At 62.3% G+C, this 54,243-nt stretch carries 61 protein-coding genes and 1 tRNA gene (2 of these 62 only partly in view); 28 read left to right on the forward strand and 34 right to left on the reverse strand.

Going from position 1 to position 54,243, the window contains the following annotated elements; genetic code table 11:
• The 3 genes from argC to CEW89_RS07005 all read right to left on the reverse strand — a co-directional run.
• Nucleotides 1-844 carry the 5' portion of an N-acetyl-gamma-glutamyl-phosphate reductase gene (gene argC, locus CEW89_RS06995; protein ID WP_066703836.1) on the reverse strand. Its footprint begins 185 nt before the window's first position, so the window shows 844 of its 1,029 coding nt (coding positions 1-844); its start codon is at nt 842-844; the stop codon falls past the left edge of the window.
• Between the two features lie 128 nt (nt 845-972).
• On the reverse strand, nt 973-1,785 hold the full coding sequence (gene murI, locus CEW89_RS07000) for a glutamate racemase (protein ID WP_066703838.1): 813 nt from the start codon (nt 1,783-1,785) through the stop codon (nt 973-975).
• 1 nt (nt 1,786) lies between these two features.
• Nucleotides 1,787-2,758, reverse strand: coding sequence for a lysophospholipid acyltransferase family protein (locus CEW89_RS07005; protein ID WP_081423796.1), 972 nt, complete (start codon nt 2,756-2,758; stop codon nt 1,787-1,789).
• 224 nt (nt 2,759-2,982) lie between these two features.
• On the opposite strand from CEW89_RS07005, the gene CEW89_RS07010 reads away from it, so the two are divergent.
• The 5 genes from CEW89_RS07010 (at nt 2,983) to grxD (ending at nt 7,917) form a co-directional block, all read left to right on the forward strand.
• Nucleotides 2,983-3,888 (forward strand): LysR family transcriptional regulator, encoded by a 906-nt coding sequence (locus CEW89_RS07010; protein ID WP_096805412.1) that lies wholly within the window; start codon nt 2,983-2,985, stop codon nt 3,886-3,888.
• A gap of 444 nt (nt 3,889-4,332) precedes the next feature.
• Nucleotides 4,333-6,492: a phosphoribosylformylglycinamidine synthase subunit PurL gene (gene purL / locus CEW89_RS07015; RefSeq protein ID WP_096805413.1), complete on the forward strand. Its 2,160-nt coding sequence runs from the start codon at nt 4,333-4,335 to the stop codon at nt 6,490-6,492.
• A 71-nt stretch (nt 6,493-6,563) separates the two neighbouring features.
• Complete coding sequence (locus tag CEW89_RS07020) at nt 6,564-7,049, forward strand: hypothetical protein (protein WP_096805414.1); 486 nt, start codon at nt 6,564-6,566, stop codon at nt 7,047-7,049.
• Nucleotides 7,050-7,211: 162 nt separating this feature from the next.
• Nucleotides 7,212-7,442 (forward strand): BolA family protein, encoded by a 231-nt coding sequence (locus CEW89_RS07025; RefSeq protein ID WP_066703849.1) that lies wholly within the window; start codon nt 7,212-7,214, stop codon nt 7,440-7,442.
• A gap of 115 nt (nt 7,443-7,557) precedes the next feature.
• Nucleotides 7,558-7,917, forward strand: a complete 360-nt coding sequence (gene grxD, locus CEW89_RS07030; protein WP_066703852.1) for a Grx4 family monothiol glutaredoxin — start codon at nt 7,558-7,560, stop codon at nt 7,915-7,917.
• Nucleotides 7,918-8,184: 267 nt separating this feature from the next.
• Here the strand turns inward: grxD and CEW89_RS07035 are convergent, their stop codons facing one another.
• Both CEW89_RS07035 and CEW89_RS07040 read right to left on the reverse strand, forming a co-directional pair.
• Nucleotides 8,185-8,601, reverse strand: coding sequence for a cell division protein ZapA (locus CEW89_RS07035; protein ID WP_066703855.1), 417 nt, complete (start codon nt 8,599-8,601; stop codon nt 8,185-8,187).
• A 3-nt stretch (nt 8,602-8,604) separates the two neighbouring features.
• Entirely contained in the window at nt 8,605-9,153 is a 549-nt protein-coding gene (locus CEW89_RS07040; protein WP_096805415.1) for a hypothetical protein, read from the reverse strand.
• Between the two features lie 352 nt (nt 9,154-9,505).
• On the opposite strand from CEW89_RS07040, the gene tkt reads away from it, so the two are divergent.
• From tkt to CEW89_RS20735, 7 genes are all read left to right on the forward strand, one after another.
• On the forward strand, nt 9,506-11,527 hold the full coding sequence (gene tkt, locus CEW89_RS07045; RefSeq protein WP_096805416.1) for a transketolase: 2,022 nt from the start codon (nt 9,506-9,508) through the stop codon (nt 11,525-11,527).
• A gap of 161 nt (nt 11,528-11,688) precedes the next feature.
• On the forward strand, nt 11,689-11,874 hold the full coding sequence (locus CEW89_RS20730) for a hypothetical protein (protein WP_157779778.1): 186 nt from the start codon (nt 11,689-11,691) through the stop codon (nt 11,872-11,874).
• A gap of 202 nt (nt 11,875-12,076) precedes the next feature.
• A complete protein-coding gene (gap, locus tag CEW89_RS07050; RefSeq protein WP_096805417.1) occupies nt 12,077-13,072 on the forward strand; it encodes a type I glyceraldehyde-3-phosphate dehydrogenase in 996 nt (331 codons plus the stop codon).
• Between the two features lie 192 nt (nt 13,073-13,264).
• The gene (locus tag CEW89_RS21005) at nt 13,265-13,408 is read left to right on the forward strand and encodes a hypothetical protein (protein WP_096805418.1); all 144 of its coding nucleotides are present in this window, start codon (nt 13,265-13,267) and stop codon (nt 13,406-13,408) included.
• A gap of 119 nt (nt 13,409-13,527) precedes the next feature.
• Nucleotides 13,528-14,529, forward strand: coding sequence for a type I glyceraldehyde-3-phosphate dehydrogenase (gene gap, locus CEW89_RS07060; RefSeq protein ID WP_096805419.1), 1,002 nt, complete (start codon nt 13,528-13,530; stop codon nt 14,527-14,529).
• Between the two features lie 248 nt (nt 14,530-14,777).
• Nucleotides 14,778-15,428, forward strand: coding sequence for a MarC family protein (locus CEW89_RS07065; RefSeq protein ID WP_066703872.1), 651 nt, complete (start codon nt 14,778-14,780; stop codon nt 15,426-15,428).
• A 176-nt stretch (nt 15,429-15,604) separates the two neighbouring features.
• Nucleotides 15,605-15,763 (forward strand): hypothetical protein, encoded by a 159-nt coding sequence (locus tag CEW89_RS20735; RefSeq protein WP_155846076.1) that lies wholly within the window; start codon nt 15,605-15,607, stop codon nt 15,761-15,763.
• An 80-nt stretch (nt 15,764-15,843) separates the two neighbouring features.
• Here CEW89_RS20735 and coaD read toward each other — a convergent pair whose 3' ends face one another.
• From coaD to CEW89_RS07080, 3 genes are all read right to left on the reverse strand, one after another.
• On the reverse strand, nt 15,844-16,338 hold the full coding sequence (coaD, locus tag CEW89_RS07070; protein ID WP_066703875.1) for a pantetheine-phosphate adenylyltransferase: 495 nt from the start codon (nt 16,336-16,338) through the stop codon (nt 15,844-15,846).
• 132 nt (nt 16,339-16,470) lie between these two features.
• Nucleotides 16,471-16,905, reverse strand: a complete 435-nt coding sequence (locus tag CEW89_RS07075) for a CBS domain-containing protein (protein ID WP_066703878.1) — start codon at nt 16,903-16,905, stop codon at nt 16,471-16,473.
• Between the two features lie 90 nt (nt 16,906-16,995).
• Nucleotides 16,996-17,889: a LysR family transcriptional regulator gene (locus CEW89_RS07080; protein ID WP_066704468.1), complete on the reverse strand. Its 894-nt coding sequence runs from the start codon at nt 17,887-17,889 to the stop codon at nt 16,996-16,998.
• A gap of 106 nt (nt 17,890-17,995) precedes the next feature.
• Here CEW89_RS07080 and CEW89_RS07085 point away from each other — a divergent pair, with 106 nt between their 5' ends.
• Both CEW89_RS07085 and CEW89_RS07090 read left to right on the forward strand, forming a co-directional pair.
• Complete coding sequence (locus tag CEW89_RS07085; RefSeq protein WP_066703882.1) at nt 17,996-19,495, forward strand: CoA-acylating methylmalonate-semialdehyde dehydrogenase; 1,500 nt, start codon at nt 17,996-17,998, stop codon at nt 19,493-19,495.
• A 202-nt stretch (nt 19,496-19,697) separates the two neighbouring features.
• The gene (locus CEW89_RS07090) at nt 19,698-19,895 is read left to right on the forward strand and encodes a YgaP family membrane protein (RefSeq protein WP_066703884.1); all 198 of its coding nucleotides are present in this window, start codon (nt 19,698-19,700) and stop codon (nt 19,893-19,895) included.
• 3 nt (nt 19,896-19,898) lie between these two features.
• On the opposite strand, the gene CEW89_RS07095 is transcribed toward CEW89_RS07090, so the two are convergent.
• The 11 genes from CEW89_RS07095 to CEW89_RS07145 form a co-directional block, all read right to left on the reverse strand.
• Nucleotides 19,899-20,555: a Crp/Fnr family transcriptional regulator gene (locus tag CEW89_RS07095; RefSeq protein WP_096805420.1), complete on the reverse strand. Its 657-nt coding sequence runs from the start codon at nt 20,553-20,555 to the stop codon at nt 19,899-19,901.
• Between the two features lie 117 nt (nt 20,556-20,672).
• Nucleotides 20,673-21,122 carry a DUF302 domain-containing protein gene (locus CEW89_RS07100; RefSeq protein ID WP_096805421.1) on the reverse strand — a complete coding sequence of 150 codons (450 nt, stop codon included), beginning with the start codon at nt 21,120-21,122 and terminating at the stop codon, nt 20,673-20,675.
• 90 nt (nt 21,123-21,212) lie between these two features.
• Nucleotides 21,213-22,313, reverse strand: coding sequence for a c-type cytochrome (locus tag CEW89_RS07105; protein ID WP_096805422.1), 1,101 nt, complete (start codon nt 22,311-22,313; stop codon nt 21,213-21,215).
• Complete coding sequence (soxC, locus tag CEW89_RS07110) at nt 22,294-23,586, reverse strand: sulfite dehydrogenase (protein ID WP_096805423.1); 1,293 nt, start codon at nt 23,584-23,586, stop codon at nt 22,294-22,296. The genes CEW89_RS07105 and soxC overlap by 20 nt, the downstream gene beginning before the upstream one ends.
• A gap of 53 nt (nt 23,587-23,639) precedes the next feature.
• Entirely contained in the window at nt 23,640-25,337 is a 1,698-nt protein-coding gene (soxB, locus tag CEW89_RS07115; protein WP_066703899.1) for a thiosulfohydrolase SoxB, read from the reverse strand.
• Nucleotides 25,338-25,444: 107 nt separating this feature from the next.
• Nucleotides 25,445-26,308 carry a sulfur oxidation c-type cytochrome SoxA gene (gene soxA / locus CEW89_RS07120; RefSeq protein ID WP_096805424.1) on the reverse strand — a complete coding sequence of 288 codons (864 nt, stop codon included), beginning with the start codon at nt 26,306-26,308 and terminating at the stop codon, nt 25,445-25,447.
• A 64-nt stretch (nt 26,309-26,372) separates the two neighbouring features.
• Nucleotides 26,373-26,702, reverse strand: a complete 330-nt coding sequence (gene soxZ, locus CEW89_RS07125; RefSeq protein ID WP_066703901.1) for a thiosulfate oxidation carrier complex protein SoxZ — start codon at nt 26,700-26,702, stop codon at nt 26,373-26,375.
• Nucleotides 26,703-26,730: 28 nt separating this feature from the next.
• Nucleotides 26,731-27,147, reverse strand: coding sequence for a thiosulfate oxidation carrier protein SoxY (soxY, locus tag CEW89_RS07130; protein WP_066703904.1), 417 nt, complete (start codon nt 27,145-27,147; stop codon nt 26,731-26,733).
• Nucleotides 27,148-27,189: 42 nt separating this feature from the next.
• Entirely contained in the window at nt 27,190-27,687 is a 498-nt protein-coding gene (gene soxX, locus CEW89_RS07135; RefSeq protein ID WP_066703911.1) for a sulfur oxidation c-type cytochrome SoxX, read from the reverse strand.
• Between the two features lie 159 nt (nt 27,688-27,846).
• On the reverse strand, nt 27,847-28,443 hold the full coding sequence (locus tag CEW89_RS07140; RefSeq protein WP_096805425.1) for a thioredoxin family protein: 597 nt from the start codon (nt 28,441-28,443) through the stop codon (nt 27,847-27,849).
• Between the two features lie 3 nt (nt 28,444-28,446).
• Entirely contained in the window at nt 28,447-29,202 is a 756-nt protein-coding gene (locus tag CEW89_RS07145) for a cytochrome c biogenesis CcdA family protein (RefSeq protein WP_096805426.1), read from the reverse strand.
• A 134-nt stretch (nt 29,203-29,336) separates the two neighbouring features.
• On the opposite strand from CEW89_RS07145, the gene CEW89_RS07150 reads away from it, so the two are divergent.
• The 4 genes from CEW89_RS07150 (at nt 29,337) to CEW89_RS07165 (ending at nt 31,852) form a co-directional block, all read left to right on the forward strand.
• Nucleotides 29,337-29,762, forward strand: a complete 426-nt coding sequence (locus CEW89_RS07150) for a thioredoxin domain-containing protein (RefSeq protein WP_096805427.1) — start codon at nt 29,337-29,339, stop codon at nt 29,760-29,762.
• Between the two features lie 22 nt (nt 29,763-29,784).
• Complete coding sequence (locus CEW89_RS07155) at nt 29,785-30,297, forward strand: GlcG/HbpS family heme-binding protein (protein WP_198403515.1); 513 nt, start codon at nt 29,785-29,787, stop codon at nt 30,295-30,297.
• Nucleotides 30,298-30,370: 73 nt separating this feature from the next.
• A complete protein-coding gene (locus CEW89_RS07160; protein WP_066704472.1) occupies nt 30,371-30,715 on the forward strand; it encodes an ArsR/SmtB family transcription factor in 345 nt (114 codons plus the stop codon).
• An 81-nt stretch (nt 30,716-30,796) separates the two neighbouring features.
• Nucleotides 30,797-31,852 (forward strand): YeeE/YedE family protein, encoded by a 1,056-nt coding sequence (locus tag CEW89_RS07165; RefSeq protein WP_096805428.1) that lies wholly within the window; start codon nt 30,797-30,799, stop codon nt 31,850-31,852.
• Nucleotides 31,853-31,890: 38 nt separating this feature from the next.
• Here the strand turns inward: CEW89_RS07165 and CEW89_RS07170 are convergent, their stop codons facing one another.
• Nucleotides 31,891-33,141, reverse strand: a complete 1,251-nt coding sequence (locus tag CEW89_RS07170) for a glycerate kinase type-2 family protein (protein WP_096807160.1) — start codon at nt 33,139-33,141, stop codon at nt 31,891-31,893.
• Nucleotides 33,142-33,243: 102 nt separating this feature from the next.
• On the opposite strand from CEW89_RS07170, the gene selD reads away from it, so the two are divergent.
• The gene (gene selD, locus CEW89_RS07175) at nt 33,244-35,424 is read left to right on the forward strand and encodes a selenide, water dikinase SelD (protein ID WP_096805429.1); all 2,181 of its coding nucleotides are present in this window, start codon (nt 33,244-33,246) and stop codon (nt 35,422-35,424) included.
• 101 nt (nt 35,425-35,525) lie between these two features.
• Here the strand turns inward: selD and mnmH are convergent, their stop codons facing one another.
• Nucleotides 35,526-36,572: a tRNA 2-selenouridine(34) synthase MnmH gene (gene mnmH / locus CEW89_RS07180; RefSeq protein ID WP_096805430.1), complete on the reverse strand. Its 1,047-nt coding sequence runs from the start codon at nt 36,570-36,572 to the stop codon at nt 35,526-35,528.
• A 574-nt stretch (nt 36,573-37,146) separates the two neighbouring features.
• Here mnmH and CEW89_RS07185 point away from each other — a divergent pair.
• Nucleotides 37,147-38,448, forward strand: coding sequence for a tyrosine-type recombinase/integrase (locus CEW89_RS07185; RefSeq protein ID WP_096805431.1), 1,302 nt, complete (start codon nt 37,147-37,149; stop codon nt 38,446-38,448).
• Nucleotides 38,441-38,722, forward strand: a complete 282-nt coding sequence (locus tag CEW89_RS07190; RefSeq protein ID WP_157779779.1) for a hypothetical protein — start codon at nt 38,441-38,443, stop codon at nt 38,720-38,722. Before CEW89_RS07185 ends, CEW89_RS07190 begins: the two co-directional genes overlap by 8 nt.
• A 272-nt stretch (nt 38,723-38,994) precedes the next feature.
• Here CEW89_RS07190 and CEW89_RS07195 read toward each other — a convergent pair.
• Both CEW89_RS07195 and CEW89_RS07200 read right to left on the reverse strand, forming a co-directional pair.
• A tRNA-Thr gene (locus CEW89_RS07195) sits at nt 38,995-39,070 on the reverse strand.
• Between the two features lie 321 nt (nt 39,071-39,391).
• On the reverse strand, nt 39,392-41,083 hold the full coding sequence (locus CEW89_RS07200; RefSeq protein ID WP_081423797.1) for an ABC transporter permease: 1,692 nt from the start codon (nt 41,081-41,083) through the stop codon (nt 39,392-39,394).
• A 207-nt stretch (nt 41,084-41,290) separates the two neighbouring features.
• Here CEW89_RS07200 and CEW89_RS07205 point away from each other — a divergent pair, with 207 nt between their 5' ends.
• Nucleotides 41,291-42,169, forward strand: a complete 879-nt coding sequence (locus CEW89_RS07205; RefSeq protein ID WP_066703935.1) for a hypothetical protein — start codon at nt 41,291-41,293, stop codon at nt 42,167-42,169.
• An 8-nt stretch (nt 42,170-42,177) separates the two neighbouring features.
• On the opposite strand, the gene CEW89_RS07210 is transcribed toward CEW89_RS07205, so the two are convergent.
• Nucleotides 42,178-42,870 (reverse strand): hypothetical protein, encoded by a 693-nt coding sequence (locus CEW89_RS07210; protein WP_096805433.1) that lies wholly within the window; start codon nt 42,868-42,870, stop codon nt 42,178-42,180.
• 23 nt (nt 42,871-42,893) lie between these two features.
• Complete coding sequence (locus tag CEW89_RS07215) at nt 42,894-43,175, reverse strand: DUF2312 domain-containing protein (protein ID WP_066704474.1); 282 nt, start codon at nt 43,173-43,175, stop codon at nt 42,894-42,896.
• A 170-nt stretch (nt 43,176-43,345) separates the two neighbouring features.
• On the opposite strand from CEW89_RS07215, the gene CEW89_RS07220 reads away from it, so the two are divergent.
• Nucleotides 43,346-43,561: a hypothetical protein gene (locus tag CEW89_RS07220; RefSeq protein ID WP_066704475.1), complete on the forward strand. Its 216-nt coding sequence runs from the start codon at nt 43,346-43,348 to the stop codon at nt 43,559-43,561.
• A gap of 480 nt (nt 43,562-44,041) precedes the next feature.
• Nucleotides 44,042-45,052, forward strand: coding sequence for a phosphoadenosine phosphosulfate reductase (locus tag CEW89_RS07225; RefSeq protein WP_096805434.1), 1,011 nt, complete (start codon nt 44,042-44,044; stop codon nt 45,050-45,052).
• A 49-nt stretch (nt 45,053-45,101) separates the two neighbouring features.
• On the opposite strand, the gene ureG is transcribed toward CEW89_RS07225, so the two are convergent.
• From ureG to CEW89_RS07240, 3 genes are read right to left on the reverse strand one after another with little or no spacing between them, the layout of a single operon-like run.
• The gene (ureG, locus tag CEW89_RS07230; RefSeq protein ID WP_096805435.1) at nt 45,102-45,716 is read right to left on the reverse strand and encodes an urease accessory protein UreG; all 615 of its coding nucleotides are present in this window, start codon (nt 45,714-45,716) and stop codon (nt 45,102-45,104) included.
• 12 nt (nt 45,717-45,728) lie between these two features.
• On the reverse strand, nt 45,729-46,364 hold the full coding sequence (locus CEW89_RS07235; protein ID WP_096805436.1) for an urease accessory protein UreF: 636 nt from the start codon (nt 46,362-46,364) through the stop codon (nt 45,729-45,731).
• A 6-nt stretch (nt 46,365-46,370) separates the two neighbouring features.
• A complete protein-coding gene (locus CEW89_RS07240; RefSeq protein ID WP_096805437.1) occupies nt 46,371-46,925 on the reverse strand; it encodes an urease accessory protein UreE in 555 nt (184 codons plus the stop codon).
• Between the two features lie 75 nt (nt 46,926-47,000).
• Between CEW89_RS07240 and CEW89_RS07245 the strand changes: the two genes are divergently transcribed.
• Nucleotides 47,001-48,200: a hypothetical protein gene (locus CEW89_RS07245; RefSeq protein WP_096805438.1), complete on the forward strand. Its 1,200-nt coding sequence runs from the start codon at nt 47,001-47,003 to the stop codon at nt 48,198-48,200.
• 42 nt (nt 48,201-48,242) lie between these two features.
• Entirely contained in the window at nt 48,243-48,569 is a 327-nt protein-coding gene (locus CEW89_RS07250; protein WP_096805439.1) for a hypothetical protein, read from the forward strand.
• Between the two features lie 118 nt (nt 48,570-48,687).
• Here the strand turns inward: CEW89_RS07250 and CEW89_RS07255 are convergent, their stop codons facing one another.
• The 6 genes from CEW89_RS07255 to CEW89_RS07280 form a co-directional block, all read right to left on the reverse strand.
• A complete protein-coding gene (locus CEW89_RS07255; protein WP_096805440.1) occupies nt 48,688-48,912 on the reverse strand; it encodes a hypothetical protein in 225 nt (74 codons plus the stop codon).
• A 159-nt stretch (nt 48,913-49,071) separates the two neighbouring features.
• A complete protein-coding gene (ureC, locus tag CEW89_RS07260) occupies nt 49,072-50,814 on the reverse strand; it encodes an urease subunit alpha (protein WP_096805441.1) in 1,743 nt (580 codons plus the stop codon).
• Nucleotides 50,815-50,824: 10 nt separating this feature from the next.
• Entirely contained in the window at nt 50,825-51,223 is a 399-nt protein-coding gene (locus CEW89_RS07265; RefSeq protein ID WP_238379697.1) for a lysozyme inhibitor LprI family protein, read from the reverse strand.
• Complete coding sequence (locus CEW89_RS07270) at nt 51,220-51,525, reverse strand: urease subunit beta (RefSeq protein WP_066703976.1); 306 nt, start codon at nt 51,523-51,525, stop codon at nt 51,220-51,222. Before CEW89_RS07270 ends, CEW89_RS07265 begins: the two co-directional genes overlap by 4 nt.
• A 39-nt stretch (nt 51,526-51,564) precedes the next feature.
• Complete coding sequence (locus CEW89_RS07275) at nt 51,565-51,867, reverse strand: urease subunit gamma (protein ID WP_096805442.1); 303 nt, start codon at nt 51,865-51,867, stop codon at nt 51,565-51,567.
• 15 nt (nt 51,868-51,882) lie between these two features.
• A complete protein-coding gene (locus CEW89_RS07280; RefSeq protein WP_096805443.1) occupies nt 51,883-52,707 on the reverse strand; it encodes an urease accessory protein UreD in 825 nt (274 codons plus the stop codon).
• A 162-nt stretch (nt 52,708-52,869) separates the two neighbouring features.
• On the opposite strand from CEW89_RS07280, the gene pyrC reads away from it, so the two are divergent.
• A complete protein-coding gene (pyrC, locus tag CEW89_RS07285; protein ID WP_096805444.1) occupies nt 52,870-53,910 on the forward strand; it encodes a dihydroorotase in 1,041 nt (346 codons plus the stop codon).
• 15 nt (nt 53,911-53,925) lie between these two features.
• Nucleotides 53,926-54,243: the beginning of an orotate phosphoribosyltransferase gene (locus CEW89_RS07290; RefSeq protein WP_066703992.1), read on the forward strand. 363 nt of this gene lie beyond the right edge of the window; the window shows 318 of its 681 coding nt (coding positions 1-318); the start codon lies at nt 53,926-53,928; its stop codon lies beyond the right edge, outside the window.

Here is a 54,243-nt window from a genome sequence, read left to right on the forward strand (position 1 = left end):
GTTTCATCGCGGGGGCCTGGCCAAAGGGCAGCACATGGATGAAAGGCTCGTTCATATAGGCATCGGCCAGCGCGTAATGCACGGCGGAGGCCTCGCCCTGCACGTAAGCTGTAGCGAGAATGCCGCGCGTCGCGGGGATCAGGTTCGGTGTGAACTGGATGCGCACATCGCGGCCCGCGATCTTGGAAAACTCCTGATCGAACTCGCCCAGATGCCGGTGCTTGCCGCCGATGGAATAGCCGAAGGCGTTGTCTTCCAACTCGCCGTAAAGCAGGTGTTCCTTGAGCGAACGCCCGGCACCCGACACCGCCACCTTGAGATCGAGAATGATCTGGTCCAGATCAATCACCCCCGCCGCAATCAGCGGGCGCAGGATAAACTGGCCCGTCGCGGCATTACACCCGGTCCCGGCCACCAGACGCGCGGATTTGATCTCGTCGCGGTAGAATTCCGTGAGGCCATAAACGGCCTCTTTCTGGATCTCTACGGCGGAGTGCGGCTTGCCATACCATTTTTCGTATTCGCCCGGGTCGCGCAGCCGGAAATCCGCCGACAGATCGACCACTTTGGTGGTCGGCGGCAGCTCCTTGATCACCGCTTGCGAGGTCGCATGCGGCAGCGCGCAGAAGGCCAGATCGACCGTGGCGAAATCAATGTCCTCGATCTTGCACAGCGCCGGAAGATCCATGTGACGCAGGTGCGGATAGACCTCAGCCATTTCCATCCCCGCCTTGCGGTCGCCAGACAGCGCCACGATCTCCATCATCGGATGGGTCGCGATCAGGCGGACAAGTTCGGCGCCCGTATAGCCGGAAGCTCCAAGAATGGCGATTTTATAGGTCATGTCGGTCGTCTCTCACATCGGCCCTGTCATGCCCTCACCAGCCGACAGGAGCCCTCAACTTAGAAGGATTCTGAATTTATCGCAATTGCGACGGGTGGGCGCAGGGCAAAGCCCCTCTCCCAAACCCGTCACGCCTTGGTGAACTCGACTTTTCGTCGCAGGAATTGCGTCGCGCCGCGGGCGACCTTAACCGGATCGCCCGTGGTCAGGAACATCGACTCGGTGCCCGGCCCGACCATCTGCGGATGGCGCGTCAGGTAATCGGCGAGCGACGAGGCCACCAGGTTGGCCTGGCTGAACACCTTCACATCCGCGCCCAAAGCCTCCTGAAAGGCCTCCTGCATGATCGGATAATGGGTACAGCCCAGAATGGCCGCGTCCGGCGTCGGCATCTTGCGTTTGAGCGCATCGACATGCGAGCGCACCAGAGCATCCGCCAGGATCATGTCGCCCTCCTCGATGGCATCGACGACACCACCACAGGCCTGCGCCTCGACATCGACGCCAATGGCCCGGAACGCCAGCTCACGCTGAAACGCGCGGGATGCCACGGTGGCGGGCGTTGCAAACAGCGCCACGTGTTTCACCTCGACCTCGCGCGGCGGCGAGTTGTCGCCCCATTGCCGTTCGGTCAAAGCCTCGATCAGCGGCACGAAAACGCCCAACACCCGCTTGTCGCGGGGAATCCAGCTTTCCTGCATCCGCCGGAGCGCCGCCGCCGAGGCCGTGTTGCAGGCGAGGATCACGAGATCGCAGCCCGCCTCCCAGAGACGTTCCACCGCCGTCGTCGTCAGGTTGTAAATGTCATCGGCGGTGCGCACCCCGTAAGGCGCATGCGCATTGTCGCCGAAATAGACAAAGGGCACATCGGGAAGCCGCTTCGACACCGCATCGAGCACCGTCAACCCGCCCAAACCACTGTCAAAAATACCGACTGCCATCTCAATACCGATCCTTAAGGCCTCTACGGTCCTGAGTGCGGAGCCGCGCGCCATGTTTCGCTTCGAATTCAAAGCCCAGCCCGGCCTGCGCCAAAGGCTTTGACGATAGTGAATAGGTCTCGGCGCGCAGAAAATCCATAAGCTTTTTGCTGTCGCCGCGGAATTCGGCCAGCCGCTCCGGACCGATCGGATCGCCGATCGCCACCCGCACCGGCGCGCCGAGGCTGCGACGGAATTCCCGGATCAAGAGCCCCATGCGCAGCGTCGCATGGACATGGCTCGCAAGTTGAAACAGCCGCGAATTGGCCCCGTCGAAACAAATCGGCACCACGGTTGCCCCGGATTTCGCCACCATTTTCGCGGTAAACGCCCGCCAGACCGGATCCAGCGGCGGCCCCAAAGGTGTCGCGGCAGTCGACACCGTGCCGCCCGGAAACACCCCGATACAGCCGCCCTCCCCAAGATAGCGCAGCGCCTCCTTGCGGGTCTCCAGATTGAGCGCCAGCGCCTCTTTCGTCTCGTCGAAGGAAATCGGCAGGATCACCTTGTCGAGATCCTCGGCCCGGCGGAACACCCGATGCGCCAGAATGCGAAAGTCGCCCCGCGTCAGCGACAGGATATGGCCCAGCATCAGCCCGTCGAGAATGCCGTAAGGATGATTGGCCACCACGACAAGCGGCCCCTCGGTCGGGATATTGTCCAACGCGCCGCGCGCCACTTCGAGCGTCAGCCCGTAGCGGGCCGCCATCACCGCCCAGAAATCGCCCCCCGCCGCCACATCCGCGTCGTATCCACGGGCGCGTTTCATCAGGCTGAGCCGCCCCGTGGCATTCTCCATCACCCGGATCAGCACCCGCCCGGTGCGCGTGGCCGCCGCGCTGGCATATGAAATGTCACGGGCCACCTGGCGCGCATTCAAAGCCCGCGTGCTCAGCCCCTCCTGTGGCCCCGAATGTGGTTCCCCGATCTGCATGCGCCCCTCCCGAACGAATTTCATTAAGCCCGGCACTTTGCCCGCGATCAACCATCTCTGCCCGAAATCTTTGCAATTGCTTCATATCCTTGCGTCAATTTGTGTTCGCGCAAGGCATTCCCCTTGCGGTCTGTGCGAAAACAAAGAATGAAGCGGCCAAAATTCCTTTTCGGGCTAGGTTTCGTGTAAACTGTCCGAAAGAGGAGGAGGAGCAGGTGACGGGTATGGATTGGGACAAGCTGAGAATTTTTCACGCGGTGGCGGATGCCGGATCGCTCACCCATGCGGGGGATGCGCTGCATCTGAGCCAGTCCGCCGTCTCGCGACAGATCCGGGCGCTCGAGGAATCGCTCTCCACGACACTGTTCCACCGCCATGCCCGCGGGCTGATTCTCACCGAGCAGGGTGAATTGCTCTTCGAGGCGACCCGCGCCATGGCGAAACGGCTCGACGCCGCCGCCGCACGCATTCGAGACAGCGAAGAAGAGGTCTACGGCGAATTGCGCGTCACCTCCGCCACCGGCTTCGGCACGCTCTGGCTCGCGCCGCGCCTTTCCAAGCTTTATGAGAAATACCCTGAGCTCAACATCGACCTGATGCTTGAGGAGCGTGTGCTCGATCTGCCGATGCGCGAGGCCGATGTGGCGATCCGGATGAAAGAGCCATCGCAGGCCGATCTGATCCGCAAGCGTCTGATGAACATCCGCATGCGCCTGTTCGCGACGCCGGAATATCTGGCCGAGCATGGCATGCCCGAAACCATGCACGATCTGACGAAGCACCGGCTGATCTGTCAGAACCCAAACGCCCATCAGGTCGCCGCAGGCGCCCGTCTGGTCGAGGAACTGAACGATCACAACATCCGCTCGAAGCTTTTCGTGAACAACTATTTCGGCGTGTTGCAGGGGGTTCTGAACCATCTCGGCGTCGGCGTTCTGCCCGATTACCTCGTGGAGACCTCGCCGCATCTCGTCCGGGTCCTGCCCGAAGTGGAAAGCGGCGAAGTACCGGTGTTTCTCGCCTATCCCGAAGAGCTGCGCCACTCGAAACGCATCGAGGTGTTCCGCGATTTCATCATCGAGGAAATCAACGCCCACCGCCGCGTCATGCGCAAGGACGAATTGCTCTGATCGCCCCATCGCACGCGTCTCGCAAATAGTCTCGCATGCGGGAATGCAGGACGACAGGTCCGCGATGGACATAAGGATATGCAATTTCTGCATGGCGGCATTGCAATGCATGCGCAGAAAATCCCTTGAACGATTCACAAACCGCCCTTAAATGCAGCAATGAAGCCGCTGATTGAGGCAACTCTTTGCGGTTTTACCTCCCTGTTGGACTTAGGCCGAGCTTTGCTCGGCCTTTTTTTTGCTTTTATCCCGGTTTTGTGTCGCAAGACGGGTTCACCCCGGACAATCCCGGCCAAATCCGACGAAACATCGGGAATCCATGCGCTTTGGCCGTACTCCCCATTGCTTTAGCCCCTTTCCCAAAACCGCCAAACGTCCTAAGAGGGCGCGGTATGACGCTGCCGCCCACGGGGGACAAGCCCGGGGACATTCGAGGGGACACTCATGACCGAACCCGCCATCACCGAAGAGATCATCGCCGCCCACGGTCTCAAGCCGGAAGAATACGCCGAGATCCTGCGCATTCTGAACCGCGAGCCGAGCTTTACCGAGCTGGGCATTTTCTCGGCCATGTGGAACGAGCACTGTTCCTACAAATCCTCGAAACTCCACCTGCGCAAACTGCCGACCACCGGCCCGCAGGTCATTTGCGGCCCCGGCGAGAACGCGGGCGTTGTGGACATTGGCGACGGTCAGGCCGTGGTCTTCAAGATGGAAAGCCACAACCACCCCTCCTATATCGAACCCTACCAAGGTGCCGCGACCGGTGTCGGCGGCATCCTGCGTGACGTGTTCACCATGGGCGCGCGCCCGATTGCGGCGATGAACGCGCTGTCCTTCGGCGTCAAGGATCACCCGAAGACCAAACAGCTCGTCCACGGCGTGGTCGAAGGTGTCGGCGGTTACGGCAACTGTTTCGGCGTGCCCACTGTGGGCGGCGAAGTGCGCTTCCATGCCGCCTATAACGGCAACTGCCTTGTGAACGCTTTCGCAGCGGGCCTCGCAGACGCCGACAAGATCTTCTATTCGGCCGCCTCCGGCGTCGGCATGCCCGTCGTCTACCTTGGCGCGAAAACCGGTCGTGACGGCGTCGGCGGCGCGACCATGGCCTCCGCCGAATTCGATGACAGCATCGAAGAGAAACGCCCCACCGTTCAGGTCGGCGACCCGTTTACTGAGAAATGCCTGATGGAAGCCACGCTGGAGCTGATGCAGACCGGCGCCGTGATCTCCATTCAGGACATGGGGGCCGCCGGTCTCACCTGTTCCGCCGTGGAAATGGGTGACAAGGGCGGGCTTGGCGTGCGTCTCGATCTGGAAAACGTGCCGCAGCGCGAACCCAACATGACCGCCTATGAGATGATGCTCTCCGAATCTCAGGAACGCATGCTCATGGTGCTGAAGCCCGAGAAAGAGGCCGAGGCCCGCGCCGTCTTCGAGAAATGGGACCTCGATTTCGCCATCGTCGGCGAGACCATCGAAGAAGACCGCTTCCTGATCATGCACAACGGCAAATGCATGGCCGATCTGCCGCTCTCCACTCTGGCCTCCTCCGCGCCGGAATACGACCGCCCGTGGGTGCCGACGCCCGAGGCCGAACAAGTCGCTGAGGTGCCCCAGATCGACGGCATCGACGGGCTCAAGGGCCTGATCTCCTCGCCGAACTACGCCTCCAAAGCTTGGGTCTATGAGCAATACGACACCCAGGTCATGGCCGACTCGGTGCGGACTCCCGGCCTCGGTGCCGGTGTGATCCGCGTCCATGGCACGCCGAAAATGCTCGCCTTCACCTCCGACGTGACGCCGCGCTATGTCCGCGCCAACCCGGTCGAAGGCGGCAAGCAAGCCGTGGCCGAAGCCTATCGCAACCTCTCCGCCGTCGGCGCCCTGCCCTTGGCGACCACCGACAACCTGAACTTCGGCAACCCCGAAAAGCCCGAAATCATGGGCCAGTTCGTCGGCGCGCTCGACGGTATCGGTCAGGCCGTTGCCTTCCTCGACATGCCGATCGTTTCGGGCAACGTCTCGCTCTATAACGAAAGCTACGGCGAGGGCATCCTGCCGACCCCGACCATCGGCGCCGTGGGGCTTATCGCCTCCGAAGACGATCTGATCGCCGGTCTGGCGAACGAGGGCGATGTCGCCCTGCTGATCGGCGAGACCAAGGGCCTCCTCGGTCAATCCGCCCTCCTGTACGAGGTGTTCAACCGCGAAGACGGCGACGCGCCGCATGTCGATCTCGCCGCCGAGAAGCGCAACGGTGAGTTCATCCGCGCCAATGGCAAACTGATCGGCGCCGTGACCGACCTCTCCGACGGCGGGCTTGCGCTTGCGGCCTTCGAGATGGCCGAAGCCGCAGGTGTCGGCGTCACGCTCGACGCAGAGGACACCCCCACGCTGTTCGGCGAAGACCAGGCCCGCTACCTCATCGCCTGCTCCTTCGATCAGGCCGAGGCCCTGATGGCCGCCGCCGCTCAGGCCGGTGTGCCGATCGCGACCGTCGGCAAATTCACCGGCGACGCGGTCAAATTCGGCGCTTCCGAGGCCCCGCTCGCCGAGTTGTCCGCGATCTACCGCGGCACCTTCGGCGAGATTTTCGGCTGAGTTTCCTTTGTTGGACAAATCCTCAAAGAAAGGCCCGCCCCACTGCGGGCCTTTTGCTTTATGAGAGACACATGACCGACCTGCCCACCCTCACCGCCGACTGTTCCCGCTGCGCCGCGCTCTGTTGCGTGGGACTGACACTCGACAAGGGCGATCTGTTTTCCTTCGACAAACCGGCAGGCACCCCCTGCCCCAATCTCTCCAGCCATCTCTGCTCCTGTCACGACCAGCTCGAAACCATCGGCAACCGCGGCTGTGTGCTCTACGATTGCGCGGGCGCGGGCCAGCGCGTCACGCAGATGCGCTTCAACGGCGAAAGCTGGCGCGACGACCCGACGCTGCTGCCCGCCATGCTCCGGGATTTCGACCGGCTCAAACCACTGCACGAGCGGATGAAGCAACTGGTCGAGGCCGCGGCCCTCGACCTGCCCGACGATCTGGCGGCCGAACGCCTGCGGCTCCTACGCAAATGCGCCCGTCTCTGGGCCGACACCGAGACATTGGCCGCCGATTTCGACGCCTTTCTCGACGCACTTGCCCAAAGATCCGGCGCGTAAGCCTGCCCGACAAAAGTCCGACAGAAGTCCGACGCAAATCCGACAGGAAAAACCGCTCTGCAAAGCCACACAAAGCCCCTCTCCGGTTTGAGCGCTTGCAGCGCCCCGGTGCAGAGCTTACATTCCACTCCGACCCAATCACGACGCTAAGGAGCGCCCTTCATGGCCATCACCGCCTCTGACATCGAACACCTGATCCGCGCAGGTCTGCCCGACGCCCAGATCATCGTTCAGGGCGACGACGGCCAGCATTTCGCCGCCGAGGTGATCGACCCGTCTTTCAAGGGCATGAACCGCGTCCAGCAACAACGCGCGGTGAACGCGACCCTCAAAGCCCAGCTCGAAAGCGGCGAGCTGCACGCCTTGGCGCTCACCACCCGCGCGCCGGAATAAGTGGAACTTCTGGCCGGGGCACTGGAGACGCTCTATATAGTGTTCAACCGCCTGCCCCGGCTTTTCAAATACGGCCTTCGCGGACTCCGTGAAGATCACCCAAAGGACATTGATCATGACTGCGCAAGACACCATCCAGAAAACCGTCGATGAGAACGATGTCGTTCTCTACATGAAGGGCACGAAACTCATGCCGCGCTGCGGTTTTTCGTCGAAAGTGGCGGGCATCCTGAACTTCATGGGCGTCGATTATCTCGACGTCGACGTGCTCTCCGACGAGGAAGTGCGTCAGGGAATCAAGGAGTTCTCCGACTGGCCGACGATCCCGCAGCTTTACGTCAAAGGCGAATTCGTCGGCGGCTGCGACATCGTGATCGAGATGACGCTCTCGGGCGAGCTTGACCAGATGCTCGCGGACAAGGGCGTCGCGTTCGACACCGAGAAAGCCGACCAGATCCGCGCCGCGAACGCCTGATCTCCGGTCTTTGAAAATGACGAAAGGCGCGGGCTGACCGCGCCTTTTTTGCTGTCTACTCCGAGTTTTATTAGACCGAAAACCAACAATCCCCGGCAATCAAACGAGCCTCATCTCCGTTCTGGAAGATCAGCCGTGTCTGCCCGTCCGGACCTTCGAAAGAGCGTCATTCCTGCGCGTCGCCGACATCAGGTGTGAAAAGCGAACTCCCGTCCGGCGCCAAGTCTGCCATGACGACAGACAGCCCAAGCGCGACGGGCCGAAGCATCACGCCTCATCCAGCGTATCGGTGACGCCCAGACGTTCCTCGAAGGCCGCCGCCATCGCCTCCGCCCGCGCCGCCATCTCTGCCAGCGTGTCGGTGACATCGGCGGGCACCACCGGCACCTCGATCTTCTGCGGTTCCGGGGCAGGGCGCGCCCGCATCTCCTCGATCAGCGCCTCCTGTGCGCCAAGCTTGCTCTCCAGCGCGCGCATCTGCTCTTCCATCCCGGCCGTCTTGTCCGCAAGCATAAGCCCCGCCATCAACAGCATGCGTTCGGAGGGCAAACGCCCGATCTGGCTCGACAAGACCGAGGCCTCGTTGTCCAGAAGCTCGGCGGCGGATTTCAGGAAATGTTCCTCACCCACCTGACAGGCCACATCGAATTCGCGTCCACCGATGGAGATTTTCACTTCGGGCATCGTTTACACCTCCTCGCTCGGCTGCGCACCGGTCGCTCGCGCCATCACCGCGCGCAGCTCCGTCAGGATCGCATCGAGCTCTGTCACATCCACCTCACGCGCCACCTTGAGCGCCTCGAGTTCCGCGCGCATGCCTTCGTCGATCAGACCCGCGTCGCCCAGCCCTTCGGCATTGGCGGCCCGCAGCGCCGCGTTGTTCTCACGCAGTTGCGCATTCACATGGCGCAACTTCTGCATTTCCCGGTCGTGATCCATCAACTGACGCCGCAGCGTCTCGACCTCGTCTTCGAGCGCCGCAACATGGCTCTCCTGACGGTCGTGAATGGCCTTCACCCGCTCCTCGAGCTGGGCATTCGCGCTCTGTTCTTCGGCCAGCGCATCGTTCAGACGGGCGACCTCGGCCTCAAGCACCTCGCTCGCGACTCCTCCGCCGACCAGGGCGTCGGCCTGGGACTGTGCCGCCTCGGCGCGCTCTTCGGCCACCGCCACCGCACGCCCGATCCGCTCAAGCGCCGCTGTGATCCGGGCCTCGAAATCGGAAATCTCGCTCATTGCCACCTACTCACATTCTGCTTTGTCATCACGAGCCTGCTCTGCCCCCCCCCTGCCCTAACCTCCATGAAAGCCGAAACTCCCTTTGTCCTCAAGGGCGAAGCGCGCGGGCCTCATGTTCTGTCCTTTGATTCGCGAGACTATCCCATAGGGCCGGATTTACCAACATGCCTCCTGATCCGGGGCCGGAAAGCGCCCACCATCCCCCGAATGCGCGCGCACAATAGCGTCGCAGGCGTGCCTCGCCGCTTGCACTTTGCCGTCACATCGTTATCAGGAGGCCCGAAAGGCCGGAATTTCCGTGGATTCCACGGGGTCCGGCCCAGTTTGGGAGCCTAAAGGAGATCCGCCCGTGGATATCGCAACCCTGCGCGAGGCGCACCCCGATCACTGGATGCGTGCCGCCGCCATCCGCACCCTGACGCTCGATGCCGTCGCCGGTGCCAACTCCGGTCACTCCGGCATGCCGATGGGCATGGCCGATGTGGCCACCGTGCTGTTCGGCAAGCATCTGAAATTCGATGCCTCCGCACCGCTCTGGCCGGATCGCGACCGCTTCATCCTGTCGGCGGGCCACGGCTCCATGCTGATCTACTCCCTGCTCTACCTCACCGGCTACAAGGAAATGCCGCTGGAAGAGATCAAGAACTTCCGCCAGATGGGCGCGAAGACCGCCGGTCACCCGGAGAACTTCCTGCTGGACGGTGTCGAGACCACCACCGGCCCGCTCGGTCAGGGCATTTCCAACGCCGTCGGTTTCGCCATGGCCGAAGAAAGCCTGCGGGCGCGCTTCGGCTCCAGGCTGCAAAACCACTTCACCTATGTGATGGCCGGTGACGGCTGTCTCATGGAAGGGGTCAGCCAGGAAGCCATCGCGCTGGCCGGACGTCAGAAGCTCTCGAAGCTCATCGTCTTCTGGGATAACAACAACATCACCATCGACGGCACCGTGGACATCGCCGACCGCACCGATCAGGTGGCGCGCTTCAAGGCCGCGGGCTGGCATGTGCAGGCGATCGACGGTCATGATCCGGACCAGATCGACGCCGCCATCGAGGCCGCGAAGAAATCCAAGAAACCGTCGATGATCGCCTGCAAGACTCATATCGCTCTGGGTCACGCCGCGCAGGACACGTCCAAAGGCCACGGCGCACTCACCAACGCCGACCAGCTCGCCGCCGCGAAAGCTGCCTATGGCGTCAACTGGGGCGCTTACGAGGTTGCCCCCGAAGTGAAAGCCCAGTGGGAAGAAATCGGTTCCAAAGGCCGCCACGAGCGCGTCGCATGGGAAGCCCGTTTCGAGGAGCAGTCCGAGCGCCGTCAGGCCGAGTTCAACCGCGTCTTCGCGGGGGATGCGCCGAAGAAGCTCTCCGCCACGATCAAGGCGTTCAAGAAGCAGGTCTCCGAAACCGCGCCGAGCCTCGCCACCCGCGCCTCCTCGCAGAAGGTGCTCGAAGTGATCAACCCGATCATGCCCGAGACCATCGGCGGCTCCGCCGACCTCACCGGCTCGAACAACACGCTCACCGCCGACATGGGCGTGTTTGACGAGACCAACCGCAAGGGGCGTTACGTCTATTACGGCATCCGCGAACACGGCATGGCCGCCGCGATGAACGGCATGGCGCTGCACGGTGGCATTCGCCCCTATGGCGGCACCTTCTTCTGCTTCACCGATTACGCGCGCCCGGCGATGCGTCTGTCGGCTCTGATGCGCATTCCGGTGACCTATGTCATGACCCATGACTCCATCGGTCTGGGCGAAGACGGGCCGACGCACCAGCCGGTCGAACATCTCGCGATCTGCCGCGCGACGCCGAACACGCTGACGATCCGTCCCTGTGACACGGTCGAAACCGCCGAAGCCTGGGAAATCGCACTCACCGCGCAGAAGACCCCCTCCGTCCTCGTCCTGACCCGGCAGAACGTCCCGACGCTGCGGACCGAACACAAAACCGCCAACCTCGTCTCGAAAGGCGCCTATGTGCTGGCCGAGGCCGAAGGCAAGCGCGACGCGATCCTGATCGCCACCGGCTCCGAAGTGGCCATCGCCATGGAAGCCCGCAAGATCCTGCAGGAGAACGGCATCGGCACCCGTGTCGTGTCCATGCCCTGCATGGAGCTCTTCGCCGAGCAGGACGAAGCCTATCGCCGCAAGGTGCTTCCGGCCGGTCCGGTGCGCGTCGGCGTCGAAGCCGCGATGCGCGCGGGCGGCTGGGACCGCTGGCTCCTGGGCGAGCGTGGCCGCGAAGCGAAACAGGCTTTCGTCGGCATGGACCGCTTCGGCGCTTCTGCCCCGGCCGAAGAACTCTACGAGAAATTCGGCATCACCGCCGAGAACATAGTGGCTCAGGTCAAGGCTCTGCTGGGCTGAGTGCCACGCCCCTGATGCGATACAAACGCCCGCGCCCCTTGCGCGGGCGTTTGTTTTATGTCCTGCCCCCACGTTACTCTTGCCAGACAGCGCCCCCTGCCGTGAAATCTGCGCGGAGCTGCCCTCGACGGACAGCCAAACCAACAGGGAAGGAGACCAAGATGACTTCAGAGACCACCAGAATGCGCACCCGGCTGGCCCCGACCGTGGCCCTGCTTTTGAGCATGGGCGTGCTTGCTGCCTGCGAGACCACCCCGCAGGAATATCCGGTCAGTCACGAAACCTGCGCGCCCGGCGATCCGGTGCAAACGCTCGATTCGAACGATTGCAAACTGCCCGGCATGTAACCTGAAATGCGACGGGCTTTCGGTCGGGGGCCCCCGGGCCCCCGAAGTGCTGTCGCGATGTTTCACCCTGTTATCGCTAAACCGTCTCTTTTAGCGATGTTTGCGCGAACATGTTGGCGTTAAATGCTTTTCCAAAACGGCACACCGCCGTATACCGACCTGCGACTCCCCTCCTCAACAGAACATCAGCCGGAGACGCAATATGACCATCAAACTCGGGATCAACGGATTTGGCCGCATCGGGCGCTGCACGCTGGCGCATATCGCAGAGGCCGGGCTGAACGAGATCGAGGTGGTCAAGATCAACGCCACCGGCCCGATCGAAACCAACGCACACCTGCTGAAATACGACAGCATCCATGGCCGGTTCGGCGGCACGGTGTCGGTCGAAGGCAACACCATGGACCTCGGCAACGGCCCGATTCAGGTGATGTCGACCTACAACCCGGAAGAGCTCGACTGGGAAGGTGTGGACGTGGTGCTCGAATGCACCGGCAAGTTCAACGACGGCCACAAGGCCAACACCCACCTCGAGCGCGGTGCGCGCAAGGTGCTGATCTCGGCCCCGGCGAAAAACGTCGACCGTACCGTGGTGTTCGGCGTGAACCACCTCGACCTGCGCGAAAACGAGCGGATGATCTCGAACGGCTCCTGCACCACGAACTGCCTTGCCCCGCTTGCCAAAGTGCTCAATGACGCCATCGGCATCGAGAGCGGCATCATGACCACGATCCACAGCTACACCGGCGACCAGCCGACGCTGGACCGTCGTCACAAGGATCTGTACCGCGCCCGCGCCGCCGCCATGGCGATGATCCCGACCTCCACCGGTGCCGCCAAGGCGATCTCCGAAGTGCTGCCAGAACTGGCGGGCAAGCTCGACGGCTCCGCGATCCGCGTGCCGACGCCGAACGTCTCCGCCGTCGACCTGACCTTCCAGGCCTCCAAGGATGTGACCGTCGCCGACGTCAACGAGATCGTGCGCGAAGCCGCCGACGGCCATATGCGCGCCGTTCTGGGGTATGATCCGGAACCGAAAGTGTCGATCGACTTCAACCACACGGTGCAGTCCTCGATCTTTGCCCCCGATCAGACCAAGGTGATCGGCCGCACCGTGCGCGTTCTCGCCTGGTACGACAACGAATGGGGCTTCTCGGCACGCATGGCCGATGTGGCCACTGCCATGGGCCGGCTCTGAAGCCTTTCGAGGCCAGACCAGACGCCCTTCGGGGCGGGGGAAGAGGAGCCCCCGTCCTGTCATTTTTTTCGGCAGAGACATGAGCCCCGTAAGCTATCTTACGGGCTCAATTTTGTTTTTTTTGATAACCCCCCTTTTTTTCTTCACACCCCTGTCGCATTGTGCCCCCAAGACAGACGTTAGCGCGAGAATATGACCAATCAGATTGCCCTGGGCCTCGCCATCGTGATTTTGATCGCGCTCGGCCTCGATTTCGGGCTGACCGGGGGCGCAGGATCCTTGTTTCTGGCCCGGGAATGGCTCCGGCTGATTCATTGGATCGCATTCTGGCGCTGATCGCTGTCATGGGGCCGGTGAGGTCACATTATACATATTTGCGCAAGGGGCGGGTCTCCTTGCGGATCACTTGAGATGGGACAGGGTCCCATCAGCCAAAGCGTCAAGGAGGTGCTGTTATGGCCGTGAAAGTCGCAATTAACGGATTTGGTCGGATCGGGCGCAATGTGCTGCGCGCCATTGTCGAATCGGGTCGGACCGATATCGAGGTGGTGGCGATCAACGATCTGGGTCCGGTGGAAACCAACGCGCACCTGCTGCAATTCGACTCGGTGCATGGCCGGTTCCCGTCCGAGGTGAAATTCACCGAAGACACGATCGACGCCGGTCGCGGCCTGATCAAGGTGACCGCCATCCGCAATCCGGAAGAGCTGCCTTGGGGCGATGTCGACATCGCGCTGGAATGCACCGGCATTTTCACTGCCAAGGAAAAGGCCGCCCTGCATCTGAAGAACGGCTCCAAGCGCGTTCTGGTCTCCGCCCCCGCCGCAGGTGCCGACAAGACCGTAGTCTTCGGTGTGAACGACGACGTGCTGACCGCCGATGACATCATCGTCTCGAACGCCTCCTGCACCACCAACTGCCTCTCGCCGGTCGCCAAGGTGCTCAATGACGAGATCGGTATCGTGAAAGGCTTCATGACCACGATCCACTCCTACACCGGCGACCAGCCGACGCTCGACACGATGCACAAGGACCTGTATCGCGCCCGCGCCGCCGCGCTTTCGATGATCCCGACCTCGACCGGGGCCGCCAAGGCCGTGGGGCTCGTGCTCCCGGAACTGGCCGGCAAGCTCGACGGTGTCGCGATCCGCGTGCCGACCCCGAACGTCTCGGTCGTCGACCTGACCTTCGAGGCAGCCCGCGAAACCACCGTGGAAGAAATCAACGAGAAAATCCGCGCCGCCGCAAACGGTCCGCTCAAAGGCATTCTCGGCTACACCGACCGCAAGCTCGTGTCTTCGGATTTCAACCACGATCCGCACAGCTCGATCTTCCACACCGATCAGACCAAAGTCATGGAAGGCACCATGTGCCGCATCCTGACCTGGTACGACAACGAATGGGGGTTCTCGAACCGTATGGGCGACACCGCCGTCGCGATGGCGAAATTCCTCTGAAGCGATCCGGCGGGGTGAAAGCCCCGCCGCACGCAAGAGCCTCGCGCATGAAACGCCATCAAAGCGTTTCGCAAAACCTGAATGAGGCATCGCGAAAAACGTTTATCCCGCGCGAACGGGGGATGAACGCCCCGGAGCCCCCTCCGGGGCGTTTTTCTGCCCCCCCACACCTCAAGAGGCTTGTTCCCGGCAAAGCGCATGTTATCTGATCCCGAAGCCTCTCCTCCCAGCGTGTAGTCACAGGTTCCATGCCCAGCCTCTCGACCATCCTCAGCGAATTCATCACCCTCTGGGTCGTCATCGACCCGATCGGCACCCTGCCCGTCTTCATCGCGGGCACAGCGGGCCTGTCGCCGCATCTCGCACGCATGGCCGCCGCCCGTGCCGTGATCATCGCGTTTTTCATCCTGCTGGCCTTCATCCTTCTGGGACAGGTGGTGCTTGAGGCTTTGGGCCTCGGCCTCCCGTCCTTTCAGATCGCTGGCGGGCTGGTGCTGTTCCTCTTTGCGCTGACGATGATCTTCGGCGACGGCAAACCCTCGCATGAAGCCGCGCAGGTCGAGAAGCCGCAAAGGGATCAACAGACCCAGGCCCGGCGTGTGGCGGTGTTCCCCCTGGCCATGCCCTCCATCGCCTCCCCCGGCGCGATGCTGGCGGTGGTGATGCTGACCGATAACGACCGGTTTTCCATGGCGCATCAGGCGATGACCGCCTCGATCATGGTGGTCGTTCTGCTGATCACCCTTCTGATCCTGATCGCTGCCCAGCCCATCCTGCGTGTCATCGGGGAAACCGGCGCGGCCATTGTCTCGCGCGTCATGGGCATGGTTCTCGCTGCCGTCGCCGTCGACGCCGTGCTCAAGGGGTTTGTCGCAATCGGGATCATTCCGGCATTCTGAACCGGCCTTCGGCCTCCGCCGCCGACTTCAAGACATATTGCAAAATAGAAATGCGTTTCGCGCAGAACCCATGCACAAGCCGCATATCGAGCTTGGCGAACCGGCATTGGTGTTAGCGCTAAAACGGGTGCATATCAGGGCCATCGAAACGCTTACGCCCTGAAAGGACCGGCATCATGAAAACGCTTGCTTCCCTCGCCACCGCCGCCCGCAAACGGGTCGCCTATCGCCGCACTCTGGCCGAGCTTGACGGTCTCTCCGACAAGGTCAAGGCCGATCTGGACATCGACGCCGCCCGCGCCCGCCAACTGGCGCATGACGCGATCTACGGCTGACGCTTCCCCGCGCCCGCGCATGAGAAGGCCCCCGCGAAGGGGCTTTTTTCATGTCTGGCTCTGTTCAGCGAGACGCGGGCTCAGCGACCAAACTTGGCCAGTAGCCGCGCTTCCACTTCGGGCGACACGAATTTGGAGATCTCGCCATCGAGACGGGCGATTTCCTTGACGAGTTTCGACGCGATCGCCTGATGCCGTGCATCGGCCATCAGGAACACGGTCTCGATCTTGTTGTCGAGCGCGCGGTTCATGCCGACCATCTGATACTCATATTCGAAATCCGCGACCGCGCGCAGCCCGCGAATGATGATCGAGGCGTTCACATCGCGGGCGCATTGGATCAGGAGGTTCTCGAACGGGTGCACCACGATCTCGCATCCGGTGTCCGCTGAAAACCCCGCCGTGTAGTCCTGAAGCATCTCGACACGCTCGTCGAGAGTGAACAAGGGCCCCTTGTCGCGGTTGATGGCCACACCGATGACGAGCCGGTCGACAAGCGCACAGGCCCGTCGGATGATGTCGCCATGTCCATGGGTCACCGGGTCGAAAGTGCCGGGATACAAGCCGATACGCATGGGGTCTTCCTCCTCTTCCTCTGGCGCACGCAACAATATTGCAGGTGCGAAATCAAGAGGATTGGGGCGCGAACGCCCCGTCACCCATGATAATTTCCTTGTCGCCCGGCATTTCTCCCGGCACGGATCGGCTCAATGCCCCATGATCATGCCTTCGAGCGCGGTGTTCTCCATGGCGAGCTGATCGAGCCGCGCCTGGACCACATCGCCGATCGACACGAGCCCGATCATCTCCTCGCCATCCATCACCGGCATGTGACGGAACCGCCCCGCGCTCATCCGCTCCAGCACGGCCAGCGCGGTATCGTCCGCGCGGCAGCTCACCAGCTTGCGCGTCATGAAATCCGCCACCTTATGGGTCAGCACCTCGGCCCCGGTCCGGCCCAGTTCGCGCACGATGTCACGCTCCGACAGGATGCCTTCGGGGCGTTTCGGGTCGGAGGCGACGATCACCGCCCCGATCCGGCGGGACGACAAAAGCTCCGTCGCCTCCCCCACCGTCATGTCCGGCCGAATGGTCACGGTTTCCGCAATCGCCTTGGCTTTCAAAATTTGTCCAACGAGCATGGTTCCTCCCTTTTTATCAATTGGCTGCCGCAGGTGCAGCCCTCTCCCTTGTCTCCCTTCCCTCAGCCTCTCCCGGGGTGCGACAATCTGTCAAGCCTCGGCTTCGAGTTTCTCGACGACCTCCCGCATCTGCCGGGTGAAAATCTCGCAGAACCGCGACAGCCGTTCGACCTTGCGGTCGTCGGCATGTCGCACCAGCCAGAAGGCACGTTTGAGCCGCACAAGCTCCGGCAGGACTCTGCGCATACGTGGAACATAGGGCAGACAGAAATCGTGCACGATGCCGAGACCCAGCTCGGCACGGATCATGTTGAGCTGCACGGAAACCGAATTCGACGTGTAATCCACCCGATTCACGCCGATTTCCTCAAGATAGTCGAGTTCCTTGTCGAAAATCAGATCGGGCACATAGCCAACCATCTTGTGCGCCCCGAGGTCCCCGAGAGCACCGATTGCCGGATGTCGACGCAGGTAGGGGCGCATGCCCGCGAGCGACAGATGGTAATCGGTGATCTTCTGCACCAACAGCCGCCCCGACGTCGGCGCGGACACGCTCACCACAAGATCCACCTCGCGCTTCGACAGGTTGAAAAGCCGGGGCTGGGCGATGACCTGCATTTCCAGATCCGGGTGTTCCCGAGCGATTCGCGCAATCACGCGGGGCAGAACATAGTTGGCGCAGCCATCCGGCGCACCGATGCGGATCACGCCCTTGAGACCCGCCTCGCCCTCTTCCGAAAGAGTTTCGGCACCGAGTGTCACGGCCTGTTCCGCCGCCTCCGCATGAGCCAGCAGCCGCCCGCCGTCGCGGGTCAGCTCATAGCCCTGCGGCGATTTTGCGAAAAGCGTGACGCCAAGCCCCTCTTCCAGCCGGGAAATCCGTCGCCCCACCGTCGCCGGGTCGATCTTCAATTGCCGTCCCGCCCCCGAGAGGCTTTCGGTCCGCGCCACAGCCAGAAACACCCGCAGATCATCCCAGTTCATCTTGGCTCCCTTCATTTTGCAAAAACGCAAAATATTTTTGAAATCTTCGCCCTTTTGAACCCATTTCCGCAAGACTAACTTTAAGACAAGTCAGATGGAGGACCCCATGCAAGAGCTCAAACATTACATCAACGGTGCATACGTCGCTGGCACCTCCGGCCGTTTCTCAGAAGTGCGCAACCCGGCCACTGGTGAAGCCATCGCCAAGGTGCCGCTCGCAACGCCCGCCGAGCTGGACGATGCCGTCGCGAAAGCCGCAGTGGCGCAGGTCGAATGGGCCAGGGTCAACCCGCAGCGCCGTGCGCGCGTAATGATGAAATTCGGTCGCCTGATCGAGGACAACATGGACGCGCTGGCCGAATGCCTGTCCCGCGAGCATGGCAAGACGTTGCCGGACGCGAAGGGCGACATTCAGCGTGGGCTTGAAGTGATCGAGGTCTGCATGGGCGCGCCTGCGATGCTCAAGGGCGAATTCACCGGCGACGCAGGTCCCGGCATCGACCTTTACGCCATCCGTCAGCCGCTTGGCGTCGTTGCGGGCATCACGCCGTTCAACTTCCCGGCGATGATCCCGCTGTGGAAAATGGGCCCGGCGCTGGTCTCCGGCAACGCCATGATCCTGAAACCCTCCGAACGCACGCCGATGACCTCTCTGATGCTCGCTGAGCTGGCCACCGAAGCCGGTGTGCCCGCGGGCGTGTTGCAGGTCGTCCATGGTGACAAGGAAACGGTCGACGCGATCCTCGACAATGAGGTGATTCAGGCCGTGGGTTTTGTCGGCTCCACCCCGATCGCGCAATATATCTACGGCCGTGCGGCCACCAACGGCAAGCGCGCGCAGTGTTTCGGTGGTGCGAAAAACCACATGATTATCATGCCGGACGCCGATCTCGACAAGGCCGCCGACGCGCTGGTCGGCGCGGGTTTCGGCGCCGCTGGCGAACGCTGCATGGCCGTCTCCGTGGCGGTACCGGTCGGCAAGGAAACCGCCGACAAGCTGATCGAGAAACTCGTTCCCAAGATCGAGAAACTCAAGGTCGCGCCCTATACCGCCGGTGACGACACCGATTACGGCCCCGTCATCACCGCGCAGGCGAAAGCGCGCATCGAAAGCCTGATCACCTCCGGCGTGGACCAGGGCGCGACGCTTGTGACCGATGGACGTGGCATGAGCATTCAGGGCTATGAGAACGGCTATTTCGTCGGCCCGACCCTGTTCGATGACGTCACCCCGGAGATGGACATCTACAAGGAAGAGATCTTTGGCCCGGTCCTGAGCCAAGTCCGCATGGAGACCTATGAAGAGGCGCTTCAGCTCATCATCGACAACGATTACGGCAACGGCACGGCGATCTACACCGCCGATGGTGACACCGCGCGCGACTTCGTGGCGCGTGTGAATGTCGGCATGGTCGGCGTCAACTTCCCGATCCCGGTGCCGCTGTCCTATTATTCCTTCGGCGGCTGGAAAAAATCGGCCTTCGGCGATCTCGACCAATACGGGCCGGACGCGTTCAAGTTCTACACCAAGACCAAAAAGGTCACCTCACGCTGGTTCTCCGGTATCAAGGATGGTGTGGCGCTGAACTTCAAGGCGATGGACTGATCCAAACCTTCATAAATCGAACATTCAGGCGGGCTTTCACATGAAAGCTCGCCTTTTCTTGTCTTATTTCAATATTCGCTCGTCTCTCACGGTCCTGCAGCACATCCGTCAACATATATGACGGATGTGAGTTTGTTACAGACAGACGCCTGACGTCGCAGTAGCGTGGTTCTTGGTTAACCAAGACTCACTGGAGAGTTCCATGTTGAAAAAGAACGTCGGCGGCCTTGACCGCATCCTGCGCATCGTGATCGGCCTTGCCCTCATCCTCGGGTTCTTCCTGAACACCGAAGCCTCGCTGCGCTGGCTCTACCTGATCGGGATCATCCCGCTGGTGACCGGGCTGATCTCCTCCTGCCCGCTCTATTCGATCTTCGGGATCAACACCTGCAAGAAATGATCGTCACCCCGAATGCGCCAGCGCATCGAGCGCTTCGCGATCGGTGAGATAGACCACGCCGCGGGCGGTTTTCACCCATCCGCGGCGCTGGAATTCCTGAAGCTGACGGGAAATCACCTCCCGCGCAGTGCCCAGTTCCGCCGCCAGTTGCGCGTGCGTCGCCTTCAACTCCCCCGCGCCCCGTGACAATCCGAGAAGTTTTTGCGCCAGACGAATATCGACCTTTTGAAAGGCGATTTCCTCGATCACATGAAACAGATCGGTGATCCGCCGCGAATAGGCGGAAAACACGAAATTGCGGAAACTCTGCGAGCGCGCCACCAGATCGTCGAACACCCGGCGCGGAATGGCAACCGCCTCCACCTCCGTCTCGGCAATGCCCTCGGCGCTGTAATCCTCATAGGCCAGAAGGCAGGCGGTGGTCAGCACACAGCTTTCCCCGGCATGCACCCGATAGAGCACGATCTCGCGCCCGCCCTCGGTGGTCTGCTGCACCCGCACAGTGCCTTCGAGCAGCATGAGAAGGTTCTCCGGGCTTTTGCCCGGCCCGAACAGCACCGTGTTTTCCGGCAGGTGCACGATTTGCGACTGGCTCACAAGGCGCTCGCGCACCTTCGGCTCCAACGCCGCCAGACCGGAGAAACGGTCGATCCAATCCATCCTGTGCCCCTTTCACGGTTCAAGGGGTCTGTTTACGGGGTTTGGCCGAAAGCTGAAACACAGTTCTGCTTTGCCGCGACGTCATGACGACCCTCACGCGCTTTTCCGCCGCCCCGCTCAGAAACTCACCGCCTCTTCCACAATCTCTGTCAGCAGGTCCTCGACCGCCTGCATCGGACCGTCCGGGTAATCGCGGAAACCGATGGTGACCTTGCCCGCCTGATCCGCCACGAAGATCGAATAGGGGCAATGCACGATGTTCATCGGATCGGCCTCCATCACCTGCCGCGACACGGTGGCCGAGCAGAACAGGAACACATCCGCCGCATCGAACAACACGACATCGGAGCCGACATCCTCGCGGGTCCGCTCCAGCATCTCGCCGGTGTGGCTGCGGTAGTCGATCACCAGTCCCTTCGAGATGATCGCATCCTCGACGGCAAAAGCCGCGTCCTCGAACGTGCCGTCATAATCGAAGGTGATCGCCTGATCGTTCGCCAGAACCGGCGCGCCGAAACCTGCGCCGGTCGCGAGTGCCAAAAGCACCGCCAAAGCTTTGGTGTTCATGAGAAATCCTCCCTGTTTTTCCGATGATACCATGGAAAAGGGGCGGCACCCAGTTCGGATGCCGCCCCCCCCCTGTTCGCGCAGCATGTCTTACTGCGACACGGATTTGAGGTATTCGATCACCGCGGCGATCTCTTCGTCCTTTTTCAGCCCGGCGAAGGTCATCTTGGTCTTCGGGAACATCGCCTTCGGCTTGTGCAGATATGCAGTCAGGTTCTCCTCGGTCCAGATGAAGCCCTCGGCATGGGCATCGGTGAAGTCCTTGGAATATTTGAACCCTTCGATATGGGTGATCGGGGCCCCGACCACACCATTGAGCACCGGACCGGTCTTGTTCTTGGCCCCCTCGCCGACCTGGTGACAGGCGGCGCATTTCTTGAAGACCTTCTCGCCCTGTGCCGCCAGATCGGCGTCAAAGGACATGGCTGCCATCTCGACCGGCGCCTCTTCCGCAACGGGCTCTGCCGTAGCCTCTTCGACCGCAGGCGTCTCAACCGGCGTCTCGACAGCCTCCTCGACGACGGCGACGGCTTCGGTCACGGTTTCCGCGCCCGCTTCCTCCGGCGTCACGTCAAGAACGGTCGCGCGTTTGGTGATCTCGACCGTGTCCTTGCAGTTCTCGTAACAGGCATTCGCCTCGGTGAAGATGGTATATTCCGTTTCCGGGCGATCATCGACGATGAAGCCCCCGGCGTTCGGCATCTCCACCTCAAGGAAGTTCTCGTTCGAGAGCACGAAATCGTCGTCCACGAGGTAGTTCGAGTACAGCAGATAGGCGGTGATCGCATAGACGTCGTCGTCGGACATGGTCTGCGCATTGCCGAAGGGCATGGAGCGGCGGACATAATCGTAGACGGTCGAGAGATACGGCCAGTAAGAGCCGATGGTCTTCAACGGGTCCTTGTCCGCCAGCGTGCCGTCGCCCCCCGCCAGTTTCGGCCAGTTGTCGACGCCTTCCGCGAACTCGCCATGACAGACGGCACAGTTCTCGGAAAAGATCATCTCACCGTCTTCGACCGAGCCGGAGCCGATGGGCAAACCCTCGCCATTGGGGGAAATATCGTGGTTCCACGCCGCGATTTCTTCGGGCAGAGCTGCGCGGCCAAGGCCGAGTTTTTCCGCGAAAGCCGGCATCGCCAGCGCGGCGGAGAGGGCGGTTGTGAGGATCAGTTTAGGAAGAAACTTCGACATTTTCCGCCTCCCCGTTCGTTTTGACATGCCAGGTCTGGATACAGTTGTTGTGATAGACGGAGTTCTCGCCGCGCACGTCGCGCAGTTGCGCTTTGGTCGGCTGAACATAGCCCGTGTCGTCATGGGCGCGCGACTGGAGCAGCATCTCTTCGCCATCCCATGTGGTGTCGAGATAGAACCGCGTCAGCGCCATCGACTGGCCCTCATTGGCAAGCCGCGCCTTCTGCCAGGTCTTGCCGCCGTCCATCGAAACATCGACGCCAGTGATGGCGCCCCGCCCGGACCACGCAAGCCCCGTGATCACCAGCGGGCCTTTGCCGTGCTTGATCGGCGATTGCGGGCTGGGCGAGGTCACCACGGATTTCGCATCCATGACCCAGGTCCATTTGCGCGAGGTGCCGTCCGCGAGCGTGTCGGTGTATTTCGAGGTTTCCTCACGCGACTGAATGGCCTGCGCGGTCACTTCGATGCGCCGCAACCATTTCACCCACATGTTGCCTTCCCAGCCCGGCACCACAAGGCGCACCGGATAGCCATGCTCCATGCGCAGCGCTTCGCCATTGGCTTTGAACGCGATCATGCAATCGTCGAGCGCCTTCTCCATCGGAATCGAGCGCCCGTTCGACGAGGCATCCGCCCCCTCGACATAGACCCATTTGTCGGAAAGATCGCCCGCGGCCCCAAGCCCCGCCTCTTCCAGAAGCGTGCGCAGCGTAACGCCGGTGTATTCCATGTTGTGGATCATGCCATGGGTGAACTGCGCGCCATTCAACTGCGCCCCCGCCCATTCCATGCCCGTGTTGGCCGCGCATTCGAGGAAGAACGTCTTGTTCACCCGCGGGAAGCGTTCGAGATCTTCATAGCTAAAGACCAAAGGCGTATCGACCAAGCCGTTGATCATCAAACGATAATCTTCTTTCTTGAGCTCAATCGCACCGGAGTGATGCCGCTCGAAGGCACAGCCCTGCGGTGTGATTGTACCGTCGAGCGCATGGATCGGCGTGAAGTTGATCGACGAAATCGGATCGGCCGTCAGCCACGGCACGTTGCGGCGAATGACATCGCCCTCGTATTTGATCGGCAGGCCATAGGGTGTTTCATCCACGCCCGCACCCGTGGACATGGCCCAGTCCTGTTTCTCGGTGATCAGCGGATCGGGACCGTCTTGGGCAGCGGCCTTGCTCGCCGCCAGCCCGACCCCGGTGGCCGCCGCCCCGCGCAGAAACGCGCGGCGGCTCGTGCCCGGGTTCTGACCGTTCTGGGTGTCACTCATCTCTCGTGTCTCCCTCGTGTTGTGCGATTTATCATGGACTTAGGCCCCGGCGCTTATGCGCCGATGACCTTGACGGAGGTGTTCGGTTCGACATGAACCACGCCCTGTTTGCGGATGTGATCCTCGACCACGTCCCAGATCTGCGGTCCTTCGGTGCCTTCGTTGACCGAAGCCCAGCCCGCGACGACATAGTTTTTCGCCGGATCCAGCAGCTCGCCGGTCTTGAGCAGCGTCAGCTCCGAAATCCGCTCGCCCTGCGGTTTGGTGATGTCGATGCGGTAGCCAAGACCACCCATCCGCACCATGTCGCCGCCCTGCTGATAATAGGGATCAGGGTTGAAAATGTTGTCGGCCACGTCTTCCATGATCGTATGGATGAACTCGCCGGTCATCTCGGAACGGTACGCCTTGCCATAGGTCATCGAGGTCGCATTCCAGATGTCTTCGCGGGTGATCTTGTCTCCCGGAAGCAGCGACGGCCCCCAACGCACACCCGGCGACATCGCGATATCCGCCTCGCGCTCACTCAGAAGCGCGTCACAGATCAGATCGTCCCAAGTGCCGTTGAAATTGCCGCGACGGTAGAGCACGCTATCGGTCTCGCCGATCACCTCGGACATCGCCTCTTCATAGGGCGCGCGCTGCTCATTGATCAGGGCGGACACCTCTTTGTCCGGCTCGATCACGTCGGAGAAGATCGGGATGAGTTTATGGCGGAAGCCCATCATGCGACCGTCGCGCACGTCCAGATCGACGCGAGAGACGAATTTGCCGTTGGATCCGGACGCGATGATGATCGTCTCGCCGACCAGAACCGGCTCCGGCAGCGCATCATGGGTGTGGCCGGAGAGCACGACGTCGATGCCCTTGACGAGGCTCGCCATTTTCTTGTCCACGTCGAAGCCGTTGTGCGACAGCAGAACAACCAGTTCCGCGCCCATGCCGCGCACCTCGTCGACCACTTCCTGCATCCGCTCGGTGCGAATGCCGAAAGAGTATTCCGGGAACATCCAGCCGGGGTTGGCGATGGGCATATAGGGGAAGGCCTGACCGATGACGGCGATCTTCACGCCGCCACGCTCAAAGAATTTGTACGGTTCGAAATCCTCTGCCGGTTCGTCCCATTCGGCGTCGAAAATATTCGCGCCCAAAGCCGCAAACGGCAGATCGGCCACGACTTCGCGCACGCGCTCGGAGCCAAGCGTGAATTCCCAGTGGAAGGTCATCGCATCGGGTTTCAGCGCGTTCATCACATTGACCATATCCTGCCCCGCCGTGTGGTAGCAGGTGTAGGAGCCGTGCCATGTGTCGCCGCCATCGAGCAAAAGCGCATCGGGCCGCGCAGCGCGGATCGAATTGATCACGGTGGCCACGCGGTCGAGGCCCCCGACCTTGCCGTAAGCTTTGCCGAGTGCTGCGAAATCGTTGTAGCTCAGCGCATAGGCCGTGGGCGAATTGTCTTCGATGCCGTAGAGCTTGCGGAAATCCGCCCCCGTGATATGCGGCACCGCGCCCTTGTTGCCGCCCACGCCGATGTTGATCTCCGGCTCCCGGAAATAGATCGGTTTGAGCTGGGCGTGAATGTCGGTGACATGGATCAGCGAGACGTTGCCAAACGTGTCGAACTCCAGAAGCTGATCCTGCGTCAGGCTTTGCTGGGCCGCAAGCCGCGCCCAGTTGCCAAAACCGGAGGCGCCAACAAGGGCGGAGGCGGCCATGGAGACCTGAAGGAAGTCACGACGTGAAATCATGCGTGTAGCTCCGTAGATGCCGCACAAATCCATGAATTATGCGGGAATTTGAATATATCGGGAGAGAGAAAGCCCCGCGCGAGCCATCGTCGGCGGGGCTTCAAAGATCAGTTGCGGACGGACGGCCCCTCAACGGACAGGCCGTTGCCACGGGACGCCACATAGAGCTCCAGCGCCACGAATTCCGGCGAGCCCGGCGAGAAGGTCTCGGCGCGGGTGTCACGGATACAGCCTTTGAACCGGCCATGGGTGCCGGTCAGCTTGTTGTCCTTGATCCGGTAGACCGGGAAGCCGTTGGTCTGCCCCTGCGACAGGTGGTCGGCGCGGATCATGTTGCCGTAATTCTGCTCGTGGCAGTTGGCGCAGGACAGATCGAGCTGGCCGAAGCGGGTATAGTACATCTCCTTGCCCTGCTCCCAGGTCGCCTGGGCCGGACCGTCGATCGCGACGTTCATCGGCGTGCCGCGTGCCACGGAAGCCAGAGCCGCTTCGAAATTCAGCATGGTGACGCTGTCGTATTTCTGCTTCTCGGCGCCCATCCGTTCGGTCAGACAATCGTTGATCTGCATCTGGATGGTGTAGACCGCTTCCTTGTCGTCATTCCATTTCGGATAGGTCGGACGCACGGAGGCGAGGCTGTCGACGCCCTCATGGCAATCCATACAGGATTTGCCCTCGGTGCCCATCACCGTTTCGAATTGCTCGAACCCGGCTTCGGCGCCCAGCATGCCGGGGTTGTCGAAATCGTCCATCTCCATCGCCTGGGTCTCGTCGGAGCGGAAGCGCCAACCGGACAGGATTTCGTCGAGATGGCCCTCCAGATGCGCAGGTGCCGTCGTCTTGGTGACGATCTCGATCTCGCCGTTGATCACCAGTTCCGCCTCCTCGTCGGCCAAGGCCGGGGCCGCGAGCACCAGAGCGGTCAGAGCCGCCGCGGTGCGAACGGTGCGAAGCGTGTTCTTCAGTTTCATGCGTTTCTCTCCTCCCTGGGGTTTACGCGCGCCCCCTCCTCCAAGGGCGCGCGAAGAGCCTTGGTCAGGCGATGTCGATCGCCTTGACGTCCTCGTAGACGGAGCCGTCGTCGTCATACCAGGTGAACTTGAACTCACCGGCCTCGGGCACGGTAGCTTCGAATTCGATATAGGGGTTGGTCGAGATCGACGGTTCCAGCGTCACGTCGATCACCGACTGACCGTTGAACTCGCAGGTGAAGCGGTTGATGATCGACCGCGGGATCACATTGCCGTCGCTGTCCTTGCGCTGGCCCGATTCCATCGGGTGAGAGATCAGCGTCTTGATGGCGATGACCTCACCGGCAGAGGCGGTTTTGGGGACTTTGACGCGGGGTTTGACACCAGATGCCATTGTGTTTTCTCCTGAAAAATGTCTTCGCTTAGCCGCCGCAGCCGCCGATGGTGACCTTCACGGTCGCGGCGGTCTTGACGAACGAGCCGTCTGCCATCTTCGCGATCGCGACCACGTCCTGCGTGCCGGCAAGACGGATGCGGGTGGAGGCCATTTGCGAACCGGCGAGCGGGCCGAAGGTAAAGGCCGCCACCTCCGGGGTCGGGTTGCCGGTGGCGAAGACCGCGATGGTTTCCGCGCCCGGGGCGTCGACAGTGATCGGAACGGTGTTGCCGTTCTCGGCGATTTCCGGGGCGGTCAGGGTGATGCCACCCTCGCCGGTCTCGGCGCCCCCGGTGAAAGCGGCGATGGCGTCATCGGCTGCCGCCACGGCACGGAAGGGCAGCAGGGCCACTGCCGTCGCGCCGAGGCCGAGAGCCAGTGCGTCACGTCGTGTGAGATTCATGGTTTGCTCCTCGTTAGAGATTTGGGGAATGCTGGCCGACGATCACTCGTCTTTCAGCGTCATAAGATAGGCGACCACATCCTCGATCTGCTGGGCCGAGAGGATCGGCGGCAGATCGGCCGGTGCGGCCTTGCCCGTGTAGGCGTCGCCCGGGCGGTTGAAGCCATCGACCTTGTAGAAGGCCGGCATCACCGTGCCCTCGAAGGTCTTCTTCGGATTGACCACAAGACCGCGCAGTTCGGCTTCGGTCCAGCGGGAGCCCGCGCCGTCGAGCCAGGGACCGACCTCGCCGTGGAACGGCACGTCGGCATAGGCCTCCGCCGCATGGCAGGAAACGCAATTGCCCAGGGACTTTTCCGTCATGATCTTGCGACCTTCGTCCGCATTGCCGGCAGAGCCGGTCAGCGAGGTCTCGACCGCGCCGTAATCGTCGAACTGAACGTCACCGGGTGCGATCTCCGCCGCCGCGACGACCGGAAACGCAAGGACACCGAGCGTGAGCGCGGCGAATGGCTTAAGGCGTTTTGCGATGCGTTTCATGTCTCCTCCCAAAGACTCTGTTTCATTTGCCGCATATCTGCGTTGTTCTTATTGCATACCGTAGCGTGCCAATTTGTCGCAGCGCAAGCAACAAATTCAAAAAAGTGAATTTTGCTGCATGTGCATCCTTGAGGCGAACTGAATTCGCCCTAAGATGTTTCAGTTACTCACCTTTAACTTGCCCCGCTCCTGCTGCAGAACCACTTGACGCGCATGGTATTTCTGGAATGGCTCATCGCCGTCGTAGCCGTGATCGAGCACCCATTGCATCATGTTGTAGGTGGTCAGCTTGCCGAAGGCGCCGGGCACGGTGGAGACCGCTGCGTCCTTGGCGGAGACGCCTTCGGGCACCTCTTCGGGAAAATACAGATTCGTCGGTGTGAACAACACCCCCCACTTCTGCACCATGTCCTTTTCCGGCAAGGTCTCGCCGTCGAAATCCGTCACCTCGACATCGCCGAACATGTTGATCTGGATGACGAAGAAATTCTCCTCGATCATCTGGGTGATCTCCGGGTCCGGGTAGACTTCTTCGTGCATTTTCTTGCAGTAGATGCAGCCGCGTTGCTCCACCATCACCACAAGCCGCTTGCCTTCGGCATTGGCCTCGGCCAGATCTTCGCGCAGATCCTTGAACGTGTCGCGCTGCCATGGCGTCTTGTGCAGCCCGTCGTCGCCCATTTCCACCGCCAAAGCGGGAAAAGCGGCGGCGGCCAGCGTTAGAGAAAGAAGGGTCCGTCGTGCAATCTTGAACATGGTTTACAGGCTCCCGTTGGATCCGATTTTCGAGAAAGAGGGGAAGGTTTCGATCATCCATGCCGCGATCACATTGACCGAATTGGTCACGATCAGGACCGCGAAGAGGATCAGGAACACCCCCATCAGCTTTTCCACCTTCGGCAGGTGGCGGCGGAATTTGGCGGCGAATTTCAGGAAGGGCTTGATGAAAAAGGCCGCCACCACGAAAGGCACGGTCATGCCGATGCCGAAAATCACCATCATCATCAGCCCGCGCAATGCGGTGGCCTCATTCGACGCCAGCATCACTACGCCCACGAGCACACCGCCCACGCAGGGCGTCCACCCGGCGGCAAAGGCCAGCCCCACAAGGTAAGACGACCAGACATTCATATTGGCCGTGTCGCCCGCCTGCATCTGGAACTGGCGATTGAGAAAGCCGATGCGGATCACGCCAAGGAAATGCAACCCGAGGACGAACACCAGAGCGGCGGAACCGATGCGGAAAATGTCCTGATGACTGCGAAACGCCTGGCTGAGCGAAAACGCCGCCGCCCCCAGGAGGACGAAGACCGTGATGATCCCCAGCGAGAACATCACCGACGAGATCACTGCCCGCTTGCGCGCGCCCGGCGCCAATTCGCCCTCGGCGTTGATCTCCGCCATCGAGGTTCCGGCCATGTAGGACAGGTAGAACGGCACGATGGGCAGGATACAGGGTGAGAAAAACACCACCAACCCGCCCAGAAGGGCCGATAGAAACGTTACGTCGAGCATATAATCCTCCCAGTGCGACTGGCCGGTTTGACCCGACGAGGCTCCTCAACCCCGCACCGCGGTTGATCCGCGACTTGTGCCATTCACATATTCAAATTAGGTTGAATATGTCGCACCCGTCAATCGGTATACATATGTTGACAAGAATTTTGGCCTTTGCCGCCCTTTCGCTCGGAGTGATTCTCTGCGTTGCCTCCCCTGCCGCCGCCATGGAACTGGTGATGGTGGAGCAGGACGGCTGTGCTTATTGCGCCCGCTGGAATGCGGAAATCGCCCCGATCTATCCGAAAACCCCGGAGGGCGATTATGCGCCGCTGCGCCGCGTCGACCTGCGTGCGCCCCGTCCCGACGACCTCGAGTTCAAGGGGCCCGTGATCTTCACACCGACCTTCATTCTGGTCGACGAGGGCGTCGAGCAGGGCCGGATCGAAGGCTATGCGGGCGACGAAATGTTCTGGACCATGCTCACCATGCTGCTGCGCGATCACTCCGATTTCGCAGCGCCGGACGAGAGCCTCAAAGACGCAACCGACGTGGAGGGAGACCGCGCCGGAAACTGAGATCACACCAAGGGAGGAAACAATGAAATCATTTAAAACCATGGCCTTGCACGCAGGTTTCTGCGCCAGCATCATGGCCGTGCCCGCGCTTGCCCAGGAAAACGACGCTTTTGTCACCTTTCAGGTGCTGAAACCGGAATACGCCCAACGCGCCGCCGTGGCCGCGATGGAAAGCTGTCGCGAGGCCGGCTATCAGGTCGGCGTCATGGTGGTCGATCGCTTCGGCATCCCGCAGGCCTATGTGCGCGACCGCTACGCCGGTTTGCACGTCTTCGAGACCGCAAGGCGCAAGGCCTGGACCGCCGTCTCCTTTCGCACCGACACGCTCAGCCTCGGTGAGCTGACCGCGCCGGGCGAGATGATGGCGGGCATTCGCGAACTGTCCGAACCTCTCGCCCTCGGAGGCGGTCTTGTGATTGAAGCGTCAGGCTCTATAGTGGCCGGCATCGGTGTTTCCGGCGCCCCAGGCCCCGACCTTGATGCGGACTGCGCTCAGGCGGGCATCGACGCCATCATGGACGACATCGCGTTTTAAGGACCCAAACAACTCTTCGAGGACACATGAGGTGGACAAAGTGAATTCGCCTTTGCCAATCATTACGGAGAACATGTCCGACGAGGACATGGATGTGATGATGTCGAGCGCCTGCGATGCGTCGCAGCTTTTGAAAGCCCTGTCGCATGAGGGGCGGTTGATGATCCTGTGTCATCTGGTGACCGGCGAGAAATCCGTCACCGAGCTCGAAGAGCTTTTGTCGGCACGTCAGGCCGCGGTGAGCCAACAGCTCGCCCGGCTGCGTCTCGAAGGCCTGGTGACGCCCCGCCGTGAGGGCAAGGCGATCTACTATTCCTTGACCGACGACCGACCGAAACGCATTCTCGAAGTGATCTACGACATGTTCTGTTCCGTCGATGGTGGCCCGAAAAAGGCGGCGCTCAAAAGCGACGCCTGACGACATGTCCCGCGCAGATCGGGAGGATCAAAGCGACGGGCGCATAAACGACGGGCATAGGACGGGCATTAGGGAGGAGACATGCTCGACAGTGTTGATCCGGGGCTGCTTGCGGCCCTCATCGGGATGTGCGGCGGGCTGGTCCTTGGCCTTGCCGCCAGACTGGGGCGGTTCTGCTCCATGGGCGCCATCGAGGATGCGCTTTACCAAGGCTCCGACCTGCGCGCCCGGCAATGGGGCGTGGCTCTGAGCGTGGCGCTCCTGGGCACCTTCACCCTGATCGGGTTCGGCCTGTTCGATCCGTCGCAAACCGCCTATCTCGGCCTCAGATGGTATCCGCTCGCCTCCATCGGTGGCGGGCTTCTGTTCGGTTATGGCATGGCTCTGGCGGGCAATTGCGGTTTTGGCGCGCTGGCGCGTCTCGGCGGCGGCGATCTGCGCAATTTCGTCATCGTTCTGGTGATGGGGCTTGCCACCTATGTCACGCTGAACGGGCCGCTGGCACATCTGCGGGTCACGCTCTTCCCGCCCATGCCCGCCGAAGGCTCCCTGCCCGGTTTCGCACATGGGCTTGGCCAGAGCCTCGGCCTGCCCGTCGTCCCCAGCGGGATCGTCGCGGGTCTCGCAATGCTCGCCCTCGCGCTTTCCTCACGCGCCTTTCGCGCCAAGCCGAAACTCATCCTCTGGGGCGGCGCTGTCGGGCTGGCGATTGTTTCCGGCTGGGCCGGCACCGCATGGCTGTCGGAAGCCACATTCGAGGCCACCCCCGTCACCTCGCACAGCTTCGCCGCCCCGATCGGCGACACGCTCTTCTACCTCATGAGCTCCTCGGCCCTCTCTCCCGGATTTGGCGTCGGCTCGGTCATCGGCGTGCTTGCCGGCGCGGCCATCGGCTCCCTGATCAAGGGACATTTCCGCTGGGAAGCCTGCGAAGACCCGCGCGAGTTGAAGCGCCAGATTTTGGGCGCGTCTTTCATGGGCGTGGGGGCCGTGCTGGCCTTTGGCTGCACCGTCGGCCAAGGGCTTTCGGCCTTCTCGCTCCTGACCTATTCCGCCCCGGTGACTATCGCCGCCATCGTCGCTGGCGCAGCCCTCGGCCTGCGCCAGCTGATCTACGGGTTCTCCTTCGCGCGCTAGAGTTTGAGTATTTTCGCAGCAAAGGAAACAGCGTGCGCTCAGCCGAGGATCAGCACCTGAAGATCGGCGACATTCGTCCCGGTCGCGCCGATCTGCAACAGATCCCCTGCGGCCTTGAGACCGTGATAGCTGTCATTGCGCGCCAGCACATCCTGCGGGTCCAGACCCGCCGCCCGCATCCGGTCGAGCGTGCCGGGATCGACCAGACCGCCCGCCGCATCGGTCGGACCATCGCGCCCGTCGGTGCCGCCCGAGAGAAAAACGTAATCCCCAAGCCCCGCCGCTTCGGCCAGCACCGCCACCCGCAGAGCAAGCTCCTGATTGCGCCCACCAAGCCCGTCGCCCGTCAGTTTCACCGTGGTCTCGCCACCGAAGAGAAACACGCCGCGCTCGCCCGAGCCTTTGGCACAATCGACGATAATCCTGGCCGCCTCGGCGACATCGCCCTCAAGCGGCATCGGGAAGACATGCACCCCATGGCTGGCCCCGCCCCCCGCCGCGCGCGCCATGGCCGCGACCGAAATCTTGTTCGACCCGATGAGCGTGGAGGAACTCTCCGGCAAGGGACCGAGATCGGGTTGCGGCTGTGACAGGTAGGTCGTCACCGACGCGGGCAGCCTGTCCCAAAGTCCGAGGTCGATCAACACCGCTGCCGCTTCGGCCCGCGTGCCGATGGGCGACACGGTCGGCCCGGAGGCAATCGCCCGCAGATCGTCCGACACCACATCCGACAGCAAAAGCGCCGTCACCTTCGCAGGCGCCGCCGCCCTGAGCAAACCGCCGCCCTTGAGCCGGGACAACTGTTGCCGCACGAGGTTCATCGTCACAATATCCGCGCCCGAGGCCAGCAAAAGCCGGTTGACCTCCGCCTTGTCCTCCAAGGACACCCCCGCCACCGGCGCGGGCAAAAGCGCGGAACCGCCGCCCGAAATCAGCGCAAGAACATCGCCCGTCGCATGCGACAGCGCCTCCTCGACCCGAAGCGCGGCGCGCGCGCCCTCGGCATCCGGCACCGGATGACCCGCGGCCAGCACCTCCGCCCCCGCAAGGGGGCTGGCGTTTTCGTAATTCGTGACAACGATGACCGTGCGCGCCCTGACCTGGCGCATGGCCGCTTCCGCCATGCTCCGCGCCGCCTTGCCCACCGCGATGATGATCGGCTGCTCGAAGCTCTGCCCGGCAAGGGCCGCCTCGACGGCCTGACCGGGATCGGCCGCCGCCACACCTTCGAGGAAAATCTCGCGCGCCCGGGCCCGCAGTTCATTGATTTGAGAGGGTTCGTTTGTCATGACCGGATGTTGACACGTTGACCCTGCGGCGTCCAGCGCCCTTGCCAAGCCGCGCGCTTCGCGGCAGGTTTCGCGGGACATTGCCCGATACGGAGCCGAGAGATGCATGAGCTTCCCCTCACCCGAGAACTGGTCCTCATCGGCGGCGGACACAGCCATGCGCTGATCCTGAAACGCTGGGGGATGAAGCCCCTGCCCGGCGTGCGCGTGACGGTGATCAACCCGGGCGCGGTGGCGGCCTATTCCGGCATGTTGCCGGGGTTTGTGGCCGGGCATTACCAACGCGAAGAGTTGGAGCTCGATCTGGTGCGACTGGCGCGTTTTGCTGGTGCGCGGGTGCTCCTCGGTCGGGCCACCGGGATCGACCGCGACGCCCGTCTGGTGCATGTCGAAGGCCACCCGCCGATCCGCTACGATTATGCCTCCATCGACATAGGCATCACCTCCGCCATGCCCGATCTGGACGGGTTTTCCGAGTTCGGCGTGCCAGCCAAACCGCTCGAGCGCTTTGCGACCCGGTGGGACGCGTTTCAGACCGCCGCGCGTCAGGGTGAGGTCCTGCCCCATATGGCGGTGATCGGGGGCGGGGTCGCGGGCGCGGAACTCGCCGCGGCCATGGCGCATCGTCTGGGCGATCTGCCGCAGATAGAGATCACGCTCATCGACCGGGGCGAAATCCTTTCCGAGATGCGCGCGCCGACCCGGCACCGCCTGCTCAAAACCCTCGCCGATTTGCGCGTCACCTTGCGCCCGCAAGCCGAGGTCGCCCGGGTCGAAGCGGATCGGGTCCGCTTTTCCGATGGCAGTGCGCTCGACAGTTTCTTCACCCTCGGCACGGCGGGCGCGCGGCCCTATGATTGGCTCGCCGACACCGGCCTCGATCTGCACGACGGCTTCGTCACCGTCGGCCCGACGCTGCAATCCTCCGACCCGCGCATTTTCGCGGCGGGAGATTGTGCCCATCTCGGCTTCGATCCACGCCCCAAGGCGGGCGTCTATGCGGTGCGCGAGGCCCCGGTGCTGTTCGACAACCTGCGCGCCTGTCTGAGCGAGGGCCCCGGAGTACGCCTGCGTCCTTACAAACCGCAAAAGGACTATCTCAAACTGATCTCTTTGGGGGGCCAATCCGCACTCGCCGACAAGGCGGGGCTTGTGACATCCGGCCCGCTGATGTGGCGCTGGAAAGACCGGATCGACCGGAAATTCATGCAGAAACTCAAGGAATTGACCCCGATGACGCCCCCAGCCCTGCCCGCACAGGTGGCCGAAGGGCTGCGCGAAGAGGTCGAGGACAAGAAACCGATGTGCGGCGCCTGTGGCGCCAAGGTGGGCGGCGATATCCTTTCCCGTGTGCTGCGCGACCAACCGGGTGTGGAGCGGCGTGACGTGCTGCATCTGGCGGGCGACGACGCCGCCCTCCTGACCCATGGCGACACCTGGCAGGTGGCCTCTGTCGATCACCTGCGCGCCTTTGTCGAGGACCCGGTGCTGATGACGCGGATCACCGCGATCCATGCGCTCGGCGATGTCTGGGCCATGGGGGCCTCGCCTCAGGCTGCCCTCATGACCGTCACCCTACCGAAAATGAGCGCGGCGTTGCAGGAGGGCTGGCTGGCGGAAATCATGCAGGCCGCGCGCGATGTCTTCACCGAGGAAGGCGCGGAGATCATCGGCGGGCACACCGCGATGGGATCCGAGTTCTCCGTCGGCTTCACCGTCACCGGCCTGCTGGATCAGCCGATCACACTCAAGGGCGCCCGCCCCGGCGATCGGCTCATCCTGACCAAACCTCTGGGCACCGGCGTGATGCTCGCCGCAGAGATGGAGATGAAGGCCAGCGGGCGCGACATGGAGGCCGCCTATGCCTCAATGGTTCAAAGTTCCGGCGAGGCGGCGCGCATTTTGGGCAATGCCCATGCGATGACCGATGTCACCGGCTTCGGCCTGGCGGGGCATCTCTTGGGTATCTGTCGCGCCTCGGAAGTCGGCGCGGTGCTCCGGCTCGACGATGTGCCACTGCTGCCCGGTGCTTTGGAGCAATCCATGACAGGCATGCGTTCGACGATCTACACCGCGAACCGCGCCTATACCGCAGAATATCAGGGCCCGGAAGGGGCGCTGGCCGATCTCCTGTTCGACCCGCAAACCGCCGGTGGGCTTCTGGCCTGTCTGTCACCGATGCGGGCGGAGAAATGCGTGACGGCGCTTCGGGCGGCAGGCTACGAGGCCGCCCTGATCGGGGAGATCACCAAAGGCCCCGTGCGGCTCACGATCGATGCTTAAGGCGGTCCGCCAAAAAGCTGAGACACAGATTTTGGCGGACCGCAGTACAAGATATAAGCCTGACACGCGCCCTGCCTTTTTCTGATTAAAGGCGTGACGCTTTAGAGCTGTTCCATAAAGCGTGTAATGCCCGCCGCCGCATCTTCGCGCGCGGCTACGCTCATATCGCCGAGATCGACATGTGCCAGCATCTCGGGCGCATGGCGGGCGCGGGCTTTCTCGTAGCGTGGATCGTAATGCTGCGCCATGAGCGCCGCCGCCAGTTCGACGACATCGCCCCGCGCCGCCATCTCCCGCCAAGCATCGACCCGCGCATGGCCTTGCAAGGGAACAAGCTGATCGAGCCGCGCCGCCATCAGCTCGGCATCTTCGACAAGATCCGCGTAGGCCTCGGCAAGATAGCGCGCCCGGGCGCTCAATTGCGCGCTCACCTCGATGCGCGGTGCGGCGCACATCGCCGCCCAGAGCGCAGGCGGCACCGACAGCTCGCCGATCCGCGAGCTTTCCGCCTCCACCAGCAGCGGCCTCGCGGGGTCGAGCCGCGCAAGCGCCGCCGCAAGCCGGCTCTCAAAGCCTTTCTGCGCCGGTTGATCGCCCATGCCGCCAAAGATCGAGCCGCGGTGATTGGCAATGCCTTCGAGATCGAGCACCTGCCCGCCCCGCGCCGCCACCCGCTGCAACAGATCGGTCTTGGCCGTACCGGTATTACCGTCGATCAGCACGAAACGATGCGGCAGCGGCGCGTCGTACAACATGCCGATCACCGCCTTGCGCCAGCTCTTGTACCCGCCCTCGACCACCTCCACCCGCCAGCCGATCTGGCGCAGGATGATGGCAAAGGAATTCGACCTCTGCCCGCCGCGCCAGCAATAGACCAGCGGCTGCCAGCCGCCCTCCTTGTCGGCCAGCGGCCCCTCGATATGATCGGCGGCGTTGCGCGCCACCAGAGCCGCACCGAGCTTTCGCGCCAGAAAGGGCGATTGTTTGTAGACCGTCCCGACCTCGGCCCGTTCGACATCCGAAAGCACCGGCAGGTTGATCGCGCCGGGCACATGGTCCTCAGCAAACTCGGACGGCGCACGCACGTCGATCACCGTGTCGAACGGTGCATCAAGGAACTGTTGGACGGTGGCAAACGCGATACTCATAGGGCTTTGTAGCGCCGGATCGACAGGGCGAACAGGGCTATCGTTTCGTTCTGCAAAGCGGGCCCCGGCCCGTCACATGGTACTGCACGAAACCCAACGCCCGCGACTTCTGGAGCATAGCTTTGTGCTTCATGCTGTGTCCAGCGGTGTGCCACTACATCTGATTCAGCCTTGGTTGGGTCAAACGCATGGAGCCAGTAAGTGGCCGGGTATGAAAACTACCGTTGCCCTCTCGCCACACCGAGATTCTTCCCGCCGCGTGCTTCCGTATTGCTTCCGTTTTTCAAAACGGAGCAAACGCGAACGCGACGATGTCTCGCAAGATGTTGATTTTTTAAGTGAAAAATGGTGCCCCCACACTTTGCCATAGATCATAAGCGACCACGCTCAACCATGCGCAATTAATTACACCAGTTCAAACACTTACAATATATAAACTAAAAAACCGTGCGCAACCCTGCGCAGCCGTTTGCAGCCAAGCGCAGCAAAAATCTGGGGTAGAAAATGGGTAAGGAGTTGCTTTCCAAAAGTTCGATTACTAAAAAGTGGGTAGAATCACAGAGCGGAGCTACCCATGGCGAAACCCAAACTCTCCACCGTCAAGCAACTGGACGCCCTGCCCCACACGGGTGCCAATAACAAGCCCGAGCGCTACGGCGTGGAAGGCGTGCCCGGCCTATACATCCAAATCACACCGAAAGGGAGCAAGAGCTGGCTCCTTCGCGTGTCAGTGAATGGTAAGAGCCGCGAGCTTGGACTAGGCGGATACCCGGAATACGGCCTCAAAGACGCCAAGGACAAAGCCAAGGAACAGCGCGCCAAGGCGCAGCTTGGCATCGACACCAAGGCTGAGAAGGAAGAGACCCGAGCCAAGAACGCCGCCAAAGCGCGCGAGGCAGACGCCAAGGCTTACACCTTCGAAAAGGCGCTGGATGACTATGTGGACATTAAGCGCGCCACGTTCAAAACATACAAAGCACAGATGCAATGGGAGTCGCCTGTGCGCCGGTACGCCTTCCCCGTGATTGGCAAAATGCCGGTGGACGAAATCACCGTGCAAGACGTGCTAAAGATCATTCAGCCGCTTTGGGACACCAAGAACGAAACCGCCGGTCGGGTACGTTCGCGCATGGAGTTGATTATCGCGTCGGCAATCGTGAGGGGCTACCGCAAGGGAGACAACCCTGCTCGATGGGTCGGCAACTTGGCGGCGGTCCTGCCCCCGGCCAAGGCGGTGCGCGACGTGCGCAACATGCCTGCGGTGCCCATCGCGCGGGCGGCTGAATGGTTCGCTGAACTTCGCCAATGCGCAGGCATGGGGTCGCGCGCCTTGGAGTTCCTGGCCCTAACCGCCGTGCGCTCTGGCAACGTGCGCGGGGCCACATGGGAGGAGATAGACCTCGACGCGGGCGTTTGGGAGATACCGGCGGAGCGCATGAAAATGCGTCAGGCGCACACTGTGCCCCTCCCCACGGTTGCCCTCGACCTCCTGAAAGCCCTGCCCCGCATGCAGGGCAATCCGCTTGTGTTCCCGGCACCGCGTGGCGGTGAGCTTTCCGACATGACCTTGAGCGCCACCATGCGCCGAATGCACGCCGCCAAGCTGGAACAAGACGGGGTCGGCTGGATTGACGAAACGAGCAAAGCCCCGGCGGTGCCGCATGGCCTGCGCAGTACGTTCCGCGACTGGGCTGGCGATATGACCGAGTACCCGCGCGAACTGGCCGAAATGGTTTTGGCGCACACCGTCGGCGGGGTTGAGGGTGCATACCGGCGCGGACAGGCCATTGAGCGCCGACGCCCGATTATGGAGGCGTGGGCCGCGCACCTGACCGGCGCGGAGCAGGAAAGCGGAAAGGTGGTGCGCTTTGGTTAAGATGAATTTCACCACCGACAAACCTTTCAGTTGGAAAGACCCGTATCCGACGCCGGAAGACCTTGCCGCGTTCTTATGGCAGGTCAACCCCGACGCCTCCGACCTTGACGTGCTGATAGAGTTTGCCGGGTTCCACCGGCAGGCTTACGACACGTTGCTAGAGGTAGCGAAGGCGCACCGGGCCACCCTCACGGATGCCCAGAAACTGCGCATGTTCGACGCGCTTATGCGAGACCCGCCCCGGCGTGGTAAGCCGAATACCTCGTACGATTGAATATGCAGAAGAGGCCGCGTTCGGACGTTCGTGACGTCAAAGCGGTCTTGTCGCACGCTCGACATTCGCAATCTCTGTGACAGCTTTCTTCTGAAGTGGTCTAGGCATTGAGGCCACTTCATTTGACCTGCCCTCGACCCCCTCAGCGCCGTTGCCCCCAAGCCACACACAGATTCTCCCCTCCGCGTGCTTCCGTATTGCTTCCGTTTTTCAAAACGGAACAAACGCGAACTCGGCGAAGGCCATCAATTTATTGATTTTATTGATAAAAATGGTGCCCCCACACGGACTCGAACCGCGGACCTACTGATTACAAATCAGTTGCTCTACCAGCTGAGCTATAGGGGCATTCAGGCGTCCATTTAAGCGTGCAACCAGGGACGCGCAAGCGATTTGTCGTTCTTTCAGCCAGCGCCCTCTCCAGTACCACCCGATTTCCGCCGGCACGGCGTGTGGCATCGAATGCCTGGTGCGCGGTCGCCATACAGGAGATCAGGCCTCTGTGGGCCCGGCACGTTCCGCCGATCGAAACTGTCAGGGCAGAGGCCCGGAAAATCAGGCCAACCGCAAGGCTCAATAGAGATCTGACACGCCCGACCCCCTCGGCTTACTCCGCACGAACATGGCATGAGCAAAGCAGGATTGGGTTACAACTTGCTTAATGACCGCTTACGTCAGGTCCGAGGCATTCTCGGACCGCGCGAGCAGAAGCACCGCCACCAGCCCGACGGAAATCACCAGAAGGGCTGCGGGAGAGGCCGCTTCGAGCTGTTCGAGCGAGGCTTTCTCGAACACCCGCGTCGCCAGCGTGTTGTAGTTAAACGGCCGCAGCAGCAGCGTCGCGGGCAGTTCCTTGACGCAATCGACGAAGACCAGCAAAAGCGCCGTGCCGACCGAACCGCGGATCAGGGGCACATAGACCCGGCGTAGCGTGCCGCCAAGCGTCTGCCCAAGCGAGCGTGCCGCCATCGGCAGCGAGGGCGCCACCCGGCCCAGAGCGGCATCGGTCGCGCCTTGGGCAATGGCAAAGAAGCGCACGACATAGGCAAAGACGATGGCAAAGGCCGTGCCGGTCATCAAAAGACCCGGATCGCGTCCGGTCAGCGCCGCGATGCCGTCGGCCAGAATGTGATCGAGACCGGCGAGCGGAAACAGGATGCCGATACCCAGAACCGCTCCCGGCGCAGCATAGCCCAGCGTGGTGAAGGGCAGCACCAGACGCGGCAGTTTGCGCCCGGTGAGCCGCACGCCGTACACCATGAAGAGCGCGGCAATAACCGTGAGGATCGCGGCGGAACCTGCCACGGTCAGCGTGTTGGTCAAAGCCTGCAAAAGCCCGGGCTCCAGCCATTGCTCCAGCTCGCCCAGCGCATGGTGCAGGATAACGCCGACGGGCAGGATGAACCCCACCGCGAAGGGCACGACACAGAGCGCCAGTGCCAGCAACCCCTGCCAGCCCGTCAGCCGGATCGGCGAAATCGGTCGGGCCTGACGCGCGCCTTGCGAATAGCGCGCCCGCCCGCGCGAAGATTTCTCCAGTGCGACCAGAAGGAACACGACGACCAGCACCACGGAGGCGATCTGCGCCGCACCGCCGGCGTTGCCGCCTTCGAGCCAGGTCGAGAAAATCCCGGTGGTCAGGGTCTGCACCGAGAAATAACTCACCGTGCCGTAATCCGACACGGTCTCCATCATCACGATGGCAGTCCCCGCCGCAATCGCCGGGCGCGCAAGCGGCAAGCCCACGCGCCAGAAGCGTTCGAACGGCCCCGCCCCCAATGCGCGGGCGGTTTCATAGACCGAGCCGGATTGCTCGCGAAACGCCGCGCGGGTCATGAGAAACACATAGGGCGTAAGAGCGGCGGCCAGAACGATGATCGAAAAGCCCAGAGAACGCACCTCCGGGAACCAATAATCGCGCGAGGTCTGCCAGCCGAACAGCTCGCGCATCAGGGTCTGCACCGGCCCGGCATATTCGAGAAAATCGACCAGGGCATAGGCACCGACATAGGCCGGGATCGCCAAGGGCAGAAGCAACAGCCATTCAAACGCGCGCGAGAAGGGAAAGCGATACATGGTCACGAGCCAGGCGGCACCGGTGCCGACACAGGCGGCCAGAAGCGCGACACCAAAGGCCAGAAGCGCCGTGGTCAGCATGTAACGCGGCAGGGTGGTGGCCAGAAGATGCGGCCAGATGTTCACGCTCGGGTGGAACGCGATCCAGACCACGGAGATCAGCGGCATCAGCACCAGAGCCGCGATGACAAAGGCCCCGACCGACCAGGGCGACAGGCGCGCCACGCGCGCGAGCCCGTGGTGACGGGCGTTCGGGCGGGCATCGCAGGCCGGAGGCTGAGTCATTTGGTCGGTCATTCTTCCGGCTTACTGCCTTTCCGACAGGACGTGAAGCCCAGTTTCGCCGCAAAATCCAAGGGATCGTGGCTATTTTGCCGTGCGGACCTCAGGGCGAATCCGGTTTCCCTACCGGCAAAACCGGTTATATTAACGCTAACGCGCCGCCGCAAAATCAGGCACGGCATAAGAACAGAGACAGGACCGACAGAGCCCATGATCATCTCCATGCATATCGGCGCCCATTGCACCAATGGCGCGCAGCTCATGCGCGGGCTTCTCAAGAACAAGACAGTGCTGGCCGAGCATGGCGTGGCGGTGCCGCCGCCCTCGCATTACCGCGATGTGCTGCCGCAGATCATGAAAAAGGTCAAAAACAACCGTGCCAGCCCCGAAACGCAGGAAATGCTGCTCGATCAGATGCTCGATATGGACGATTGCACCCGCATGGTGCTGTCCTACGAGGATGTGATCTGCATGCACCCGCTCATCTTCGAGAAGGGGCAGTTCTACAGCAAGGCGGATTTCAAACTCCCCTGGCTGCGCAACACTTTTGCCGACCATCAGATGGAATTCTTCATCGGCGTCCGTAACCCGGCGACCTTCATCCCGGAGGCGTTCTCCTATTGCGGCCCGAACACCAGTTTCCAAAGCTTCCTGTCAGGGATCAATCTCGACACGCTGCGCTGGTCCGGGCTTCTGACCCGCATCCGGACCGTCTGCCCGGATACGTCCGTGACCTGTTTCGCCTTCGAGGACACGCCCCTGACCTGGGCACAGGTGATGCGCGACATGACCGGAGTCGGCCCGATGGTGCCGATGTCGGGCGGGCTCGACATTCTTGCCACCATCATGAAGCGCGAGGGCATGAAGCGGCTGCGCACCTATCTGCACACCCACAAACCCCAGACCGAAGAACAGCGCCGCCGCATCCTTCAGGCCTTTCTCGACAAATATGTCGACGAAGACGCTTTGGAAGAAGAGATCGAGGTGCCCGGCTGGGACGAAGCCCTCGTCGAACGGCTGACCGAGGCCTATGAGGAAGACTTGGAGCGGATCGAAGCCATGCAGGGCGTGCGCTTTATCGCGCCTTGAGGTCCCCCTCACTCCGGAACATACGCTCCCACCAGCCCCTCGATCCCGCTCACCGGATACGCCTTGAGCCAGCGCGCCACGCGGCATCCGGCCTCGGCATAGAAACTCGCATCGCGCGCGCCCATGGAATGCCGCCAGTCATGCGCTTTCTCGGGCAACGCCCCCTGCCCCGGATCGCAACTCTCCGGGTTCAGATCGAAACGCGGGTCGCGCGACACATAGGTGGCAATCCCCTCATCGACCCAAGCCGGAAACCGCGCCTGTGCCTTGAGCCCGATCTGGCGATGCAGCGCCACATGGGTCAGCTCATGGGCGATGATCTCCGTGTCATGCCCCTTAGGCGTGAGGTAGAACAGATGACTGCCATAGGCCATCGCGCGCACCTCCATGCCCCCCATGACCTTGTTGCAGGTCTCGGTGTAACAGATCAGCATGCGCGGCCGCTCCTGCGGCCCAAAGGCGGCTTCGACGCGCGCTTCGGCAAAGACGAGACGGCGCAGCATCTCGTCCGAGGTAGTCGGGCCGGTCAGTTCGGAATAGACCTCCGGCGCGATCTTTTTAAACCCGAAACAGCCCGGACAGACCCCGGCCACAACCGGGGACAGCCCAAGCATCACAAGCCCGAGGCCAAAGCCCAGCACCAGCGCGATCAGCGACAGCGCGATGCGGTGACCGAGACGTTGACCAAGTCGGGAGGCCATGACGGAACCTCGGAACAGGCGCCTCAGCGCATGCCCAGAGCTTCCCGATACATTTCAAGGATCGCCTCTTCCTCGGCGATCTCGTCGGCGGTCTTCTTGCGCAGCGCAATGAGTTTGCGCATCGCCTTGGTGTCGTAACCGCGCCCTTTGGCTTCGGCCATCACCTCTTTCTGCTGATCGGCGATGTCCTTTTTCTCAAGCTCAAGCCGCTCGAAACGCTCGACAAACTGGCGCAGCTCGTCCGCGGTGACGCGGTAGGAGGCGTCGGGGCCGGAGCTGTGGCCGGATTCGATATCGTCGTCCATCATGATAGAAACCTTCCTCGGATTTTATGCTCTTATCTGCCCCGATCCCTACCCGTCCGATGACGGTGAGGCAAGTCTCGGAAACGCCTCTGCGCGCTTCCGTGCTTGCCTGACGCGACCCGAGGCGTTAGGCGGTCCCGAAGGATGGCCGACAAGCATGGGAGATGAACATGGGCGCATTGATCTGGGGCGGCGTGGTGTTGACGCTGATCGGCGTGGGCCTCTTGGTCTATTGCATCGTCGCGGCGATGAAAGCCAGGAAACTCGGCGGCTCCGACGAGGACATTCGCGCCCGCCTGCAAAAGGTCGTGGCCCTTAATCTGGTGGCGCTTCTGGTCTCCGCCATGGGGCTCGGTGCGGTGACCATCGGCATCATTCTCGGCTAAGGCCATCTGCTGCAAGACATCTGTCCTGAACCCCGTTTCCTGAGCCGGTTTCTACCGAACGGCGCAGGTTGGGTTGGAGCCCATTTCTGGGATTTCTGTATTCTGTCGCCCCCTGTAGAATTCCGGAAACGGGGCCTGGAATCAGCCAGCCAAAAGCCGAGTCGCCCCGGGCGGCATGCGCTAAACGGATGCCCGTTCCACCCTGTCCAATTTCGTCACAATTTCCGACGCCAGGCGACCAAACTGCCCGAAAATCGCACATCGTTTCGCAACCGGTAACAGTCGCGCGAAAGACAGAGGAATTCCTTTCCCTCGCCGTCGAAAGTGCTAGTTTGGATAATGCAACAGTAACCATTTCGGCCTTCTCCTGCCCCAGAGCCCCGGATCACCGGTCCGGCACCATGGGGCTGACAGAGGGCCTTTTAACGACCGCGCAAAGCCCTCGCAGAGACCGGGGCCACGAGCATGAGGAGACGTCTTATGAGCCAAGCCGAGACCGCGCTACAGACCGCCATCCGCGACGTTCAGGACATTTCCGATCTGCCCCGTGACGAATGGGCCGAGGCGCTTGAGGAATTCTGTGAAGAACACGGTTATTACGAACCGCTTGGCGACCGCTTCGCCGCCGCCTTCCTCGACGAAAAACCTCGCCTCCTGGTCAGTTTCGACACGTTCGAACAGGCGACCGAGCGCAATGACAAGGGCTATCCCACGGGCATGATGCTCGCCGCCCGGCATGGCTGGTCCTCGCTGACGCTCATGGCCAACGATCTCGACCCGAAAGACCGCTGGTTCCGCTCGAAAAACATCTACCGCTATTTCGACCGCCTTGTGGACGACGGCTTCTTCGAGGATTTCGATCAGGTCGTGTTCTACGGCGCAGGCGCCTGTGGCTATGCCGCGGCGGCCTATTCCGTCGTCGCCCCCGGTACGACCGTCATCGCCATCGCGCCGCAAGCCACGCTCGACGGGCGTCTGGCAAGCTGGGACCGGCGTTTCCCGAAAACCCGCCGGATGGATTTCACCAGCCGCTACGGTTTCGCCCCCGACATGGTCGACGGGGCGGAGAAGGCCTTTGTGCTCTATGACCCGCGGGTGAGCGAAGATGCGATGCATGCCGCGCTGTTCAACCAGCCGCATGTCAACCGCATTCCCTGCCGCCTGTTCGGCACCGACCCGGAATTCGAGATGCTCGAAATGGGCGCGCTCGCCCCGATCCTCGAGGCCGCGATTGATGGCAAGCTAGATCAGCGCGCCATCACCCGTGCGTTGCGCAAACGCCGCAATCACCTCGGCTATCTGCGCCGGCTCCTGGCCGAAAGCGCTCCCAAAGCCCGGCCCTATCAGACCGCGCTGCTGTGCCGCCATGTGCTGCGCAACCGCAAATACGCCCCGCGCTTCCGTAAGGCCTATGACATCGCGCTCGAAGTGCTCGAGGAGCGCAACATCACCCTGCCCGAGCTGGAAACGCCGTTTCAGGAAAACGCCTGACGGAGCCCGGCGGTCTCTCAAAAGACCGCCGTTGTCTCAGAGGTTGGCCTTAACCGAGGCCACCTTCCTCCTCGACGAACCGCACGATCTCGTCCACCCCTTCGCCATGGCGCAGCGCCGCCATGACATAGGTGCCTTGGCCCCGCGCCCGCTTGGTGTCTTCCTCGAGCAACGCCCGGTCGACCCCCACATAAGGCGCCAGATCCACCTTGTTGACGACCAGAAGATCGGAGCGCGTCACTCCCGGCCCGCGTTTGCGCGGAATGTCCTGTCCGGCCGCCGTGTCGATCACATAGATCGTCAGATCCGCCAGTTCCGGCGAAAACGTCGCCGCCAAATTATCGCCGCCACTCTCGATCAGGATCACGTCCAGATCGGGAAATTTTTCCGACAGGTCGGCCACGGCGGCCAAGTTGATCGAGGCATCTTCGCGGATCGCCGTATGCGGACAGCCGCCGGTTTCCACGCCGCGAATGCGCTCCATCGGCAGGATTTGTTGGCGCATCAGAGCCTCGGCATCCTCGCGCGTATAGATGTCATTGGTGATGACCGCGATGGAATACTTCTCCGACAGCGCCTTCGCCAGCGCCCCGGTCAGCGTCGTTTTCCCCGCGCCCACCGGCCCGCCAATGCCAACGCGCAACGCCCCGTTCGGTGATGCCATGTCTGCCTCCTGTTATGTCTTGAAAATCCGCACATCCATGTCCTCATGACGCGCCGCGTTGAGATCGGCGGCAAACGCGCCCGTCGACAGCCCGTCGACCGTCGCGCCCAGCGCCTCTTCCGCCACCCTGTCGATCCGCTCGTGCAGCTCTGAGAGCACGCTTTGCCCCGCCGCTTGCCCGAGCGGAATGAATCGCACACCTGCGGACACAAGATTCGAGGTAAAGCTATGAAGGTAAAGCGAGATCACCGTTTTTTCAGAAAGCCCGAGACCGCGCGCCGCCTCGCCCACCGCCACCGGCAACGCCCGCGCCGGGCGCTTGGGGCCGCCCATCTCCGCCACCGTGCGCGCAAAGGCTGTACCCTGTTCAAATGTCTCCGCCCAGCGCTCTTTCGACCCCGCCAGAGCCTCCGCCAGTACCGCCATCTCATCGGCATCCGCGCCGTGCAGCACCATGGATAACAGCCAGGCATCCGCCCGTCCGCCGCCACGGGTCAAGACCGCGTCGAGCCAGCCCCGAAGCCCGGTCGCATCGCGCACCTGCCCGTCGCTGATCGCCAGTTCCAGCCCATGCGAATAGGCGAACCCGCCCAGCGGGAAAGCGGGCGAGAGCCATTGCGTCAGCGTCAGAAGCGCGCGGTCCGTCATGTTCGCTCAATCATGATGATGGTGGTATTCATGATCATGCGCGTGATGGTGGTCATGGGAATGGTCATGTCCATGAGAATGCCCGTGGGCATGGCTGTGCCCGTTATCATGCCCCCCATGATCATGACCCATCGTCCGGCCGTGGCCATAGGCCCCGCCCTCCGGCGTGAACGGCGCCACGATCTCAGTGACTTGCGCGCCAAGCTGTTCCAGCATCGCTTTCAAAACCGGATCGCGTTGGATCACCAACCTGTCGGCGGCAATTTCACAAGGCGTATGCCGGTTGCCGATGTGCCAGACATAGCGCGTCACCGTCTCGCCGGTCACCGCATAAAGCTCTTCCTCGGCGGCCCGCACCCCGATCACCGTGCCGTCTTCGCAGAGAAAGCCGTCGCCCTCGCCGATCGACACCGTCTGCGGCAGATCGACGAACACCGTCAGACCGCCCTCGGTCACCAGTTTCTTGCGCCGCAGAAGCCGCTGATCATAGGTCAGCGCAACGTGATCCGTGGCCGCCGCGGCACCAGCTTCGCTGAGTTCATAGGCTTTCAAACCGCTCATTTCTCATCCTCCTGCCGGGAATTGGGACTTTCTTAACCGACTCGCCCCCAAATGTAAGGCAAGGAGATCCTGCCCATGCGTCTTTCGTCATTCGATCATAGCACCCCCGACGCCCCTTTCGAGGCCGTCGACGCACTTTTCACGCTGCGCGCCGAAATTGCCCGGCTGCGGGAGCTTGAAGCGGAATTATGTGATGAAATTCTGACCTTTGCCAGTGAGCAGGGCTGTGACAAAGTGCTTGGCGCCGGGCGCATGGCGGTGATCGAAACCCGTCGCCCCCGTCGCATCGCGCCCGAATATCTGCCACAGGAGTCGCTGCTGAACCCGGATATGTTCCGCGTATCCGAGGAAACCGTTGTCCTTCTGGCGCCGCGCGCCACGGGCTCCCTGGCGACACAGCCTGTGTCCGACGACATGAGCCGCGCTGGCCTCGACGCCGGGGACGCTGACACGCCCCCCGGCGACCTCCCGTTTATCACCCGCTCAGAAAGCCTCTTCGACCCGGCCATGGAGACCGACACGGAGCAGACAGCGCAAGAAGTGGCGGAGCCGATGAGCGACCAGCCCGCCACGTCCCACGACCTCGCGGCGGAGGTCATCAAGGACCCGTCGGACACCGTCGCGAGGCTCGCGGAGCCGGACAGTCCGGTCGCCGAAGTCGCAGGGCATCTTGCGGAAGCACCGGACGCAAACCCTGCCATCATACGCACCATCGGCGCCCCCCTCGGCCCGAAAGACGGCGCATCGAACCACACGCTCGAGACTTCGGAATCCGGCGCGGAGATGGCTGCGGAGGATGCAGTCGACGACATCATCGACGACACCTCCCCTGCCGCGTTCATCGCCGATCCGGGAAGCTCGGAAGAACCGGCGATCAGCGCGACGCTCGTCCCCGAAACGCTCTGCGCTTCCGATCCTTTCGTGCAGGCCGAAGATCCCTTCGGACTGAAATCGGCATCGCCGCGCGCGGCAAGCCCGGAGCTCCCCCCGGTTGAGGCGGCAGATGCGACCGAGGGCGCAACCCCGCGTGACCTGCGCCCCACGGGACATGCCGATTTGCAACCTCTCGCCGGGCTTCAGGAAGAGATCCTGGCCCGGATGCAGGCGGATGCCGACGCGCCGCTCCCCCCGGCCACCCTGCCCGACGCGCTCGATCTGGCCCGCACGCTCGAAGCCGAAGCCGATCTCGGTTTCGGACAGGATGGCATCGCAGATGACGACACCCTGCCCGCCGCCTTTTCAAGTCGCCGCCTCGCGATCGGAGGTGACGGTTGACATCCCCCTATTCCAACCCCTTTCTCCAGAAGGAAAAAGACCATGGATATGTCCCTCTCTCCCGTTGATGAGCTGGCCCGCCTGCGCCGCAAAATCGCGGAACTGCGCGCTCGCGAGGCCGCGCTCGAAGCCGGTTTCATCTCCTCCTGCGCCTCCGGTCGGTATCACGGCCTGACCTGTGACCTCGTGGTGTCCCACACCGCCTATCAGGTCTTCGACATTTCGAAACTGCCGCCCGACACGCTCGGCGACGATCTCTATTACGCGACCAAACAGGTCACTTCGATCCGCATCGAAGAGCGTGAGGACGACGCCTTGCCCGCCGCGCTCAACGCACCTCAGATCATGCCGCTGCTTTCACGCCCTTAAATCGCAGGCCGCAATCACGGGCCGAAATCCTGCCTTACTGAACGCGGCCCAAACGGCAACGAAGCTTCGTCCACACCCGCCGCACACGGCGTCGGAACCGTCGCGGTCAGCACGTCCGTCAGACGCAAAACAGATCCCGGAACACGTAATGCGGGATGCGATCACGGGTGATGCCCATGGCCAGCAATTCCTCATCGCTCAGTGCATCGAGCCGGGCCAGTTCCCCAAGCCGTTTGCGGCGCACGGCATAGGCGTTCACCCCCTGCCCCAGCGTGGCGAAAAACAGATCGAGCCGCGCCCGCAAACAGGGCGTCAGGATTGCGATATTGGCAACATGCTGCATGGAAACCTCTTTGATACGGGTTTCCTCCCTGTGCTTTCAGGCTACAGGAATTATCTGAACAAACAATTGAACCCTGCGCGCGACCGAAGCTTGATGCAACACCCGCCGGATCGAAGACGGGGCTTGCATGTTTTCTGGGCAGTTACGCCGCCTTCCGTATCAGAACAGGAAGTACCTCTGCGCCATCGGCAATTCGGTCGCCGGTTCACAGGTCAAAAGCTCTCCATTGGCCCGCACCTCATAGGTCTCAGGGTTCACCTCGATCTCGGGCGTCGCGTTGTTCATCACCATGGAGGATTTGCCGATGTTGCGGGTGTTCTCCACCGCGAGCGTCTGCTTGGCGAGACCGAGCTGCTTGCCGATGCCATCGGTCTGTGCCGCCTGGGACACGAAGAGCACGGCAGAGTTTTCCACAGCGCGTCCCATCGCCCCGAACATCGGTCGCGTGTAAACCGGCTGCGGAGTCGGGATCGAGGCGTTCGGATCACCCATCTGCGCCACGGCAATCGAGCCGCCCAGCAAAACCATCTCAGGCTTCACGCCGAAAAACGCCGGCGACCAGATCACCAGATCCGCGCGTTTGCCCACTTCGATGGAGCCGATATGCTGGCTCATGCCATGCGCAATCGCCGGGTTGATCGTGTATTTCGCGACATAGCGCTTGACCCGTACATTGTCATTGTCGCCGGTCTCATCCGACAGGCGCCCGCGCTGTTTCTTCATTTTATCAGCGGTTTGCCATGTGCGGATGATCACCTCGCCCACACGGCCCATCGCCTGACTGTCCGACGAAATCACCGAAAACGCCCCCATGTCATGCAGAATGTCTTCCGCCGCAATCGTCTCCTTGCGAATGCGGCTTTCGGCAAAGGCTACGTCTTCGGGGATCGACTTGTCGAGGTGGTGACAGACCATGAGCATGTCGAGATGCTCTTCCAGAGTGTTCTGGGTAAAGGGCCGCGTCGGGTTCGTCGACGAGGGCAGGATGTTCTCATGCCCCACCACCTTGATGATGTCCGGCGCATGGCCGCCACCCGCGCCTTCGGTGTGATAGGCGTGGATCGTCCGGCCCTTGATGGCCGCCAGTGTGTTTTCCACGAACCCGCTCTCGTTGAGCGTATCCGTGTGGATCATCACCTGCACATCCATGTCATCGGCCACCGAGAGGCAACAATCAATCGCGCCGGGCGTCGTCCCCCAATCCTCATGCAGCTTAAGCGCCGCCGCCCCCGCCTTGACCATCTCGACAAGCGCACCGGGTTGCGAGGCATTGCCCTTGCCCGCGAGCGCGATGTTCATCGGCACACCGTCCAGTGCCTGCAACATCCGCCCGAGATGCCAGGGCCCCGGCGTACAGGTCGTCGCGAGCGTGCCATGCGCCGGCCCCGTGCCGCCGCCCAGCATACAGGTCAGCCCGGAATGCAGCGCATCCTCGATCTGCTGCGGACAAATGAAGTGAATATGGCTGTCAAAGCCCCCCGCCGTGATGATCCGCCCCTCGCCCGCAATCGCCTCTGTGCCCGGCCCGACGATGATATCGACACCCGGCTGGGTATCCGGGTTTCCGGCCTTGCCGATGCCCGCGATCCGCCCGTCCTTCAACCCGATGTCGGCCTTGTAAATCCCGGTCACGTCGAGGATCAGCGCATTGGTGATCACCGTATCGACGGCACCCTCGGCGCGGCTTTTCTGTGACTGGCCCATACCGTCGCGAATGACCTTGCCCCCGCCGAATTTGACCTCCTCGCCATAAAGCGGAGCATTCCTGCCCCGGCCCGCAAGCTCTGAGGTCAGGTCACGCTCAACCTCGATGATCAGATCGGTATCGGCCAGCCGAACCTTGTCGCCGGTGGTCGGACCGAACATGTCGGCATAAGTGGCGCGGGAGATTTTTGCAGGCATCTTGTCCCTCTCAGTTCATCTCGTAAACGGCGCGGATGTCTTCGGTCCGCCGCCGTGTGACAGTCTCAAGACAGCGCGCCACGATCATCGGTTCCATCGAACCGCCGCGCACCAGAAATCCGGTCGCTTCACAGACCTTGTCGCGATAGGGGAGCCACGCCCGCTGCGCCTCGCGCAGCGTATCCTCGGCACCGCGCAGGTCCTCCGACAGGCCCAGATCCCACTCTTTCGCCACCGCAATGGCGTTCTGATAGGCCAGGTTCAGATCCTCATCCGCCGCCCTGTAATCGCGCCCGGCACAGATGTTCATATCCATCTGGGTCATCGCATTTGCACAATCGACCTCGGCCTCCTGCGCCAGAACGGGAGACCCCAGAACGGCCAGCGACATGAGTACAAACCGGATCACAGCTTACCCATGATCTTCTGGTTGAACCCGTACACCTCGCGCGCACCCGCCAGAGGCACAAGATCGACCTCCCGCGTCTGCCCCGGCTCGAACCGCACGGCCGTGCCTGCGGCAATATCGAGGCGCTTGCCCTTCGCCGCCGCACGGTCGAACGCCAACCCCGCGTTGGTCTCATAGAAATGGTAATGCGAGCCGACCTGCACCGGGCGGTCGCCGGTGTTGGACACGGTGATCGTCGTCACTTCCGCCCCCGCGTTCAGCTCGATCTCGCCGTCCTGAATGAAATACTCACCGGGTATCATCGGCGCGCCTCCTGCTTTCTGATGGTCCAAATACTCAAGTCAACGGATCGGGTGGTGCACGGTCACAAGTTTCGTCCCGTCCGGGAAGGTCGCCTCCACCTGCACTTCGTGGATCATCTCCGGCACGCCGGACATACACTGATCCTTGGTGATCACATGCGCCGCGGCCTGCATCAGTTCCGACACCATCTTGCCGTCGCGCGCGCCCTCGACCACGAAATCGGTGATCAGCGCGATCGCCTCCGGGTGGTTCAGCTTTACACCGCGTTCCAACCGATTGCGCGCCACCATGGCTGCGACCGAGACCAGCAGCTTGTCTTTTTCTCTCGGCGTCAGGTTCATTCCCGTCCCTCGCTGTCACATTTGCCAGACACGCGGCAAATCCGCCTGTCTGATCGTCTTCAAAACCTGTGCCACATAGCGGCGCAGAGGATAGCCATCGGGTGCCATCGCCCGGATCACCAGCTTGCCGTTCCAGCCGGACACCCCGGCGGAGACGTTCTCATGCTGTATCGGTTTGACCAGATCGGCAAGCGCTTCCGCCCCCGGTGCGAACAGCCCCACGGTGGCAATCGCCCGCGCCCCCGACAAAAGCGCCGGATTGTCCCGGAGCGCCAAAAGCCCGGCGTCGATCTCCAGCGGTTCGATGAATTCCAGCCGTCCGGCCCGATGAATTTCCCGGCGATCCGACAGGTGCAGCGTCTCGATGGTCTCCCCCATCGCCGCGCGTCCCAGAACCACCATCTCGGAGAACAAAAAATGCGCATCGCCCGCGATCTCCGCCGTCGTCCGGCGCGTCAGCCGCGCGGTCTCGAACAGGATCGTCTCCTGCGGCAACCAGTCGAGCCGCGCCCCCGCCCCGGCATGGAGGCTCACGGACACTTCGGCATCCGCCCCACCCGCGACAGAGGCATAAGCGCGCTCGGCGGTCTGCGTCGTGCCGATCAGCGCCCCGTTTGCTTCGACCTCAAGCCGGTAATCCAGCCGGTCCCCGGCGGTCAACCCCCCGGATGTATTGAGAAAAACCACCTCAGGAACGGCGCTGTGCACCTTCGGTAACATCGCCTTGGCGGAGCCCTGTTGATACAAATCCTTCAGTCCCCGCGCCCCCATCACCACATGGGCACGCCCGCGCACGCGCTGCAAGCGGGCGGCATCACTGGCATGGGGCGTGTCGAGCATGAAATCCTCCGGGTCGGCCTCGACCCTAGCCGCGCGCAGCGGGGGGCTTCAATCCCGGAGCGAAACACCGGGGCGAAAAACTGACCAGTGGCTTAAAAAATAAGCGCAACCGGGGCCCCGCACCATCTGGCGCTTTGTCCCGGATCGCGCTAAGGCAAGGCCATGACCGACACACTCACGCTCCGCCGCCCCGACGACTGGCATCTGCATCTGCGCGATGGCGCGATGATGGAGGCCGTTCTGCCCGAAACCGCGCGCCATTTCGCCCGCGCCATCGTCATGCCGAACCTCGTGCCCCCGGTGGTCACCGGCGCGGAGGCTGCGGCCTATCGCGAGCGCATTCTCAAGGCCAATCCGGGCCGCGGCACCTTCGAGCCGCTGATGACGCTCTATCTCACCGAGGCAACCGATCCCGAGGACGTGGCCGCCGCCCATGCCTCCGGTCTGGTGAAAGCCGTCAAACTCTACCCGGCGGGCGCGACGACCAACTCCGCCTCCGGCGTGCGCGATTTCGACAAGGTGCGCCCCGTGCTCGAGAAAATGGCCGAGATCGGCCTGCCGCTCTGCACCCATGGCGAGGTCGTCACCCCCGAGGTCGACATCTTCGACCGTGAGGCCGTGTTCATCGACACCGTGCTCGACCCGATCCGCCGCAAGACCCCCGGCCTGCGCGTGGTGATGGAGCACATCACCACCAAGGACGGCGTCGATTACGTCTCCGCTCAGGGCGATGACATGGGCGGCACGATCACCACGCATCACCTGGTGATCAACCGCAACCACATCCTCGTCGGCGGCATCAAACCGCATTACTACTGCCTGCCGGTGGCGAAACGTGAAACCCACCGCCTTGCCCTCGTCGCTGCGGCGACCTCGGGCGACGCGCATTTCTTCCTCGGCACCGACAGCGCCCCGCATCTCGATCACGACAAGGAAAGTTCCTGTGGCTGTGCCGGGTGCTTCACCGCGACCAACACCATGTCGATCCTCGCCGAAGTGTTCGAGCGCGAAGGCAAACTTGAAAACCTCGAAAAATTCACCTCGGTGAACGGGCCGAATTTCTACCGCCTGCCGCTCAACGAGGCGACGATCACGCTCCGCAAGGGCGCGCCCGTCACCTACCCGGCCAAGATCGACAGCGCCAATGGTCCCGTGACCGTATTCGACCCGCAGATGCCGCTCCACTGGAGCGTGGACGCCTAAGACGAAGGACCGATCATGATCCCCTCCTCCTTTCCCGATCAAACCGAAATCGCCCGTCTGACGGCGCGCATGCTCCTGGAAATCGGCGCGGTGAACTTCCGCCCGGAAGAGCCCTATATCCTCGCCTCCGGTCTGCCCTCGCCGACCTATATCGACTGTCGCAAGCTGATTTCCTTCCCGCGCATCCGCTCGACGCTGATGGATTTCATGGCGATCTCGATCATGCGCGAAGCGGGCTTCGAAGCGTTCGACAACATCGCCGGCGGCGAAACCGCGGGCATCCCCTTTGCCGCGCTGGTCGCCGACCGTCTCGGCCTGCCGATGACCTATGTG

It is taken from the genome of Celeribacter ethanolicus (assembly GCF_002407265.1).
Taxonomy (GTDB): Bacteria; Pseudomonadota; Alphaproteobacteria; order Rhodobacterales; family Rhodobacteraceae; genus Celeribacter; species Celeribacter ethanolicus.

Excerpts from the sequence above, each read along its gene's own strand:
- CEW89_RS07145 (WP_096805426.1), bottom strand. The coding sequence starts at position 29,202 with ATGCTCGACGTAACGTTTCTATCGGCCCTTCTGGGCGGGTTGGTGGTG.
- soxY (WP_066703904.1), bottom strand. The coding sequence starts at position 27,147 with ATGAATCTCACACGACGTGACGCACTGGCTCTCGGCCTCGGCGCGACG.
- soxB (WP_066703899.1), bottom strand. The coding sequence starts at position 25,337 with ATGATTTCACGTCGTGACTTCCTTCAGGTCTCCATGGCCGCCTCCGCC.
- mnmH (WP_096805430.1), bottom strand. The coding sequence starts at position 36,572 with ATGAGTATCGCGTTTGCCACCGTCCAACAGTTCCTTGATGCACCGTTC.
- CEW89_RS07155 (WP_198403515.1), top strand. The coding sequence starts at position 29,785 with ATGAAATCATTTAAAACCATGGCCTTGCACGCAGGTTTCTGCGCCAGC.
- CEW89_RS07010 (WP_096805412.1), top strand. The coding sequence starts at position 2,983 with ATGGATTGGGACAAGCTGAGAATTTTTCACGCGGTGGCGGATGCCGGA.
- CEW89_RS20730 (WP_157779778.1), top strand. The coding sequence starts at position 11,689 with ATGACTTCAGAGACCACCAGAATGCGCACCCGGCTGGCCCCGACCGTG.
- CEW89_RS07275 (WP_096805442.1), bottom strand. The coding sequence starts at position 51,867 with ATGAACCTGACGCCGAGAGAAAAAGACAAGCTGCTGGTCTCGGTCGCA.
- pyrC (WP_096805444.1), top strand. The coding sequence starts at position 52,870 with ATGACCGACACACTCACGCTCCGCCGCCCCGACGACTGGCATCTGCAT.
- CEW89_RS07225 (WP_096805434.1), top strand. The coding sequence starts at position 44,042 with ATGAGCCAAGCCGAGACCGCGCTACAGACCGCCATCCGCGACGTTCAG.
- CEW89_RS07210 (WP_096805433.1), bottom strand. The coding sequence starts at position 42,870 with ATGGCCTCCCGACTTGGTCAACGTCTCGGTCACCGCATCGCGCTGTCG.
- CEW89_RS07080 (WP_066704468.1), bottom strand. The coding sequence starts at position 17,889 with ATGAACTGGGATGATCTGCGGGTGTTTCTGGCTGTGGCGCGGACCGAA.
- CEW89_RS07255 (WP_096805440.1), bottom strand. The coding sequence starts at position 48,912 with ATGCAGCATGTTGCCAATATCGCAATCCTGACGCCCTGTTTGCGGGCG.
- CEW89_RS07205 (WP_066703935.1), top strand. The coding sequence starts at position 41,291 with ATGATCATCTCCATGCATATCGGCGCCCATTGCACCAATGGCGCGCAG.
- CEW89_RS07245 (WP_096805438.1), top strand. The coding sequence starts at position 47,001 with ATGCGTCTTTCGTCATTCGATCATAGCACCCCCGACGCCCCTTTCGAG.
- murI (WP_066703838.1), bottom strand. The coding sequence starts at position 1,785 with ATGGCAGTCGGTATTTTTGACAGTGGTTTGGGCGGGTTGACGGTGCTC.
- CEW89_RS07160 (WP_066704472.1), top strand. The coding sequence starts at position 30,371 with ATGTCCGACGAGGACATGGATGTGATGATGTCGAGCGCCTGCGATGCG.
- CEW89_RS21005 (WP_096805418.1), top strand. The coding sequence starts at position 13,265 with ATGACCAATCAGATTGCCCTGGGCCTCGCCATCGTGATTTTGATCGCG.
- ureC (WP_096805441.1), bottom strand. The coding sequence starts at position 50,814 with ATGCCTGCAAAAATCTCCCGCGCCACTTATGCCGACATGTTCGGTCCG.
- CEW89_RS07020 (WP_096805414.1), top strand. The coding sequence starts at position 6,564 with ATGACCGACCTGCCCACCCTCACCGCCGACTGTTCCCGCTGCGCCGCG.
- CEW89_RS07090 (WP_066703884.1), top strand. The coding sequence starts at position 19,698 with ATGTTGAAAAAGAACGTCGGCGGCCTTGACCGCATCCTGCGCATCGTG.
- CEW89_RS07270 (WP_066703976.1), bottom strand. The coding sequence starts at position 51,525 with ATGATACCCGGTGAGTATTTCATTCAGGACGGCGAGATCGAGCTGAAC.
- CEW89_RS07040 (WP_096805415.1), bottom strand. The coding sequence starts at position 9,153 with ATGAGCGAGATTTCCGATTTCGAGGCCCGGATCACAGCGGCGCTTGAG.
- CEW89_RS07140 (WP_096805425.1), bottom strand. The coding sequence starts at position 28,443 with ATGTTCAAGATTGCACGACGGACCCTTCTTTCTCTAACGCTGGCCGCC.
- coaD (WP_066703875.1), bottom strand. The coding sequence starts at position 16,338 with ATGCGTATCGGCTTGTATCCCGGCACTTTCGACCCGGTGACCCATGGA.
- CEW89_RS07085 (WP_066703882.1), top strand. The coding sequence starts at position 17,996 with ATGCAAGAGCTCAAACATTACATCAACGGTGCATACGTCGCTGGCACC.
- CEW89_RS07005 (WP_081423796.1), bottom strand. The coding sequence starts at position 2,758 with ATGCAGATCGGGGAACCACATTCGGGGCCACAGGAGGGGCTGAGCACG.
- CEW89_RS07035 (WP_066703855.1), bottom strand. The coding sequence starts at position 8,601 with ATGCCCGAAGTGAAAATCTCCATCGGTGGACGCGAATTCGATGTGGCC.
- CEW89_RS07250 (WP_096805439.1), top strand. The coding sequence starts at position 48,243 with ATGGATATGTCCCTCTCTCCCGTTGATGAGCTGGCCCGCCTGCGCCGC.
- soxX (WP_066703911.1), bottom strand. The coding sequence starts at position 27,687 with ATGAAACGCATCGCAAAACGCCTTAAGCCATTCGCCGCGCTCACGCTC.
- ureG (WP_096805435.1), bottom strand. The coding sequence starts at position 45,716 with ATGGCATCACCGAACGGGGCGTTGCGCGTTGGCATTGGCGGGCCGGTG.
- CEW89_RS07165 (WP_096805428.1), top strand. The coding sequence starts at position 30,797 with ATGCTCGACAGTGTTGATCCGGGGCTGCTTGCGGCCCTCATCGGGATG.
- CEW89_RS20735 (WP_155846076.1), top strand. The coding sequence starts at position 15,605 with ATGAAAACGCTTGCTTCCCTCGCCACCGCCGCCCGCAAACGGGTCGCC.
- CEW89_RS07170 (WP_096807160.1), bottom strand. The coding sequence starts at position 33,141 with ATGACAAACGAACCCTCTCAAATCAATGAACTGCGGGCCCGGGCGCGC.
- soxC (WP_096805423.1), bottom strand. The coding sequence starts at position 23,586 with ATGAGTGACACCCAGAACGGTCAGAACCCGGGCACGAGCCGCCGCGCG.
- soxA (WP_096805424.1), bottom strand. The coding sequence starts at position 26,308 with ATGAAACTGAAGAACACGCTTCGCACCGTTCGCACCGCGGCGGCTCTG.
- selD (WP_096805429.1), top strand. The coding sequence starts at position 33,244 with ATGCATGAGCTTCCCCTCACCCGAGAACTGGTCCTCATCGGCGGCGGA.
- soxZ (WP_066703901.1), bottom strand. The coding sequence starts at position 26,702 with ATGGCATCTGGTGTCAAACCCCGCGTCAAAGTCCCCAAAACCGCCTCT.
- CEW89_RS07235 (WP_096805436.1), bottom strand. The coding sequence starts at position 46,364 with ATGACGGACCGCGCGCTTCTGACGCTGACGCAATGGCTCTCGCCCGCT.
- CEW89_RS07280 (WP_096805443.1), bottom strand. The coding sequence starts at position 52,707 with ATGCTCGACACGCCCCATGCCAGTGATGCCGCCCGCTTGCAGCGCGTG.
- CEW89_RS07100 (WP_096805421.1), bottom strand. The coding sequence starts at position 21,122 with ATGAACACCAAAGCTTTGGCGGTGCTTTTGGCACTCGCGACCGGCGCA.
- CEW89_RS07185 (WP_096805431.1), top strand. The coding sequence starts at position 37,147 with ATGGCGAAACCCAAACTCTCCACCGTCAAGCAACTGGACGCCCTGCCC.
- CEW89_RS07105 (WP_096805422.1), bottom strand. The coding sequence starts at position 22,313 with ATGTCGAAGTTTCTTCCTAAACTGATCCTCACAACCGCCCTCTCCGCC.
- gap (WP_096805419.1), top strand. The coding sequence starts at position 13,528 with ATGGCCGTGAAAGTCGCAATTAACGGATTTGGTCGGATCGGGCGCAAT.
- CEW89_RS07025 (WP_066703849.1), top strand. The coding sequence starts at position 7,212 with ATGGCCATCACCGCCTCTGACATCGAACACCTGATCCGCGCAGGTCTG.
- CEW89_RS07150 (WP_096805427.1), top strand. The coding sequence starts at position 29,337 with ATGTTGACAAGAATTTTGGCCTTTGCCGCCCTTTCGCTCGGAGTGATT.
- CEW89_RS07240 (WP_096805437.1), bottom strand. The coding sequence starts at position 46,925 with ATGAGCGGTTTGAAAGCCTATGAACTCAGCGAAGCTGGTGCCGCGGCG.
- gap (WP_096805417.1), top strand. The coding sequence starts at position 12,077 with ATGACCATCAAACTCGGGATCAACGGATTTGGCCGCATCGGGCGCTGC.
- grxD (WP_066703852.1), top strand. The coding sequence starts at position 7,558 with ATGACTGCGCAAGACACCATCCAGAAAACCGTCGATGAGAACGATGTC.
- CEW89_RS07095 (WP_096805420.1), bottom strand. The coding sequence starts at position 20,555 with ATGGATTGGATCGACCGTTTCTCCGGTCTGGCGGCGTTGGAGCCGAAG.
- CEW89_RS07220 (WP_066704475.1), top strand. The coding sequence starts at position 43,346 with ATGGGCGCATTGATCTGGGGCGGCGTGGTGTTGACGCTGATCGGCGTG.
- CEW89_RS07065 (WP_066703872.1), top strand. The coding sequence starts at position 14,778 with ATGCCCAGCCTCTCGACCATCCTCAGCGAATTCATCACCCTCTGGGTC.
- purL (WP_096805413.1), top strand. The coding sequence starts at position 4,333 with ATGACCGAACCCGCCATCACCGAAGAGATCATCGCCGCCCACGGTCTC.
- CEW89_RS07215 (WP_066704474.1), bottom strand. The coding sequence starts at position 43,175 with ATGGACGACGATATCGAATCCGGCCACAGCTCCGGCCCCGACGCCTCC.
- CEW89_RS07200 (WP_081423797.1), bottom strand. The coding sequence starts at position 41,083 with ATGACTCAGCCTCCGGCCTGCGATGCCCGCCCGAACGCCCGTCACCAC.
- CEW89_RS07075 (WP_066703878.1), bottom strand. The coding sequence starts at position 16,905 with ATGCTCGTTGGACAAATTTTGAAAGCCAAGGCGATTGCGGAAACCGTG.